This is a genomic window from Nonomuraea sp. NPDC003804 (assembly GCF_040610675.1).
GTDB lineage: Bacteria > Actinomycetota > Actinomycetes > Streptosporangiales > Streptosporangiaceae > Nonomuraea.
Genome location: NZ_JBEXMT010000008.1, coordinates 1 through 56,072, shown reverse-complemented (window position 1 = coordinate 56,072; position 56,072 = coordinate 1). Strand labels below are relative to the sequence as shown.

The 56,072-nt window shown below is 72.4% G+C and carries 51 protein-coding genes; 28 read left to right on the top strand and 23 right to left on the bottom strand.

All coding sequences use genetic code 11. The annotated features are described in order from the left end of the window. Positions 1-2: 2 nt before the first annotated feature. Positions 3-701, bottom strand: coding sequence for a helix-turn-helix domain-containing protein (locus tag ABZX22_RS13005; protein ID WP_354908045.1), 699 nt, complete (start codon positions 699-701; stop codon positions 3-5). A 108-nt stretch (positions 702-809) separates the two neighbouring features. Between ABZX22_RS13005 and ABZX22_RS13000 the strand changes: the two genes are divergently transcribed. From ABZX22_RS13000 to ABZX22_RS12970, 7 genes are read left to right on the top strand one after another with little or no spacing between them, the layout of a single operon-like run. Beyond that, positions 810-2,441 (top strand): amidohydrolase, encoded by a 1,632-nt coding sequence (locus ABZX22_RS13000; RefSeq protein WP_354908044.1) that lies wholly within the window; start codon positions 810-812, stop codon positions 2,439-2,441. Positions 2,442-2,465: 24 nt separating this feature from the next. Then, the gene (locus ABZX22_RS12995) at positions 2,466-4,073 is read left to right on the top strand and encodes an ABC transporter substrate-binding protein (protein ID WP_354908043.1); all 1,608 of its coding nucleotides are present in this window, start codon (positions 2,466-2,468) and stop codon (positions 4,071-4,073) included. Next, entirely contained in the window at positions 4,043-5,017 is a 975-nt protein-coding gene (locus tag ABZX22_RS12990; RefSeq protein ID WP_354908041.1) for an ABC transporter permease, read from the top strand. The genes ABZX22_RS12995 and ABZX22_RS12990 overlap by 31 nt, the downstream gene beginning before the upstream one ends. Further along, the gene (locus ABZX22_RS12985) at positions 5,017-5,868 is read left to right on the top strand and encodes an ABC transporter permease (protein ID WP_354908039.1); all 852 of its coding nucleotides are present in this window, start codon (positions 5,017-5,019) and stop codon (positions 5,866-5,868) included. The genes ABZX22_RS12990 and ABZX22_RS12985 overlap by 1 nt, the downstream gene beginning before the upstream one ends. A 2-nt stretch (positions 5,869-5,870) precedes the next feature. After that, on the top strand, positions 5,871-6,797 hold the full coding sequence (locus tag ABZX22_RS12980; RefSeq protein WP_354908038.1) for an ABC transporter ATP-binding protein: 927 nt from the start codon (positions 5,871-5,873) through the stop codon (positions 6,795-6,797). Continuing rightward, a complete protein-coding gene (locus ABZX22_RS12975; protein WP_354908036.1) occupies positions 6,794-7,537 on the top strand; it encodes an ATP-binding cassette domain-containing protein in 744 nt (247 codons plus the stop codon). Before ABZX22_RS12980 ends, ABZX22_RS12975 begins: the two co-directional genes overlap by 4 nt. Positions 7,538-7,545: 8 nt before the next feature. Continuing rightward, positions 7,546-8,937 carry an amidase gene (locus ABZX22_RS12970; protein WP_354908034.1) on the top strand — a complete coding sequence of 464 codons (1,392 nt, stop codon included), beginning with the start codon at positions 7,546-7,548 and terminating at the stop codon, positions 8,935-8,937. 54 nt (positions 8,938-8,991) lie between these two features. On the opposite strand, the gene ABZX22_RS12965 is transcribed toward ABZX22_RS12970, so the two are convergent. Beyond that, entirely contained in the window at positions 8,992-9,357 is a 366-nt protein-coding gene (locus ABZX22_RS12965; protein WP_354908033.1) for a nuclear transport factor 2 family protein, read from the bottom strand. Positions 9,358-9,427: 70 nt separating this feature from the next. Between ABZX22_RS12965 and ABZX22_RS12960 the strand changes: the two genes are divergently transcribed. After that, a complete protein-coding gene (locus ABZX22_RS12960; RefSeq protein WP_354908032.1) occupies positions 9,428-10,303 on the top strand; it encodes a LysR family transcriptional regulator in 876 nt (291 codons plus the stop codon). A gap of 105 nt (positions 10,304-10,408) precedes the next feature. Then, a complete protein-coding gene (locus ABZX22_RS12955) occupies positions 10,409-11,851 on the top strand; it encodes a carboxylesterase family protein (RefSeq protein WP_354908030.1) in 1,443 nt (480 codons plus the stop codon). Positions 11,852-11,919: 68 nt separating this feature from the next. On the opposite strand, the gene ABZX22_RS12950 is transcribed toward ABZX22_RS12955, so the two are convergent. Next, positions 11,920-12,621 carry a hypothetical protein gene (locus ABZX22_RS12950; RefSeq protein ID WP_354908029.1) on the bottom strand — a complete coding sequence of 234 codons (702 nt, stop codon included), beginning with the start codon at positions 12,619-12,621 and terminating at the stop codon, positions 11,920-11,922. 268 nt (positions 12,622-12,889) lie between these two features. Here ABZX22_RS12950 and ABZX22_RS12945 point away from each other — a divergent pair, with 268 nt between their 5' ends. Next, a complete protein-coding gene (locus ABZX22_RS12945; protein WP_354908027.1) occupies positions 12,890-13,930 on the top strand; it encodes a serine protease in 1,041 nt (346 codons plus the stop codon). 205 nt (positions 13,931-14,135) lie between these two features. On the opposite strand, the gene ABZX22_RS12940 is transcribed toward ABZX22_RS12945, so the two are convergent. Genes ABZX22_RS12940 through ABZX22_RS12930 form a run of 3 tightly spaced genes read right to left on the bottom strand, consistent with a single transcriptional unit; the run spans position 14,136 to position 15,994 of the window. Beyond that, positions 14,136-14,912: a MauE/DoxX family redox-associated membrane protein gene (locus ABZX22_RS12940; protein WP_354908026.1), complete on the bottom strand. Its 777-nt coding sequence runs from the start codon at positions 14,910-14,912 to the stop codon at positions 14,136-14,138. 25 nt (positions 14,913-14,937) lie between these two features. Further along, positions 14,938-15,534, bottom strand: a complete 597-nt coding sequence (locus tag ABZX22_RS12935) for a cell wall protein (RefSeq protein WP_354908024.1) — start codon at positions 15,532-15,534, stop codon at positions 14,938-14,940. Between the two features lie 10 nt (positions 15,535-15,544). Next, positions 15,545-15,994: a hypothetical protein gene (locus tag ABZX22_RS12930; protein WP_354908023.1), complete on the bottom strand. Its 450-nt coding sequence runs from the start codon at positions 15,992-15,994 to the stop codon at positions 15,545-15,547. A 184-nt stretch (positions 15,995-16,178) separates the two neighbouring features. Between ABZX22_RS12930 and ABZX22_RS12925 the strand changes: the two genes are divergently transcribed. Together ABZX22_RS12925 and ABZX22_RS12920 are read left to right on the top strand one after the other, a co-directional pair. Further along, positions 16,179-16,988, top strand: coding sequence for an LLM class flavin-dependent oxidoreductase (locus ABZX22_RS12925; protein ID WP_354908021.1), 810 nt, complete (start codon positions 16,179-16,181; stop codon positions 16,986-16,988). 29 nt (positions 16,989-17,017) lie between these two features. Further along, complete coding sequence (locus ABZX22_RS12920; protein WP_354908020.1) at positions 17,018-18,199, top strand: MFS transporter; 1,182 nt, start codon at positions 17,018-17,020, stop codon at positions 18,197-18,199. Between the two features lie 121 nt (positions 18,200-18,320). Here ABZX22_RS12920 and ABZX22_RS12915 read toward each other — a convergent pair whose 3' ends face one another. After that, complete coding sequence (locus tag ABZX22_RS12915) at positions 18,321-18,602, bottom strand: hypothetical protein (RefSeq protein WP_354908018.1); 282 nt, start codon at positions 18,600-18,602, stop codon at positions 18,321-18,323. Positions 18,603-18,684: 82 nt separating this feature from the next. Further along, on the bottom strand, positions 18,685-19,494 hold the full coding sequence (locus tag ABZX22_RS12910) for an alpha/beta hydrolase (protein WP_354908017.1): 810 nt from the start codon (positions 19,492-19,494) through the stop codon (positions 18,685-18,687). A 128-nt stretch (positions 19,495-19,622) separates the two neighbouring features. On the opposite strand from ABZX22_RS12910, the gene ABZX22_RS12905 reads away from it, so the two are divergent. The 7 genes from ABZX22_RS12905 to ABZX22_RS12875 all read left to right on the top strand — a co-directional run bounded on the left by ABZX22_RS12905 (position 19,623) and on the right by ABZX22_RS12875 (position 30,078). Next, positions 19,623-21,032, top strand: a complete 1,410-nt coding sequence (locus ABZX22_RS12905) for a GAF domain-containing protein (RefSeq protein ID WP_354908015.1) — start codon at positions 19,623-19,625, stop codon at positions 21,030-21,032. A gap of 537 nt (positions 21,033-21,569) precedes the next feature. Next, complete coding sequence (locus ABZX22_RS12900) at positions 21,570-23,474, top strand: hypothetical protein (RefSeq protein WP_354908013.1); 1,905 nt, start codon at positions 21,570-21,572, stop codon at positions 23,472-23,474. Positions 23,475-23,862: 388 nt separating this feature from the next. Further along, a complete protein-coding gene (locus tag ABZX22_RS12895; RefSeq protein ID WP_354908011.1) occupies positions 23,863-25,251 on the top strand; it encodes a DUF4331 domain-containing protein in 1,389 nt (462 codons plus the stop codon). Between the two features lie 59 nt (positions 25,252-25,310). After that, positions 25,311-26,609, top strand: a complete 1,299-nt coding sequence (locus ABZX22_RS12890; RefSeq protein ID WP_354908010.1) for a tetratricopeptide repeat protein — start codon at positions 25,311-25,313, stop codon at positions 26,607-26,609. Beyond that, positions 26,606-28,393: a High-affinity nickel-transporter gene (locus ABZX22_RS12885; RefSeq protein WP_354908008.1), complete on the top strand. Its 1,788-nt coding sequence runs from the start codon at positions 26,606-26,608 to the stop codon at positions 28,391-28,393. Before ABZX22_RS12890 ends, ABZX22_RS12885 begins: the two co-directional genes overlap by 4 nt. Before the next feature lie 339 nt (positions 28,394-28,732). Beyond that, positions 28,733-29,332 carry an ECF RNA polymerase sigma factor SigK gene (sigK, locus tag ABZX22_RS12880; RefSeq protein ID WP_354908007.1) on the top strand — a complete coding sequence of 200 codons (600 nt, stop codon included), beginning with the start codon at positions 28,733-28,735 and terminating at the stop codon, positions 29,330-29,332. Continuing rightward, complete coding sequence (locus tag ABZX22_RS12875; protein ID WP_354908005.1) at positions 29,329-30,078, top strand: anti-sigma factor; 750 nt, start codon at positions 29,329-29,331, stop codon at positions 30,076-30,078. Before sigK ends, ABZX22_RS12875 begins: the two co-directional genes overlap by 4 nt. A 358-nt stretch (positions 30,079-30,436) precedes the next feature. Here the strand turns inward: ABZX22_RS12875 and ABZX22_RS12870 are convergent, their stop codons facing one another. From ABZX22_RS12870 to ABZX22_RS12850, 5 genes are all read right to left on the bottom strand, one after another. Beyond that, positions 30,437-31,006, bottom strand: coding sequence for a hypothetical protein (locus ABZX22_RS12870; protein ID WP_354908003.1), 570 nt, complete (start codon positions 31,004-31,006; stop codon positions 30,437-30,439). A gap of 328 nt (positions 31,007-31,334) precedes the next feature. Further along, positions 31,335-33,392, bottom strand: coding sequence for a sensor histidine kinase (locus ABZX22_RS12865; RefSeq protein WP_354908002.1), 2,058 nt, complete (start codon positions 33,390-33,392; stop codon positions 31,335-31,337). Positions 33,393-33,439: 47 nt separating this feature from the next. Continuing rightward, on the bottom strand, positions 33,440-34,129 hold the full coding sequence (locus ABZX22_RS12860) for a VOC family protein (RefSeq protein ID WP_354908001.1): 690 nt from the start codon (positions 34,127-34,129) through the stop codon (positions 33,440-33,442). Positions 34,130-34,183: 54 nt separating this feature from the next. Next, positions 34,184-36,040, bottom strand: a complete 1,857-nt coding sequence (locus ABZX22_RS12855; protein WP_354907999.1) for a CheR family methyltransferase — start codon at positions 36,038-36,040, stop codon at positions 34,184-34,186. Positions 36,041-36,070: 30 nt separating this feature from the next. Beyond that, complete coding sequence (locus ABZX22_RS12850; protein WP_354907997.1) at positions 36,071-37,093, bottom strand: chemotaxis protein CheB; 1,023 nt, start codon at positions 37,091-37,093, stop codon at positions 36,071-36,073. A 66-nt stretch (positions 37,094-37,159) separates the two neighbouring features. On the opposite strand from ABZX22_RS12850, the gene ABZX22_RS12845 reads away from it, so the two are divergent. After that, positions 37,160-37,783 carry an STAS domain-containing protein gene (locus ABZX22_RS12845; protein WP_354907996.1) on the top strand — a complete coding sequence of 208 codons (624 nt, stop codon included), beginning with the start codon at positions 37,160-37,162 and terminating at the stop codon, positions 37,781-37,783. Positions 37,784-37,869: 86 nt separating this feature from the next. Then, the gene (locus tag ABZX22_RS12840; RefSeq protein ID WP_354907994.1) at positions 37,870-38,499 is read left to right on the top strand and encodes a TetR/AcrR family transcriptional regulator; all 630 of its coding nucleotides are present in this window, start codon (positions 37,870-37,872) and stop codon (positions 38,497-38,499) included. Between the two features lie 123 nt (positions 38,500-38,622). On the opposite strand, the gene ABZX22_RS12835 is transcribed toward ABZX22_RS12840, so the two are convergent. Continuing rightward, complete coding sequence (locus tag ABZX22_RS12835; RefSeq protein WP_354907992.1) at positions 38,623-39,561, bottom strand: TIGR03885 family FMN-dependent LLM class oxidoreductase; 939 nt, start codon at positions 39,559-39,561, stop codon at positions 38,623-38,625. Between the two features lie 125 nt (positions 39,562-39,686). Between ABZX22_RS12835 and ABZX22_RS12830 the strand changes: the two genes are divergently transcribed. Together ABZX22_RS12830 and ABZX22_RS12825 are read left to right on the top strand one after the other, a co-directional pair. Continuing rightward, complete coding sequence (locus tag ABZX22_RS12830) at positions 39,687-39,953, top strand: DUF1876 domain-containing protein (protein WP_354907990.1); 267 nt, start codon at positions 39,687-39,689, stop codon at positions 39,951-39,953. Positions 39,954-40,314: 361 nt separating this feature from the next. Further along, on the top strand, positions 40,315-41,055 hold the full coding sequence (locus ABZX22_RS12825; protein WP_354907988.1) for a hypothetical protein: 741 nt from the start codon (positions 40,315-40,317) through the stop codon (positions 41,053-41,055). Between the two features lie 13 nt (positions 41,056-41,068). On the opposite strand, the gene ABZX22_RS12820 is transcribed toward ABZX22_RS12825, so the two are convergent. From ABZX22_RS12820 to ABZX22_RS12810, 3 genes are all read right to left on the bottom strand, one after another. Then, complete coding sequence (locus ABZX22_RS12820) at positions 41,069-42,106, bottom strand: hypothetical protein (protein ID WP_354907987.1); 1,038 nt, start codon at positions 42,104-42,106, stop codon at positions 41,069-41,071. A gap of 93 nt (positions 42,107-42,199) precedes the next feature. Further along, on the bottom strand, positions 42,200-42,934 hold the full coding sequence (locus tag ABZX22_RS12815; RefSeq protein ID WP_354907986.1) for an alpha/beta hydrolase: 735 nt from the start codon (positions 42,932-42,934) through the stop codon (positions 42,200-42,202). Then, positions 42,931-43,515 carry a TetR/AcrR family transcriptional regulator gene (locus ABZX22_RS12810; RefSeq protein ID WP_354907985.1) on the bottom strand — a complete coding sequence of 195 codons (585 nt, stop codon included), beginning with the start codon at positions 43,513-43,515 and terminating at the stop codon, positions 42,931-42,933. The genes ABZX22_RS12815 and ABZX22_RS12810 overlap by 4 nt, the downstream gene beginning before the upstream one ends. Before the next feature lie 12 nt (positions 43,516-43,527). Between ABZX22_RS12810 and ABZX22_RS12805 the strand changes: the two genes are divergently transcribed. Beyond that, positions 43,528-44,496, top strand: coding sequence for an alpha/beta hydrolase (locus ABZX22_RS12805; protein WP_354907984.1), 969 nt, complete (start codon positions 43,528-43,530; stop codon positions 44,494-44,496). A gap of 28 nt (positions 44,497-44,524) precedes the next feature. On the opposite strand, the gene ppk2 is transcribed toward ABZX22_RS12805, so the two are convergent. Beyond that, positions 44,525-45,322, bottom strand: a complete 798-nt coding sequence (gene ppk2 / locus ABZX22_RS12800) for a polyphosphate kinase 2 (protein ID WP_354907983.1) — start codon at positions 45,320-45,322, stop codon at positions 44,525-44,527. Positions 45,323-45,537: 215 nt separating this feature from the next. Beyond that, a complete protein-coding gene (locus tag ABZX22_RS12795; protein WP_354907981.1) occupies positions 45,538-46,092 on the bottom strand; it encodes a TetR/AcrR family transcriptional regulator in 555 nt (184 codons plus the stop codon). Between the two features lie 52 nt (positions 46,093-46,144). On the opposite strand from ABZX22_RS12795, the gene ABZX22_RS12790 reads away from it, so the two are divergent. Continuing rightward, positions 46,145-49,258, top strand: a complete 3,114-nt coding sequence (locus tag ABZX22_RS12790; protein WP_354907980.1) for a cytochrome P450 — start codon at positions 46,145-46,147, stop codon at positions 49,256-49,258. A 48-nt stretch (positions 49,259-49,306) separates the two neighbouring features. Next, positions 49,307-50,770 carry a PLP-dependent aminotransferase family protein gene (locus ABZX22_RS12785; protein WP_354907978.1) on the top strand — a complete coding sequence of 488 codons (1,464 nt, stop codon included), beginning with the start codon at positions 49,307-49,309 and terminating at the stop codon, positions 50,768-50,770. Between the two features lie 7 nt (positions 50,771-50,777). Here the strand turns inward: ABZX22_RS12785 and ABZX22_RS12780 are convergent, their stop codons facing one another. Both ABZX22_RS12780 and ABZX22_RS12775 read right to left on the bottom strand, forming a co-directional pair. Beyond that, a complete protein-coding gene (locus ABZX22_RS12780) occupies positions 50,778-52,229 on the bottom strand; it encodes a hypothetical protein (protein WP_354907976.1) in 1,452 nt (483 codons plus the stop codon). Between the two features lie 83 nt (positions 52,230-52,312). Then, positions 52,313-52,870: a hypothetical protein gene (locus ABZX22_RS12775; RefSeq protein ID WP_354907975.1), complete on the bottom strand. Its 558-nt coding sequence runs from the start codon at positions 52,868-52,870 to the stop codon at positions 52,313-52,315. A gap of 212 nt (positions 52,871-53,082) precedes the next feature. Here ABZX22_RS12775 and ABZX22_RS12770 point away from each other — a divergent pair, with 212 nt between their 5' ends. Then, positions 53,083-54,276 (top strand): hypothetical protein, encoded by a 1,194-nt coding sequence (locus ABZX22_RS12770; protein ID WP_354907973.1) that lies wholly within the window; start codon positions 53,083-53,085, stop codon positions 54,274-54,276. A gap of 273 nt (positions 54,277-54,549) precedes the next feature. Beyond that, complete coding sequence (locus ABZX22_RS12765; RefSeq protein WP_354907972.1) at positions 54,550-55,281, top strand: alpha/beta hydrolase; 732 nt, start codon at positions 54,550-54,552, stop codon at positions 55,279-55,281. 127 nt (positions 55,282-55,408) lie between these two features. Here the strand turns inward: ABZX22_RS12765 and ABZX22_RS12760 are convergent, their stop codons facing one another. Both ABZX22_RS12760 and ABZX22_RS12755 read right to left on the bottom strand, forming a co-directional pair. Then, complete coding sequence (locus ABZX22_RS12760) at positions 55,409-55,666, bottom strand: Txe/YoeB family addiction module toxin (protein WP_354907971.1); 258 nt, start codon at positions 55,664-55,666, stop codon at positions 55,409-55,411. Beyond that, the gene (locus ABZX22_RS12755; RefSeq protein WP_354907969.1) at positions 55,663-55,923 is read right to left on the bottom strand and encodes a type II toxin-antitoxin system prevent-host-death family antitoxin; all 261 of its coding nucleotides are present in this window, start codon (positions 55,921-55,923) and stop codon (positions 55,663-55,665) included. The genes ABZX22_RS12760 and ABZX22_RS12755 overlap by 4 nt, the downstream gene beginning before the upstream one ends. Positions 55,924-56,072: the final 149 nt, after the last annotated feature.

The following is a 56,072-nucleotide window of genomic DNA, read 5'->3' as shown; positions in this document are numbered from 1 at the left end:
CGTCAGGTCCGGGGCGCGTCCCCGGCCGCCGACGCGGCGCGGGCCTCGATCGCGGCGATCAGGGCCTCCACCTGGACGGTGTAGACCGGTCCCGGGCGTATCTCGGCGAGCTCCGCGTTCAGGCGGGTGATCCGGGGGAAGAGCTCGGGATCGACCGTGCGGTACTCCCGCCCCCATGACGACTCGTCCCCCGCTCTGACCTCGGGGGAGAACAGCGCGTAGGCGGCCGCCTGGGCCACGTGCGCCAGGAGGGCGTCGGCGAAGGCCCGGTAGTGCAGCGCGGCGTCGGCGCCGTCGAGCCCCGCCTCGCCGACCGCGCCCAGGATGAACTCGACCAGGCGGAACTCGTTGATCCGCCGGGTGGTACGGCTGCCGGTGATGGAGGCGACGGCCGGGTACTTGAGCGCGATCCGCAGCGACGCGTCGGCCAGCGCCCGCAGCCGGTCCTTCCAGCCGAGCCCGTCGGGAACGCTCTCGATGACCTCGCCGTAGACCCGGTCGGCCACCGACAGCAGCAGCTCGTCCTTGTCGCGGAAGTGCCGGTAGACGGCCGTGGGGTCGGCTCCGAGCTCCTCGCCGAGGCGGCGCACGGTGAACGCGTCGCCGCTGCCCCGGGCGGCGATGCGCAGGCTGGCCTCGATGATGGCCTCGCGGCTGAGCTGGCTGCCCGAGCGTCTGGTCCTCACAGGTGTCTTCGCCATGATCGCCCCAGTGTATCGGTTGGGTCTCCGGATAGCGCAACAGTGTTGACATCTATGTTGCGCTCGCGTTCACTCCTCCCCAACACGGCGTGAGCGGAAGGTGCGGTCATGGTGGAAACGATCTTCATGGGGCGGGTCTTCACGGGCACGACCGCCGCCCCGATCGAGGCGGCGGTCGCGGTCGGAGGGGGGCGCGTCCTGCGGGTCGGCGACCGGAAGGAGGTGCTGGCCGCGGCGGGCCCCGACACGGACGTGGTGGACCTCGGCCGCGGGCTGCTCATGGCGGGTTTCCAGGACGCCCACGTGCATCCGGCCTTCGGCGGCGGCCAGATGCTGCGTTGCGACCTGTCGGCCGAGCACACCGTGGAGGGCTACCTGACGGTGATCGCCGCCTACGCCGCGGCGCACCCGGACAAGGCGTGGATCCACGGTGGCGGCTGGTCGATGGACGTCTTCCCCGGCGGCACGCCGACCAGGCAGCTGCTCGACACGGTGGTGCCCGACCGGCCGGTGCTGCTGACCAACAGGGACGGCCACGGCGCCTGGGCCAACAGCCTGGCGCTGCGCCTGGCGGGACTCGACAAGGACACCCCCGACCCCGTTGACGGCAGGATCGAGCGTGAGCCCGACGGCACCCCGCAGGGCACCCTCCACGAGGGCGCCATGACGCTGGTGAGCGAGCACGTGCCGGTGGCGACCGCCGAGGAGGCCTACGCCGGCCTGCTCGCGGGCCAGTCCCACCTGTTCTCGATGGGCGTGACCGCCTGGCAGGACGCCATGATCGGCGCCTTCCCCGGCAGCCCCGACAACTACGAGGTGTACCTGCGCGCCGCCCGTGAGGGAACCCTGCTGGCCCGCGTCGTCGGCGCGCTGTGGTGGGACCGCGAGCGCGGGCTGGAGCAGATCCCCCACCTGGTGGAGCGGCGCGAGAACGGGCGGGTCGGCCGCTTCAACGCCACCACCGTCAAGATCATGCAGGACGGCGTCGCGGAGAACTTCACCGCGGCGATGCTGGAGCCGTACCTGGACGGCTGCGGCTGCGCGACCGCCAATCGCGGCATCAGCTTCGTGGACCCCGGCCTGCTGCGCGAGGCGGTCCGCGAGCTGGACGCGCTCGGCTTCCAGATCCACTTCCACGCCCTCGGCGACCGCGCGGTCAGGGAGGCGCTCGACGCCCTCACCGGGGCGCACACGGCCAACGGCGCCAACGACAACCGCCACCACCTCGCGCACCTGCAGGTGGTGCACCCCGCCGACATCCCCAGGTTCGCCGAGGTCGGCGCCGCCGCCAACATCCAGCCGCTCTGGGCGGCCCACGAACCCCAGATGGACGAGCTGACCATTCCCTTCCTCGGGGCCGGGCGGGCGGCCCTGCAGTACCCCTTCGGCGACCTGCTCCGCGCGGGCGCGCGGCTGGTGGCCGGCAGCGACTGGTCGGTGAGCAGCCCGAACCCGCTGTGGGGCGTGCACGTCGCGGTGAACAGGGCCGTGCCCGAGGGCGAGCCCCGCGAGCCGTTCCTTCCCCAGCAGGCCCTCACCCTGGCGCAGGCGCTCACCGCCTACACGGCGGGCAGCGCCTGGATCAACCACCTCGACGACGTCACCGGCACCGTCGAGGCGGGCAAGGACGCCGACCTGGTGGTGCTGGACCGCGACCCCTTCGCCGGGCCTCCCGAGGAGATCGGCGCCACCCGTGTCGTCAGGACCTACGTCCAGGGCCGGCTCGTCCACCAGGCCTGACATCTCGCGAGAAAGGCGTGACCCATGAGCAGACGACGGTGGACGGCGCTGGCCGTCCTCACCTTGACCGTGACGGCCGCCGCGTGCGGTGGAGGAGGCGGGAACGCGACGCCCTCTCCCGGCAAGACCCTCAGCTCCGGCACTCCCCTGCCCAAGGGTGACATCGATGCCTTCACCTGGGCCTCCTACGCCGAGCCCCCGACCCTCGACTACGTCTACGCCTTCGACTACCCGCAGAACATGGTGTTGTCCAACATCTGCGAGAGCCTCATGCGCTGGACGCCGGAGCTGAAGGAGGAGCCCGGCCTGGCGGAGAAGTACGAGCAGCGCGACCCCAAGACGCTCGTCTACACCATCCGCAAGGGCGTGAAGTTCCACAGCGGCGCCGAGCTGACCGCCGACGACGTGGTGGCCAGCCTCAACCGGCACCTCGACGAGAAGATCGGCTCCTACTGGATCTCCAGCTACCGCAACGTCGAGTCGATCACCAAGACCGGCCCGATGGAGGTGACGGTCAAGTTCACCAGGCCCGACGCGCTGTTCAACCTGGAGATGGGCGCCTCCCCCGGTACGGTGGCCAGCGCCGCCTCGCTCAAGGCGAAGGGCAAGTCGTTCGGCACCGCCGACGGGGGCCTGGACTGCACGGGCCCGTTCAAGCTCGGCACCTGGACCAAGGGACAGTCGATCCAGCTGGACCGCTTCGCCGGCTACTGGGGCGACAAGGCCAAGGCCGGCAAGGTCACCTTCACCTTCGTGGCCGACGCGGCCGCCAGGACCAACGCCCTGGTGACCGGCGAGGCCGACGGCAGCTGGATGGTGCCGGCCGCCTCCGTCGCCCGGCTGCGGTCCTCGGGTGCCGGGACCGTCTACGGCGGCCCCAACCTGACCACCGCGAACCTGATCGTCTCCGACCTCAAGAACGGCACGCTCGCCGATCTCAGGGTACGGCGGGCGCTGTCGCTGGCCATCGACAGGCAGGGCCTGGCCAAGGCGGCCTTCGGCGACTACAGCAGCCCCTCGCTCGTGCCGGGGCCGGTCGAGTCCTGGCGCAACGTCGCGGCGGCCAAGCCGTCCGCGCCGGCCGTCACGCGGGACGTGGAAGGGGCCAAGAAGCTCATCGCCGAGGCCGGGGCGCAGGGCAAGAAGATCGTGATCGGCACCTCCAACACGGGTCCCGAGATGTCGGTGATCTCCAACGCCGTGCAGGCGGCGGCCCAGGAGATCGGCTTGTCCGCCGAGGTGCGCACCGTCGCCCCCGACGCCTACACCGCGCTGTTCTCCGACCCCGAGGCGCGCAAGGGGATCGACCTGTTCCCGACGTTCTGGTACCTGTCGGCGACCGACCCGCTGGAGCTGTACGGGCTGTTCGAGACCGGGCAGTTCGAGAACTACGGCGGTTTCTCCGACCCCGCCTACGACAAGCTCGTCGAGGCGGCCCAGGTGGAGTTCGACCGGGTCAAGCGGGCCCAGCTGACGGCCAAGCTCCAGGACACCGTCGCCACGCAGCTGCCGTGGATCCCGCTGGCGGACCTCGACAACGTGATGTTCCTCGGCAAGCGCATCACGGGCGCGCCCACCAGCATCTCCTACCTCTACTACCCGTGGGCCGCGGACATCGGCGCGGCGGGCTGATGGCGCGCTTCCTGCTGCGGCGCCTGGCCGGGATGGTCGCGATCCTGGGCGCGGCCTCCTTCCTGGTGTTCGGCGCTCTCCAGCTCGCGCCGGGAGACCCGGCCAGCTTCCTGCTCAGCGGCCGTTCGGCCACGCCGGAGGCCATCGCCGCCATCCGCGCGCAGTACCGGCTCGACGACCCGGTCCCCGTGCAGTACCTGCACTGGATCGGCGGCGTGCTCACCGGCGACTTCGGCCGCTCGGTGCAGTTCCGCTCCGACGTCGGCGGGCTGATCGCCGCCCGCGTGCCCGTCACGCTCACCCTCATCGGCATGGCCTTCGCGCTCACCATGGTCCTCGGCCTGGCGTTCGGCGTGTGGAGCGCGATCAGGCCCGGCCTGGTCGACAAGTCGGTGCTGGTGGGCAGCTCGGTCGCGGTCGCCACCCCCTCGTTCGTGCTGGGGTTCGTGCTCATCGCGGTGTTCTCGGTGAACCTCGGCTGGTTCCCGTCCATCGGCGCGGGCGAGGGCCTGGCCGACCGGCTGCACCATCTCACGCTGCCCGCCGTCGCGCTCGCCCTCACCTTCGCCGGGGTGCTGGCCCGGGTGTCGCGCACCGCGATGATCGACCAGCTGGGCCAGGAGTACGTCACGGTCGCCCGCGGCCGGGGCGTGCCCGAGCGGGCCATCGTACGCCGGCACGTCCTGCGCGGCGCCATGACCGTGACCCTCACCTACGGCGGCCTGCTCGTTCCCGGCCTGCTGGTCTCGACCGTGCTGGTGGAGACCACCTTCGGGGTCAACGGCCTGGGCCAGCTGCTGCAGTACTCGGTGACGGTCAAGGACTTCCCCGTCGTGCAGGCGCTGACCCTGCTGACCGTGGCGGTGTTCGTGGTCACCAACCTCGTGGTGGACCTGCTGGCGCCGCTGGCCGATCCCCGCGTCCGCCTGGGAGCGAGGACCTGATGGAACAACTCGTCGTCAGACCCGGCCTGCGTGGCCTCACCGGCCGGCTCAAGGGCGGCGGCCTGCGGACGGCGGCGCTGGCGGTGATCGCGCTGCTGGTCGTGGCCGCCGTGCTGGCGCCGCTGGTGGCCCCCGCCGACCCCGACGCGGTGGACCTGTCGGCGGTGCTGGCCGGACCGAGCGCCGACCACCTGCTCGGCGCCGACGCCTCCGGCCGCGACCTGCTCTCCAGGGTGATCTACGGCGCACGGACGGGTCTGCTCGGGCCGCTGGGCGTCGTGGCCCTGTCCACGGTGCTCGGTGTCGTGATCGGGCTGGCCGCCGCCTGGCACGGCGGCTGGGTGGACGCCGCGCTGTCGCGCTCGATGGAGCTGGTCTTCGCCTTCCCCGGCCTGCTGCTGGCCATGCTGGTCGTCGCGATGTACGGCCCCGGCCAGCTCGGGCCGGTGATCACCCTCGCCGTGGCGTACACGCCGTTCGTGGGCCGCATGGTGCGCGGCGTGGCGCGAGGGGAGATGGGCCGGCCGTACATCGCCGCCTACCGGGCGCTGGGATTCAGCGGCCTGACCATCTGCCTGCGCCACCTGCTGCCGAACATCGCGCCGGTGATCCTCGCCCAGTCCACGATCAACTTCGGCTACGCCCTGCTCGACCTGGCCGGGCTCGCCTTCCTCGGCCTGGGCGTGCAACCGCCGGCCGCCGACTGGGGAGCCATGATCAACGAGGGCCAGTCCGCCGTCCTGCAGGGCGCGCTCGGCCCGATCCTCGTGCCCGGCATGGCCATCGTGCTCAGCGTGATCGCCTTCAACATCGTCGGTGAGAGCCTCGCCGACCGCGTCTCCAGGAGGTGACCATGCTGGAGATCGACGACCTTTCGGTACGGCTGCCGCGCACCGCCCGCCCGGCGATCGACCGCATCTCGCTCACCGTGGCCGAGAACGAGACCGTCGGCCTGGTGGGCGAGTCGGGGTCCGGCAAGTCCCTGACCGCGCGGGCCGTTCTCGGCCTGCTGCCGAAGGGCGCGCGGACCTCGGGCGAGATCCGCATGGACGGCGCCGACGTGCTGTCGATGTCGCCGGCGGGGCTGCGCCGCCACCGGACCCATGCGGCCGCGATGATCTACCAGGACCCGCGGGCGGCGATCAGCCCCTTCCGGCGGATCGGCGATTTCCTCGCCGAGATCCTCCGGGAGGAGATGGGCGCCAGGGCGGCCCGCGCCCGCGCCGTCGAGCTGCTTGGCATGGTCGGCCTGCCGGAACCCGAGCGGCACGTGCGCCAGCATCCGCACGAGCTGTCCGGCGGCATGCTCCAGCGGGTGGTGATCGCGGCGGCCCTGGCGGGCGAACCTCGGCTGCTGCTGGCCGACGAGCCGACCACCGCGCTGGACGTGACCACCCAGGCCGAGATCATCCGGCTGCTGCGCGAGCTGCGCGCCAGGACGCGGACCGGGATGCTCTTCATCACCCACGACCTCGAGCTGGCCGCCATGATCTGCGACCGCGTCTACGTCATGTACGCGGGCCGGGTCATGGAGACCGGGCCGACGCGGCAGCTGTTCGCCAAGCCGCGCCACCCCTACACCGAGGGCCTGCTGTCGGCCACGCCGCGCGTCAGCGACCTGGGCACGCTGCCGCCCCCGATCCCCGGACGCCCGCCGGACCTGCTGTCGGCGCCGCCCGGCTGCCCGTTCGCCCCGCGCTGCCCGCACGCCATGGACTCCTGTACGGCCGCCGCCCCGCTCCTCGTGGACGGGGTGGCCTGTGTGAAGGCGGAACCGTGAACATCGACCTCGAGGTGCGCGGCCTGAGCAAGCGGTACGGCGCGTTCACCGCGGTGGACGACGTCGGCTTCGACCTGGCGACGGGCGGCTCGCTCGGCCTGGTCGGCGAGTCGGGCTCCGGCAAGACCACGACGGCCAGGCTGCTGCTCGGCCTGGAGCGCCCCGACGCGGGCACGGTGCTGGTGGCGGGCCGGCCGCTGGCCTCGCTCGGCCGCAAGGACCGGGCGAGGCTGATCCAGATCGTCTTCCAGGATCCCCTCGGTTCGCTCGACCCGCGCCTCACCGTCGAGGAGTCGCTGGCCGAGGTGCTGCGGCTGCACTTTCCCGGCGAGCCGCACGCGGCCCGGACGGCCGAGCTGCTCGAGCAGGTCGGCCTCGGCCCGCGCGAGGCGCGCGCGATGCCCAGGGAACTGTCGGGCGGGCAGCGGCAGCGCGTCGCCATCGCCAGGGCGCTGGCCGTACGGCCCAAGGTGCTGGTGCTCGACGAGGCCGTGGCCGCGCTCGACGTGTCGGTCCAGGCGCAGATCCTCGGCCTGCTGGCCGAGATCCGCACGGCCGGCGACGTCTCCTACCTGTTCATCACCCACGACCTGGCCGTGGTCGGCTGCGTCACCGACCACGTGGCCGTCATGCGGCGCGGCCGGATCGTCGAGTCGGGGCCCACGGCGCGGGTGCTGACCGCGCCGGAGCACGAGTACACGCGGCTCCTGCTGGACTCCGTCCCGCGGCCCGCCTTCTGAGGAGAGTCATGGAAACGCTGTGTTACCTCTCGGCCACCGAGGCCCACGCCCTGATGTCCAGGCGCGAGCTGTCGCCCGTGGAGCTGCTGAACGCCGTCATCGACCGGGCGGAGGCGGTGGAGCCGCGGATCAACGCCTTCACCGAGCGCCTGTACGAGTCGGCGATGGAGCAGGCCAAGGCCGCCGAGACCGCCTACCTGAACGGCACCGCCAGGCCGCTCGAGGGCATCCCGGTGGCCGTCAAGGAGGAGCAGCCCATCGAGGGCCGCACCCACGAGGAGGGCTCGCTCCTGCTCCAGGGCATGATCGCCGAGGAGACCCACCCGGTGGTCAGCCGGATCGCGCAGGCGGGCGGCATCATCCACGCCAGGACCACGACGCCCGAGTTCAGCTGCGCCGCCTTCACCCACAGCAGGCTGTGGGGCGTGACGCGCAACCCGTGGAACCTCGACTACTCGCCGGGAGGCTCGTCGGGCGGCTCCGGCGCCTCGCTGGCCGCGGGCACCTCGCTGCTGGCCACCGGTTCCGACATCGGCGGCTCCATCCGCATCCCCGCCTCCTTCTGCGGGGTGGTCGGGTTCAAGCCGCCCTTCGGGCGGGTGCCCGCGCTGCCGCCGTTCAACCTCGACCAGTACTGCCACGACGGGCCCATGGCGCGCACCGTCGCCGACGTCGCCCTGCTGCAGAACGTGATCGCCGGGCCGCACCCGTGGGACGTGGTCTCCATCCGGCCCAAGCTGGAGCTGCCGCCGCTCACCGGCGACGTGCGCGGGATGCGGATCGCCCTGTCGACGACACTCGGCGACTACCTGGTGGAGCCGGACGTCGTGGCCGGCACGCTGGCCGCCGCCGAGGCGCTGCGGGCGGCCGGGGCGGTCGTGGAGGAGGTCGAGCTGCCCTGGACCAGGGCGCAGATCATGGCCGCCGCCGACGCCCACTTCGCGGGCATCTTCGGCGCCGGGATCGGCGAGCTGGCCGCCGAGCACGCGGACCTGCTGTCGGACTACACGCGGCGCTTCGCCGGCACCAAGCCGGAGCTCAGCTTCTACCAGGGCATGGAGCTGGAGGGCCTGATCTACCGGCCGCTCGGCGAGCTGCTGGAACGGTTCGACGCGCTGCTGTGCCCGACCACGGCCGTGCCCGCCTTCCCTGCCGAGCACGACGGCGGCCCGCTGCCGATCAACGGCGAGCTCGGCCACTACATGCTCGGGGTGATGACGATCCCGTTCAACATCGCCAGCCGCTGCCCGGTCCTGTCCGTCCCGTCGGGGCGGGCCGCCACCGGCGTGCCGACCGGCGTGCAGGTCGTGGGCCGCACCTACGACGACGTCACGGTCTTCCAGGTCGCCGCCTGCCTGGAAGCCGCCCTCCCCGGCATCGGACGGCCCGCCGTAGCCTGACGCCCTGATCGCCGGGGGATGCCGGGAGATGTCGGGGATGGCAGGCGGGCCGGGTCAGTCGGCGGTGGGGACGAACTCGGGCTGGTCGAGCACGCGCAGCCAGCTGCCGTCCGGCTGGCGCCTGACGACCTGGGCGCGGGCGCCGGCCCCGTCCTTCGGCGCGGTCGAGGTGAGGGCGATGTCGCCGCTGACCAGCGTCGGCAGCGGCGTCTCCGGCTCGAAGCGGGGACGGCCGGCCAGCACCTTCTCCCACAGGGCGCGGATGGCCTGCCGGCCCACGGTCTGGCCGCCCGGCGGGTAGGCCAGCACCGCGTCCTCCTCGTACAGCGCGGCGACCCCTGCCGCGTCACCGGCGTTGGAGCGCTCGACGAACAGGCGGGTGATGTCCTCGGGCCGCATGGCCTTCTCGTATTCCGTCATGGTTCCAGCCTCGCGGCGCCTTCTCCAGAAGTCCAACAGCTGGTTCTGATGGGATCTAGAATCAGCAGTTATGGAGTTGCGGCAGCTGGAGTACTTCGTCGCGGTCGCGGAGGAGCGGAGCTTCACCCGGGCGGCCGAGCGCGTGCACATCAGCCAGTCCGGGGTCAGCGCCCAGATCCGCCGGTTGGAGCGCGAGCTCGGCGCCGAGCTGTTCGACCGCTCGGCGCGCGTGGCGACGCTGACCGTCGCGGGCAAGGCCGCGCTCGACCACGCCCGCGCGGCGCTCGCCGCCGCCGGCGCGGTCGGCCAGGTGGTGGGCGAGGTGACCGGCCTGATCAGGGGCCGGCTCACGGTCGGGATGGTCGTCGGCTGCACCGTCACGCCGCTGTTCGACGCCCTGGCGGCCTTCCACCGGGAGCATCCGGGTGTGGAGATCTCGCTGCTGGAGGACAACTCCGCCCGGCTCGTCGAGGGCGTGCGCGAAGGCGGCCTCGATCTGGCCCTCGTCGGGACCGCGGCCGCCACACCCGATGGGCTGGACGCGCTGACCATCGTCAGCGAGCGGCTCGTCGCGGCCGTCCCGGCCGGGCACCCCCTCACGCGGCTGCGCCGGCTCACCCTGCGTGACCTGACCGCCCACCCGATCGTGTGCATGCCGCCCGGCACCGGCCTGCGCGCGGTACTCGACCAGGCCTGCGCCGCACAGGGCCTCGAGCCGGTGATCGCCCTGCAGGCAGGCGCCGCGGACGCCATCGCCGACCTGGCCGCCCGCGGGCTCGCCGTCGCCGTCCTCAGCCAGTCGATGGCCGTGCCGTACCGCGACCGGCTCACCGCCCTCACCATCGACGACGTCGAGACGCCCGCCCTGCTCGCCCTGACCTGGAAGAGCCCGCCCGCCCCGGCGGTGCGCGCGTTCCTCCCCCACGGCAGGCGAGCCTTCCGCTGACACCCCGGATCAGGGACGTACCATGCCGAATGGTACGGTCACGCAGTAACGATCTTGGGGTGATCCCCACGGGATCACCCCCTCCACCACGAGAGGGGTCGAGCCATGCGGCTGATCGCTGCGGCGACCACGACAGGCACCATCCAGGGACACCTCGACGACGGCGTCGCGGCGTTCAAGGGCATCCCCTACGCCAAGAGCCCGTTCGGACCGCTGCGCATGGCGGCCCCGCAACCGGCGGATCCGTGGGACGGCGTCCGCGACGCGACCAGCTTCGGACCGCGACCGCCCCAGCCGGCGATCCTGCCAGGCATGCCGCGATGGAGCTCCGCGGACGGGCTCGACTGCCTGACGGTCAACGTCTGGACGCCCGACCCCGGCGGCGCGGGCCTGCCGGTGATGGTGTGGATCTACGGCGGCGCCTACCTCACGGGCGCGACCGACTTCCCCGAGTACGACGGTGCCCGCCTGGCCCGCGAAGGCGTCGTGGTGATCAGCGTCAACCACCGGATCGGCATGGAGGGGTACGGGCAGGTCGACGGCGCCCCCGCCAACCGGGGCCTGCTCGACCAGGTCGCCGCGCTGCGCTGGGTCCAGGAGAACGCGGCGGCCTTCGGCGGCGATCCCGGCAACGTGACCGTCTTCGGCGAGTCGGCGGGGGCCGGCGCGATCGCGTGCCTGATGGCGATGCCCGCGGCGGCGGGACTGTTCAGGCGCGCGATCGCGCAGAGCGTGCCGGGGGCGTTCTTCACACCCGAACTCGCCGCCGGCATCACCGCGGCGATCATGGAAGGGCTCGGTGGCGGCTCGCCGTACGACGCCGCGCCCGAGGACCTCGTCGAGAGCGCCGGCGCGCTCATGATGGCGCCCGGACGTGACGATCCCGGACGCTGGGGGCCGATGGCGTTCCTGCGGATGCCGTTCGCGCCGGTCGTCGACGGCGAGGTGCTGACCACCACGCCGTGGGAGGCGCTGTCGGCCGGGGCCGGGCGGGACATCGAGCTGGTCGTGGGCTTCACCAGGGACGAGTTCCGGTACTTCCACACGCTCGGCGGCGGAAGGACCGGCGACCTCGGCGCCGCCATGAGGACGCTCGCGCCCGCCGGCGCGGAGACCGCCTACCGGGCCGCGCGCCCCGAGGCGACGGCCGAGGACCTGTACGTGCTGCTGATGTCGGACTGGCTGTTCAGGATGCCCAGCGCGCTGCTGGCCGACGCGCACCAGGGGCAGGTGCACGCCTACGAGCTGGCCTGGTCGCCGACGGGGATGGGCGCCTGCCACGGGCTCGACGTGCCGTTGACGTTCGGCACCCTCGACGCCCCGCTCGCGCTGATGCTGACGGGCGGCTCCCCCGAGGGCGAGGGCCTGTCACGGCAGTTCCGCACCGCCTGGACCCGGTTCGCGGCCGGCGGCGACCCGGGCTGGGCCGCCTACGACCCGGTGAAGGCCACCACCCACGTGTTCGATGTCGACCCCTCGGACGTCTCCGACCCCGAGGCGCCCTCGCGGGCGCTCTGGTCGCAGCGCGGCATCCAGGTCATCGGCTAGCTCCGGGACTGCCCGGCGCCGGCGCCCCGAGCCCGTCGGTCACGCGCTCCCGGCATCCCCGCCGTGGCCTAGTGACCCATCACGGGACGGGTGCCGGCGGAGGGCACCGGCAGGTGCTCGCGGATGAGCAGCCAGCTCGCGGCCAGGACCCACGCGGCCGTCAGCAGGCCAGGCAGGATCAGCGTCAGCGGGCCGTCCGGCCGCAGCGCCCCGCTCCCGCCGCCCACCAGGATCGCGGCCAGCAGCCTGACCGCGGCGACGGCGACGGCGAACCAGGCCATCCACACGGGGAACGCCCGGGTGCGCATGATCGCGGCGGCCATGGCCGCGAACAGGCCCGCGACGGCGATCCCGGCGATCCCGCCCATCACCGTCAGCGCCGTGTACGGCCCGGAGGCGATGGCCAGCAGCGCCGGGTTCGCGGTCATGGCGTAGGTCATGCCGGCGAAGACCGACACGCCGATGAACCCGATCGCGGTGACGAGCACGAACCCGGCCAGCACCAGGGCGGGGGTGTCGCTGCCCTCGTCGGCCTGGCGGAAGGCGGTGGCCAGCGCGACGCCGAACCACAGGAACAGCATCAGCGCGACGGCGAAGAGCGTGGCCGCCGCGAGGATCTGGGCCCGGTAGCCGGCCAGGTATCCGGCGATCGTCATCGTCGGCTCGGTGATGCTCGGGGCGTTCCCCATCACCAGCCGGCCGACGGCCCCGACGACCAGGGCACCGATACCGGCCAGTCCGCCCCATCGCAGCTCGTGACTCTTGTTCACGGCAACCACCTCCAGTTTCGATGATTCGTCCGGTTTGTCGCTGAGCTCAAGAAGCGTGGGGGCATTTTTCGCCGACCTTTGCGCGCACGCGTGGAGGGGTCTCCCCCGGGTAGTGTCGAAGGACGGCAACGATGGTCCGTCCACCCGAAGCCGCAGGTAGCCTTGCCGATGCGGCTGCGGGCCGAGCCGGCGGCACGTCGTCGGCCAGTGGTACGTGGATCGTTCCAGGTTTCTCCCCGGCCGCCTCTGCGACTGATGGGAGAGGTGCGTGTCCAAGGCGACTGGCAGACGATCGGCGGTGCTCGCCGCCCTCATGGCCACCGGTCTCGCGCTGGCCACCGCTCCGGTCGCCGCCGCGGCCGCCGGCACGCCGAGCGCGAGCGCGGGCGGGGGCGCGACAGGCGCGGCCGCGAGCGTGGGCGGGAGTCCTGCGGGCGCCGCGAGCGTGGGCGGGAGTCCTGCGGGCGCGGTGAGCGTGGGCGGGAGTCCTGCGGGCGCCGTGAGCGCGAGCGCGGGCACCGCGGGCGCCGGCCGTCCCGCGATCATCGGCGGGCGGCCCGCCACCGAGAGCTACCCGTTCATGGTGTCCTTCCAGCTGAAGCAGCTGCCGAAGCACCACTGCGGCGGCGCCCTCGTCGCCGCCGACTGGGTCGTCACCGCCGCCCACTGCAAGGGCCTCATGAAGCCGGGCAGGACACAGGTACGGATCGGCTCCCTCGACCGCGAGGTGGGCGGGGTCGTCACCAGCGTCAAGCGCGTCGTCACCTACGGAGACAGCGGCCGGTACGGGGACGGGATGCCGATGGCCGCCAGGTCCGACATCGCGCTCGTCCAGCTCGACCGGCGGGTGAACCTCGCGCCCGTCCGCATCGCCGCCGAGCCCGGCGGGGTCGGCGAGCCCAGCCGTGTCATCGGCTGGGGCATGACCTGCGAGGACAGGAACGACAGCGCCTGCACGAGCACGCGGTGGCTCCAGGAGCTCGACACCGTGCGCGTGGCCGACGGCCGGTGCGCCGACCTCGGGGGAAGCGGCGAGCTGTGCATCGGCGAGCGTGACGGGCGGGCGGCCAGCTCCTGCCACGGCGACTCGGGAGGCCCGCTGATCCGCCGGGTGGCCGGCCGGTGGGAGCTGGTCGGCGCCACCTCGCGCGACGGCGACGACCTGGGCGAGCGCATGGACGGCCATGCCGGCTGCTCCACCAACCCCGAAGGCGGGCCGGGGGTCGGCATCTGGACGGACGTGACCCACTACCGCGACTGGATCGCCGACACCGTCGAGGAGTCCGCCCCGCTCCACGACGCCTCCTGAACCGGCCACCGACCGCCCGGGATCTCCGGGTGACCGGCGGCCCGCCGGGTTGCCGGCGGCACCGGGGAGTCCCGGGTGACAGTGGCGCGTCGGGCCGGCCGATGGTCTGCGGGCTCGCCGGGTGACCGGCGACTCGCCGGGTGACCGGTGGATCGGCGGCTCGCCGGGAGGACGGGTTGGCGGGTGACCGGTGGATCGGCGGGGCTCAGGCCGGCGCCGGCTCCTCGACGAGGGCGACCCGCACGGCGGAGGGGTCGCCGCCGGACAACGGGATGGCGAAGACCGCCGTCCGCGCGCCTGCCGCGTAGCTGACGAACCGCAGGCCGTCCTCCTCCCACACGTCCTGGACGTCCGAGGTGAGCCGCGCGGACGCCGTGCAGTAGGCGGGACTCCGGTAGAGCAGGCGCAGCGAGACCTCCGGCGGAATCTCCCGCCCGTCGGGGACGGCGAGCGGCTTGCGCAGCCGTACGAGCAGCTGTCGCAGGGGTGTGAGCCAGTGCCGGTCCAGCTCCGGCGACAGAACGAGAAGCGCGACCGCCTCGGCCAGGCCCAGCAGCAGGTGCGGCGGGTCCGGCCGGAACGGCGGCGCCGGGATCGCGGCGAGGCTCATGGTGAGCAGGAGCCCGGCACGGGCGAAGCCGCGCACGTTCACGGGCTGGGCGTGGGCGCCGAGGCAGCCGCATGAGGAGGCGGGGGCGGCCACGGCGGTGTAGCCGAGGTAGGCCAGGAACCCGAGGGAGAGCGCTTCGGCGGCCGTGCCCTCCCAGGGGGAGGACGGCGGCAGGAGCAGCGCGGCGGCCACTGCCAGCTCCGCCAGCCCGACGAGCCGGAGCAGGGGGATCGCGCGCGCCGGGCCGACCAGCCGGGCCAGGGCGGTCTGCCCGGCCTGCGATCGCATCCGTCGGGAGAACAGTTTCAGCACGGCCGCCCAGGCGAGGAAGGCGGCGATCACGTACGGCTGCAGCGCGACGATCCCTTGCATGTGTCGCTCCTAGTGCGGGGAGAAGCTAGTGCGGGGAGAAGACGGTGGCGATGTCGGCCTCGTTGGTGTCAGGGCGCCAGGCGCCGAGGATCTGCACGTGCTGACCGACGCGGAGCAGCGACAGGTCCGCCGAGGCGGGCGCGTCGGAGTGGATGGCGACCGACCTGCCCGGCACGACGTGACAGAGGATCTCCTTGCCGTGGTGGTCGAGGTGGATCTTCTCGCTGGTGATGTTGGTGATGTGGCCCTTGATGTTGATGATGTTGAGCCACACCGACTCGGCGGCGAGTACGCCGTCGGGCATGCGGACGCCTCTGGCGTAGAGGCCGTCGCCCGGCTTGGCCTGGTCGAAGCCGACCGGGCCGAGCTTCCACAGGCTGGTGCCGTCGACGACCCTGATGGAGCGGAACACCAGGTTCGAGCCGAGGACGAGAAGGGTGTTGTCCTTGATGGAGCGGATCCGGCCCTCGGCGAAGTCGGGGTCGGGGGTTCCCGGCTCGACCTGCGGTGCCGCCGCGCCGAAGGCGGCTTCGGCGCCGAGCGATCCCATCGCGGTGGCGGCGACGACGGTGGCGCCGCCGCCGAGCACGGCGGACTTGAGCAGTTGCCTTCTGCTGGTCATGGCGTGCTCCCTAGGCGGTCGAGATCTCGCACGGCCGCAGGCCGGTGGACAGGCTGGCGATCCGGCTGTAGGCCGCGGGGGTGAGGTCGATCAGCCGGTTGCTGGCGCAGGTCGCGCCGCAGCAACTGCGCTCACCGCAGAACAGGTCCGTCTGCGGACCGCAGTCGGCGATGGAGGTGATGACGCTGGCGCCGCCGCACAGCGACGTGGTCTGGTGGCGGAATCCGCAGGTCCGCCGGGACAGGGAGTCTCCGCACACGTCCGGGCGGGTGATCGCCCAGCAGGCGTCGGAGGTGTTGGGCCATGCGTGCTGCAGGCTGCCCGAGTTGCAGGTGCCGCAGGCTCCCCTGCCGGTAGTGCTGCACGGGCCCCAGGCGGTCCCGCAACAGAACCAGGAGACTTCTCCTTGGACGGGGCCGAGTAAGTCGACGGGCGGGTCGGTGGGCTTGCTGCGCGCCATGCGCGTCCTCCTTGGGGTGGTCTCCGACGGTCCCCCGATGAGAAGGTGCAGCGGTACTGAAACTTTCCGACTTGATCTATCAATAGCATGTAAGTAAGTTTCGTCAATCCCCCGGTTGTGGCGGGTTCCACCGGCGTGACGGAGTCCCTTCAGTGACGGGCGCCCGCGTCTATAGCCTGAACCCGTGCGAATTGGGGTGAATGTTCCGAACTTCGGACCCGGCACCGATCCCGGCATGCTGCGCAGTTGGGCGCAGACCGTCGAAGGGCTCGGGTTCGACCTGCTGATGGTCTCCGACCACGTCGTGGTGACGCCCGACGTGGCCGCGCAGTACCCGGCGCCCTTCTACGAGCCGTTCACCACGCTGTCGTGGCTGGCCGGGATCACCACCAGGGTCACGCTCGGCACGACCGTGCTGATCGTGCCGTACCGGCATCCGCTGGTCACCGCCCGGATGGCGATCAACCTGCACGACCTGAGCGGCGGGCGGTTCGTGCTCGGCGTGGGGGTGGGCTGGGCCCGGCAGGAGTTCGAGGCGCTCGGCGTGCCGTTCGACCGGCGAGGCCGGCTGACCGACGAGTACCTCGACGTCATGCGCGCCGCCTGGGAAGGGCGTGACATCCCGCTCTGGGTGGGCGGCTCCAGCGAGGCCGCCCAGCGGCGGGCCGTCAGGCTCGGCGCGGCCTGGCATCCGCTGCGGTACCCGATGGCGCGGCTGGAGGCGGCGGTCGAACGGCTGGCGGCGCTGGCCGCCGAGGAGGACCGCCCGCTCCCCGCGCTGGTTCCCCGGATCGCGCTCGACCTGTCCCCCCGCGCGGGGAACCGGCTCGCGGGGCAGGGAACGATCGAGCAGGTGGCGGCCGATCTGGAGCGGTTGAAGGCGCTCGGTGCCGAGGCCGTCGTCCTCGATCCGTTCAGCGGGGACCCGGAGGAGACCCGGCGGCCCGAGCGGGCATGGCGTGACCTCGCGGCGGTCGCCGCGATCAGGCGGTAGCCGATCCAGGACGAGAACGAAGGAGCGACATGACCGGCGACGAGGAGACGCCGCCCCCGCGCGCCATGGGGCCGCTGTACGCCGCGGGGTTCACCACCGCGTTCGGCGCCCACGCCATCGCCGCCAACCTCGGCGGCTTCAGCGCCGACGCGGTGACCTCACTGCTGATGCTCGGCGGCCTGCTGGCCCTGTACGACGGGGCCGAGGTCGTGCTCAAACCGGTCTTCGGCACGCTCGCCGACCGCGTCGGGGCGCGGCCTGTCCTGCTCGGGGGCCTGGTCGCCTTCGCCGCCGCCTCCGCGCTCTACGCGGTGGCCGACAGCCCCGGCTGGCTGTGGGCGGCCCGCCTCGGCCAGGGGGCCGCGGCCTCCGCGTTCTCCCCTTCCGCCGCCACGCTGGTGGCCCGCCTCAACCCGGCCGCCAAGCACGGCCGGGCCTTCGGCGGCTACGGCTTCGCCAAGTCCGTCGGCTACACCCTCGGCCCGCTGATCGGCGGTGTCGTGGTCTGGGCGGGCGGGCTGTCACTGCTGTTCGCGGTCACGGCCGGGCTCGGGGCCGCCGTCGCGCTCTGGGCGGCGCTGGCCGTCCCCGCCGTGCCGCCGCTGCCGCGCGCCCGCCAGACCGTGCTCGACCTGGTCAGGAGGCTGTCCGCGCCCGCCTTCCTCGGCCCCACCGCGGCGCTCGCGGGCGCGAGCGCCGCACTGTCGGTCGGGGTCGGCTTCCTGCCGGTCTCCGGCGCCGCGGCCGGGCTCGGCACCGTGGCCACCGGTGCCGCCGTCTCCGTGCTGGCCGCCTGCGCCGCCGTCGTCCAGCCGGTCGCCGGGCGCGCCCTCGACGCCGGACGGCTCGGCCTGCGCGCCGGGCTGCCGGCCGGCCTGCTGGTCACCGCCGCCGGGCTGGGCTGCGCGATGCTGCCGGGGCTGCCCGGACTGCTGTCCGGCGCGGTCCTGGTCGGTGCGGGAACGGGGCTGATCACCCCGCTCGGGTTCGCCGCCCTGGCCGCCGCCACTCCGCGGGAACGGCTCGGCCAGACGATGGGGGCGGCCGAGCTCGGCCGCGAACTCGGCGACGCGGGCGGGCCGCTGCTGGTGGCCGGCGTCGCGACCGCCTCCACGCTGGCGTACGGCTTCGCCGCCCTGGCCCTGCTCCTGGCCGCCGGACCGGCCGTCCTGCTGGCCGCCCGACACCGCACCTCACGCCCGGCGCGATAGCGCGGCACGGGCGTGAGGTGCGGTCCGAGCGAGCGTGTCCCCGGGCGCCCTCCCGCCCGGGGACACACGATCCGATGGCGACGGCGAGCCGTCCCCCGAAGGGGGGCAGGGCCCTGGTCGCCTACCGCGAGACGTACTCGGCCAGCACGGCGGCGGCACCCTGAGGATCGTCGACCGGGTGCCGCTTGTTGGCGTTCTGCCAGGAGTAGCAGGCGCCGCCGTACCCGACGAAGACCCAGACGGGAAGTCCCGGCGGGGGCCGGTGCACCATGAGAGCGGTGTTGTTGTCGCGCAGCTCGGCGTTGACGCCGAGCAGCACGAGGTGGTCGCGGAGCCGGACGAGCTGGTACTCCTCGTGCAGGTGCGCGAGGTCGGCCGCCGCGGTGGCCGCGATCCTGGTCACCTGGCGCTCCTGAGGTCCTGCCGCCTGCGGGGCACTCGAGACACTCCCACTCCCCACGTGAGATCCAATCCGCGTTCCGACGTCAGGAGCGCAGGAACGCCGCCAGGGTCTCGTTGAACCTGTCGGGCTCCTCGCTGAACGGGGCGTGGCCGCTGTTCTCGAAGCGGGCCACCTGGGCCTTGGGCAGCCGCGCGGCCAGCCAGGCGTCGAGCTCACCCGGGAAGATCTTGCTGCGCGCGCCGTACATGAGCAGGGTCGGTACGGTGAGCGACGGCAGGACCGGGCGCAGGTCGGCGTAGGCCATGTCGTACCAGACCGACAGCGCCGCCGACGTGGCCATCTTGGTGGTCTCGGCGTAGACGGCGTCGATTACCTCGTCCGGCGGCGTCTCGGCGAAGCACGCGGCGATGAACGGCTTGATCACGCTCGGCCTGGCATGGCGCACGCCCTGGGTGAAGACGGCGAGGTCCGTCGTGGAGTAGCCGCCGAGCAGCGGGAAGTCCCACCCCTCCCCGTCCAGGAACCGCGGCGACTGGTCGACGAAGGCCGCCGAGCGCAGCAGGTCGCAGCCGTACTGCTGGACGTAGGACAGGATGACCGCGGTGCCCATCGACCAGCCCACCATGCACACATCGCGCACTCCCAGATGGTCGAGCAGGGTTCGTACATCGCGGGCATATTGCGACAAAGTGTGACCTTCATCGGTTTTTCCGGACAGACCATGCCCGCGGAGGTCTACAGTGATGACCCGGTTCGACTCGCTGAGCGGCCCGACGTTCTGACCCCAGAAGGTGCTGTTCATCGTCCACCCATGGATGAGCAGCACGGCGGGCCCGGAGCCGCGGTCCTCGTAGTAGAGCGGAACGCCGTCGGGCAACTCCAGATATGACAACGCGTCTCCCTCGGATGTGGAAATGTCCAGGCCGTAACGACTATCCGCTTACGCACCCCGGCCGGCCAAGGCTCGAGCCCACGTTGCATTGGGGTTGCATCCGGCGCTACCTTTCTCGGCAGGAGATCATGGACGACTCGACGCGACGCATGGCCCGTGCTCGCGAGCGGGCACTGAGCGGCCAACGACCTGCGCAGGTGCGCCCCGAGGTACGTGAGTCCTGGGACCGTGCCCGGCAGCAGGGGGTGCATCCCGACCGGTCCCTGCCGCCCATCGAGCTGGCGGAGGACCGCGTGCGCGGGCTACGGCGCGACCATCCGCTGGCCTCGGTCTGGCCGACCCTGCTCGCCACGCTGAGCGACGCGGCGACGCAGCCGGGCCACCTGGTCTTCGCCAGCGACTCGGCCGGCCACCTGCTGTGGATCATGGGCGACAGGTCGGCGCGGCGGCTGGCCGAGCGGGTGAACCTGGTGCCCGGCGCACTGTGGAGCGAGGGCAAGGCGGGCACCAGCGGCGTGGGCACGGCGCTGGCGCTCAGCCGGCCGTTCCGCGTGCGCGGGCCCGAGCACTTCCTGTCGGTCGCCGTCGACTTCACCTGTTCCGCCGCGCCCATCCGCAACCCGGTCACGGGCGAGCTGCTCGGCGCGATCGACGTGACCTGCCCCACGCCCGCCGCGAACTCCCTGTCCCTGTCGCTGGTCGCCGCCGCGGCGCGGCTGGCCGAGGCGCAGCTGGGCGAGCAGACCAGGCACCAGGACGAGCTGCTGCGCATGCGCTACCTCGACCACGTCATGCGCCACAAGGGCATCCACAGCGCGCTGGTGGGTGCCGACGGCCGGGTGCTGCACGCCTCGCCCGGCGGCTGGCTCCCGCGGCGCTGGCCGTTCCCGCCCAGGGAAGGACCCGCGACGCTCGCCGACGGCCGCCGGGTGGTGGTCGAGCGCCTGTCCCCCTCCGGCCCGTTCGCGGTGCACTGCACCGACGACGCCGACAGCGCCGGCGAGGGACTGCTGCTGCACGCGCTCGGCCGTGATCGCGCGTGGATCCGCCTGGACGGCGTCACCCACGAGCTCAGCGCCCGCCACAGCGAGCTCGTCGTGCTGCTGGCGGCCCATCCGGCGGGGCTGACCGCCGACGCGCTGGCCCGCGAGGTCTACGGGCAGGGCGCCAAGACGGTCACCATGCGCGCCGAGATGACCAGGCTGCGCCGGGTGCTCGGCTACCGCCTCGGCTCCGACCCCTACCGGCTGCTCGGGCGGACGACGGCCGACTTCCTCGCTCTCGACGAGGACCTGGCCGGCATGGACGTCGGCGAGCTGCTCGACCGGTACCCCGGCCCGCTGCTGCCGTCCTCGCGCGCGGAGGGTGTCGGGGCGCTGCGCGAACGGCTGCACCAGCGGTTGCGCGGCAGGCTCCTGTCCCATGGCGACGCCGACGCCCTGACCCGCTGGATCACCGCGCCGCACGGGCGTGACGACACCGCCGTACGGCAGGCGCTGCACGGCCACCTGCCGTCCCAGGACGGCACCCGGCGCTGATCCGGCGGTCGGTGGGGCGACGCGACTTCTTCCAATAGGGGCGATTAGTAACCTTCACCCCTTTTTCGAGGCGCCCGAATACTTACGGCCGGACAGGTGGCACGAAATGACAATTGTCCGGTTTTGTCGACGGGTAGCGACACACGCCATCCCGGCTCCACCAAGCCCGGAACACCCTCTCCTTCCGCCGAGAGTGCGCCATTGTTCAAGCCGGCACGCCGGACCGGAAAGGGGCGGCTAAGCGCGCCTCATGAGCGTCCCGTAGGCGTGGGACAGGGCGTGTGCCCAGGACGAACGTTCCGAGTCACGGCGAATACGGCTACACCTGCCATGCCTCTCCGCCCGTGGGAAATCCGACTTAGTCAAGCAAGCAGCCAGTTGCACAAAGAAGCGGGTAATGTCCGTTTATCCGGTGATCGGCGGGAAATCTACGTTGCGCGCAAGATAATCCTTCAGGGTTACGTAGGGCGTTTTCCAGCTATTTGGCTTATGGCCATGCTGGTGCAAGTCAAGTCATTTCACAGGGGGAATCACGCAATGAAGAAGCTCACGGGCGCTGTCGCGGCAGCCGCTGTTACCACCCTTCTGAGCGCCGGCGCCGTGGGACTCGGCGCCGCCACCGCCAACACCGCTGCCAGCGCCAGCACCAACGCCAGCACCAGCGAGGCCGGCGGCGGCTGTGGATTTGGTGGATGGGGCGGCGGCTGCGGCGGCGGTGGATGGGGCTGGCGGCGCGACCTGCTCCGCAGCATCAACAAGCAGTTCCAGAAGCAGCGCCAGCTCCAGAAGCAGCTGCAGAGCCAGCTCCAGAGCCAGTCGCAGAACCTGCACCAGAACGTCAACTTCCACCTGAACACCTCGGCCGACTCCGACAGCCTCTCCGACGCCATCGCCAAGCAGCGTGCGGCCAACGAGGCCGAGGCCAAGCAGCGTGCCGAGGCCGAGGCCAGGCAGCGTGCCGACGCCGACGCCACGCAGCGCCAGGACGCCGACGCCGACGCCGACGCCAGGCAGCGCCAGGACGCCGACGCCGACGCCCTGCAGAGGCAGGACGCCGACGCCCGCAACGAGGCCCGCAACCGGAACGACGTGGACGCCGACGCCCGTAACAAGAACGACGTGGACGCCGACGCCAGGCAGCGCCAGGACGCCGACGCCCGCAACCGCGCGGACGCCGACGCCCGCCAGCGTGCCGACGCCGACGCCCGCAACAAGACGGACGTGGACGCCGACGCCCTGCAGAGGCAGGACGCCGACGCCCGCAACGAGGCCAAGAACAAGACGAACGTGGACGCCGACGCCGACGCCAGGCAGCGCGCCGACGCCGACGCCCGTAACAAGAACGACGTGGACGCCGACGCCAGGCAGCGCCAGGACGCCGACGCCCGCAACCGCGCGGACGCCGACGCCGACGCTCGCCAGCGTGCCGACGCCGACGCCGACGCCCGCAACAAGGCCGACGCGGACGCCGACGCTCGCAACAAGGCGGACGCCGACGCGAGGCAGCGTGCCGACGCCGACGCTCGCAACAGGAACGACGTGGACGCCGACGCCCGCAACCGCGCTGACGCCGACGCTCGCCAGCGTGCCGACGCCGACGCTGACGCTCGCAACAGGAACGACGTGGACGCCGACGCCCGCAACCGCGCGGACCTCGACGCTCGCAACAAGGCGGACGCCGAGCAGAAGCAGCGCCAGGACGCCGACGCCCGCAACAAGAACGACGTGGACGCCGACGCCCGCAACAAGAACGATGTGGACGCCGACGCCGACGCCCGCAACAGGAACGACGTGGACGCCGACGCGGACGCCCGCCAGCGCCAGGACGCCGACAACCGCAACCGGAACGACGCCGACGCCGACGCCAGGCAGCGTCAGGACTCTGAGAACCGCAACCGGAACGACGCCGACGCCCGCCAGCGCCAGGACGCCGACAACCGCAACCGGAACGACGCCGACGCCGACGCTGACGCCGACGCCCGCAACAAGGCCGACGCGGACGCCGACGCCCGCAACGACGCGCGGAACTGGGCGGACCTGGACTCGCGGAACTGGGCCGACTCGGACGCCGACGCGGACGCGGACGCTCGCAACGACGCCCGGAACGACGCTCGGAACCAGGCCGACGCCGACGCCCGTAACCGTGCCGACGCCGACGCCCGTAACCGTGCCGACGCTGACGCCAGGAACCGTGCCGACGCTGACGCCAGGAACCGTGCCGACGCCGACGCCCGTAACCGCGCCGACGCCGACGCGCGGAACCGCGCCGAGGCCGAGGCCAGGAACCAGGTGGAGAACGAGATCAGGAACCAGATCGAGGCCGCGCTCAGGAACCGGCTGGAGGCCGAGCTCAGGAACCGGCTGGAGGCCGAGCTCAGGAACCAGCTCGAGGACGAGCTGACCAACAAGGTCGCCATGGCCAGGAAGGGCGGCAGGGCCTGAGCTGAACCCGCACAGCGCTGATCAGCGCCGCTGATCACCAGCGCTGAACATCCGAGGGGCCGACCGGACACCTGTCCGATCGGCCCCTCCTTCGTTCGGGTCGCCCGGCCGTCGCGACAGGTCCTCGATGATCCCGATCTGCACGTCGGGGCGTCGGCTCACCGGCACGAGTTGGTCGCCGGGCAACCTCAGGGGGTGGCTTCCCGACCGCCGGTAGACCCAACGGCATTTCCCCCTGAAACCCCCATTACCCGGCATATCACCAGACCCGTTGAGATCTTTTGCGATTCGAGCCATCCGCGGCCGCCACCGCCCCGAATCACGCGGCGAGGACCCCGGCCGGACCCCTCGACCACGACACAGACGCTTGCGAAAGGCTCACAGTCGCATGAAGCTCACGACCAACCGGCGCGCCCTGCTCGCCCTGGCCGCAGCGGGGGCGCTGGCCGCCTCGTCCCTCGCCCTGCTGCAGCCGCCGGCCGGCACCGCGTCCTCGCACCGCGAGGCGCCGCTGATCGCCGGCGACCCGCGCAACGACAACACCGACGTCTACGCGTTCGTCAGCCCCGACCGCCCCGACACCGTCACCCTGCTGGCCGACTTCCTCCCCTTCGAGGAGCCGAACGGCGGGCCCAACTTCTACACCTTCGACACCCGCTCCCGCTACAACATCAAGATCGACAGCAACGGTGACGCCCTGCCCGACGTCACCTACCAGTGGACGTTCCGTGACGAGGACCGGCGCGGCACCTCGACGTTCCTCGCCAACAACGGGCCCGTCACCTCCCTCGACGACCCCAACCTGCTGTTCCGGCAGCGCTACACGCTCCAGCGGATCACCCCGCGCGGGGTCACCACACTGGTCAGGAACGGCGTCGTCGCGCCGAGCAACACCGGTCCAGCCTCCATGCCCTCCTACGCGACGCTGCGCGCCCAGGCCGTCACCTCGGTGCAGGGCGGCGGCAGGACGTTCGCGGGGCAGTCCGACGACCCCTTCTTCCTCGACCTGCGCGTCTTCGACCTGCTCTACGGCGGCGACCTGTCCGAGGTCGGCCAGGACACGCTCAAGGGGTACGGCGTGCAGACGCTGGCCGTCCAGGTGCCCAAGGACGCGGTGGCGCTCAAGGGCGACGCCCGCCGTAACCCCGTCATCGGCGTGTGGTCCAGCGTCGACAAGTGGAGCCCGCAGGGCTACAAGCAGGTCTCCCGCCTGGGACAGCCGCTGGTCAACGAGGTCGTCCTGCCCGCCGGGCTCAAGGACGCCTTCAACTCCGTGAGCCCCGACAAGGACGCGGGCCTGCCCTCCGTCGTCAGGCGGGTCACCCACCCGGAGGTCCCCCGGCTGCTGGAGAAGATCTACGGCCTGAAGGCGCCGGCGACGCCCCGTACCGACCTGGTCGAGATCTTCCTGACCGGCATCGCCAAGGACAACGGCCCGATCAAGGCCGACCTCAACTCGCAGAACCTCAACAAGGACGCCGGCCGGCTGCGCCCCGCCGAGATGCTGCGGCTGAACATGTCGGTGCCGCCCACCGCCGCCCCCAACCGGCTGGGCGTGCTCGCCGGTGACCTCCAGGGCTTCCCGAACGGCCGCCGCCTCACCGACGACGTCGTGGACATCGCGCTGCAGGCGATGGCCGGCGCGGCCAGGACCGGCAAGCTCGTCGACGCCCTGGCGACCGGCGACCGGGTCGACGCCAACGACAAGGCGTTCGGCACGTCCTTCCCGTACGTCGCGCTTCCCGCGAACACCTCGGTCAACGCCGGCGCGCGCTGACCCCGCGGGGCCGGTCGCCCGGCCCCGCTCCCTTCCCTTCCTGCCTGGAGGTCATCGTCATGCCATCCCGACGGGGGGTGGTGCTCGCCGCGGGCGGCCTGGTCCTGGCCGTCGCGCTGACCACCGCCGCGACCCTGCTCCCCTCGCCCGTCCCGCCGCCGGCGCCGGCGCCCGTCCCCGCCGCTGCGGCGCAGGCCGACACGGCGCTGTCGGCCACCTCCGCCCGCGCGGCGGTCGACGCCCTGAACGCCAGGCTGCGGCGGCTCCCGCTCGACCACCACGCCTGGGCCCGGCTCGGCGCCGCCTACGTGCAGGAGGCCAGGATCACCTCCGACCCCACCCTCTACGCGCGGGCCCAGCAGGCCCTCGACCGGGCCGCCGCGCTGGCCCCGGGTGACCCCGCCACCCTGACCGGCGGCGCGGCACTGGCCGCGGCGCGGCACGACTTCGCGGGGGCCGTACGGCTGGCCGACCGCGCGATCGCCGCCAACCCCTACGGCGCCACCGCCTACGGGGTGCTCGCCGACGCCGCCACCCAGCTCGGCCGCTACGACGCGGCCGCGAAGGCCGCCGACCGGATGATCGCGCTGCGGCCCGGCGTCTCCGCCTACACGCGCGCCGCCTACGCCGCCGAACTGCGCGGCGACCCGGCCCAGGCGCGCAGGCTCCTGAACTACGCGCTGCTCGACGCCTACGCCCCCGAGGACGTCGCCTACTGCCGCTACTCGCTGGGCGAACTCTCCCTGCACGCAGGGGACGTGGCCGCCGCCGCCGAGCAGTACCAGCTGGCCCTGGACGCCGCGCCCGCCTTCGCCCCCGCCCTGGCCGGGCGGGCCAGGGCCGCCGCGCTGTCCGGGCAGCTCCCTCGGGCGCTGGACGACTACGCGACCCTGGTGGCCCGGCTGCCGATGCCGCAGTACATCATCGAGTACGGCGAGACCCTCGCCGCGGCCGGCCGCGACCCCGCACCGCAGTGGCGGCTGCTGGCGGCCCAGCGCACCCTCATGGACGCCGCGGCCGTCAAGGACGACCTGACCTGGGCGGAGTTCGAAGCCGACCACGGCTCCCCCGCCAAGGCCGTGGCCTACGCCCGCGCCGAGTACGCCCGCCACCCCAACCTGTCGGCCGCCGACGCGCTGGCCTGGGCGCTCCACCGGGCCGGCCGCGACCGCGAGGCGCTGCCGTACGCGGTCGCGGCCACCTCGACCGGCTGGCGCAACGCCCTCGTGCTCAGGCACCGGGCGGCCATCGAGCGCGCCCTCGGCGACACCGCGGCCGCCGCCCGCAGCACGGCCAGGGCCGAGGCGGCCAACCCCAGGTTCGTGGCCGAGCTTCCCGCCCTGGCGAGGTTCTCGTGAACGGCCGGCCGTACCGCAGGGCGGCGGTGTCTCTCGCGATCGCGACCGCGCTGATGGCGGCGGCCCCCCCACCCGCCACCGCCGCGACCACGGGAAACGTCAGGATCACGCAGACCGCGCATCCGCTCGGGAACTTCACGGTCAACCACTACGACGGCCTGAAGGTCCTGCCCGACCGGATCGAGAACCTCGCGATCGTGGACCGCGCCGAGCTGCCGACGCTGCAGGCCCGGCCGTCGGTGGACACCGACGGCGACGGCCGCGTGTCCGCACCGGAACGGGCCGCGCACGCCGCCGCCGAGTGCGCCGCGCTGGCCACGACCCAGCGGCTCACCGTCAACGGCACGGCCAGGCCGTGGCGCGTCGACACGGCCGACCTCGGCTACACCCCCGGTCAGGGCGGCCTGCCCACCAGCCGCCTCACCTGCCGGCTACGGGCGGACGGCGAGCCGGGAACCGTCGGGTTCGCCAACGGGTTCCTCACCGACCGCATCGGCTGGCGTGAGATCACCGCCGTGGCCGAGGGCGTACGGCTGGCCCGCTCGACGGTGCCCGCCACCAGCGTCAGCCAGGAGCTGCGCCGCTACCCCGACGACCTGCTGTCCAGCCCGCTCGACCAGCGCACGGCCGCACTGACCGTCGTCCGAAGCGCGGGAGCGGGACCGGCGGCCGCACCGGCGCTGCCCGGTATCCTGCCCGCCGGCGGCCCGATCGGCGACGCGCTGGCCGCGCTCGACCGCACCTTCACCGGACTGGTCGGCGCGACCTCGCTCACGGTGCCCCTCGGCATCCTCGCGGTGCTCCTGGCCGCCGTCCTCGGGGCGGGGCACGCGCTGATCCCCGGCCACGGGAAGACCGTCATGGCCGCCTACCTGGCGGGACGCAGGGGACGGCCGCGTGACGCGTTCGTCGTCGGGGCGACGGTGACCGTGACGCACACCGCGGGGGTGCTGGCGGTGGGGTTGCTGCTGACGGTCTTCTCGGGGCTGGCGGGCGAGTCGGTCCTGTCCTGGCTGGGTACGGCCGGCGGCCTGCTGATCACCGCCATCGGCGCCGGGCTGACCCGATCCGCCTGGCGATCGTTTCGCACAGGCACACCTTCCACAACCTTCCACGGCCACAGCCACGGGCACGGCCACGGCCACGGGGACGGGCACGGAGGTGGGCACGGGGACGGCCACGGGCACGGGCACGGAGAGGGGCACGGCCACGGGCACGGAGGGGGGCACGGCCACGGCCACGGGCACGGAGGTGGACACGGCCACGGCCACGGGCATAGCCCGCAGCGGACGCCCCTCCCGGGAGACGGGACCAGCCCACGAGGGACCGCCCTTCTCGACCAGGCGATCCCCGCGAAAGAGGCGATCCGGGAAGAAGGAGCAATCGGCCAGGAAGGGATGACCCGGCTGGAGGATGCGACCCACCCGGCGGTCCGGGAGGCTCCGGTCCCGCCGTCTCCCGGGCGGCGTGGGCTGATCGGGCTGGGTGTCGCGGGCGGCCTGGTCCCGAGCCCGTCCGCCCTGGTCGTGCTGCTGGGCGCGATCGCGCTGGGCCGTACCTGGTTCGGCGTCGCCCTCGTCCTCGCCTACGGGGTCGGCATGGCCGCCACCCTCACCGCCACCGGCCTGCTCCTCGTCACGCTGGCCGCCCGCCTCGACCGCCTCGCGCGGGCGGGCCGTGCCCTGCCGGCGCGGCTGTCGGCCCTCGCCCCCGGTGGTACCGCGCTGCTGGTGGTCGTGCTCGGCCTGGGCCTGACGGTGCGCAGCCTCGGCGGCGTCCTCTGACAACCCGGACCGGCGCCCCGAACACGGAAGGACACCCCGGGCGACACGGCATCAACAGACGCGACGCCAACAGACGCGACATCAACAGACGCGACGCCAACAGACCCGACGCACGCGGCGCCGACAGACGCGGCATCGACAGACGAGGACCCTGCAGACGCGGCGCCGACAGAGGTGGATCGGCAGAGGTGGATCGGCAGAGGTGGATCGGCAGACATGGCATTGACAGCCGCATGCGCTCGCTGGAGCGTGATGGGCGTGGGCCACCAACCAGGCCGCACCCGTCCACGAGCCGAGCGGCTCCGAATGACCGGTATGCGGATGGCGACGGGAGGGCACATGCGATCGGAGCCGGAGTCGCGGCCGGACTGGGACCGCTCGGGTGGCGGCCGAAGTCCCGGTCTCGACGAGTTGCTGAGCCGGGTGGCCCGCGGCGATCGCGCCGCCTTCGAGCAGGTGTACGAGCTGGTGGCGGCACGGGTCTTCGGCATGGTGGTGCGCGTCCTGCGTGACCGCGCGCAGAGCGAGGAGGTCGCCCAGGAGGTGCTGGTGGAGGTGTGGCGCAACGCCGCCCGGTACGAGCCCGCCCGGGGTTCGGCCATGGCCTGGATCATGACGATCGCCCATCGCCGCGCGATCGACAGGGTGCGCTCGGCCACCGCCGTCACTGAGCGGGAGGACCGGGTGGCGCGCATGGACGTCCACCGGCCCTTCGACGAGGTGGCCGAGTCGGTGGAGAACAACCTGGAGCGGGAACGGCTGCGCCGATGTCTGTCGGGACTGACCGAGCTGCAACGCGAATCGGTGACGATCGCCTATTTCGGCGGATACTCCTATCGTGAGGTCGCCGAACTGCTCAAGGTGCCGCTCGGCACCGTCAAGGCCCGCATGCGCGACGGCCTCATCCGGCTGCGCGATTGCCTGGGAGTGGAGCGATGAACGGCGGGCAGGACGTGCACATGCTGGCCGGCGCCTACGCGCTGGACGCCATCGACGACGAGCTGGAGCGCAGGCGCTTCGAGGCACACCTGGACGGCTGCGCCGACTGCGCGCACGAGGTGCGGGGCCTGGCCGAGACGGCCGCCAGGCTCGGTCAGGCCACGGCGGCCACGCCGCCGCCCGAGCTGAAGAGCCGCGTCATGGCCGAGATCGGACAGGTCAGGCAGCTGCCGCCGGTCGTGGAGCGGCCGGGGTCGCGTCACAGGTTCGTCAGGGAACGGACGGGCGCGCGTGTCGCGAAGGTCGTCGCCGCCGCCGGGGTGGCTGCGGCCGTCGCGCTGGGCGCGCTGGCCTACCAGGCCAGAACCGAGCTGGACCAGATGCGGACGACCGCCAGGCAGGTGGAGGCGGTGCTCGCGGCTCCGGACGCCCGCCGGGTCAACGCCGCGGAGGGGCAGGGTGTGGCCGGCACCGTCGTCCTGTCCCGTTCGGCGGGCCGGATGGTGTTCCTGGCCTCGGGGCTGGCGCCGCTGCCCGAGGACAAGACCTACCAGCTCTGGCAGCTGTCGCCCGGACAGGCGCATCCGGCCGGGCTGCTGCGGCCCGACGACAGCGGCTACACGGCGCCGGCGCTGGCCGTACCGGTGAAGGGCGCCACCTCGGTGGGGTTGACCGTCGAACCCGCGGGCGGCTCGGCCGCGCCGACCACGACACCGCTGCTGGTGATGGACATCCCCGCCGCCTGACCCTTCCCGCGCCGCACCCCACCGCAGACGGCCCGGCCTGGACCGCCGTGGCACACCCTTGAGATCGCCACGCCCCTGAGACCGGCGTGGCCCGAACCGGCGCGACCCACCGCGCGAGACGGCCCCGGCCAGTCGCGGCGCGCGCCTGCCTGAGCCCGGGGCTGGTCCGGACGAGCGGGACGCGGGCCTGAGCCCGAGGCTGGTCCGGACGAGCGGGACGCGGGCCTGAGCCCGAGGCCGGTCGGACGGGCCGGTCAGGACAAGCGCGACGCGGAACTGAGCCGGGGGCCGTCCGACGGGTGCGACGCGGGCCCGGGGCCGGTCCGACGGGGCCGGTCCGGACGGCGGTGCGGGGTGGTCAGGGGGTCGTGGCCGGGTCAGCCCAGGGCGACGGCCTGCACCTTGGTGTGGATCTCCGACACCAGGAACAGCCGTTTCCCGCCGAACCTGAACAGCGCCGTGCGGGCCAGCCCGATGAGGCCGCGGGATTAGGCGGGCCCATCGCCCCGCCCGACCCGTCGGCGAGCTTCAGCCGGTACGGCTGGAGCGCGTCCTCGTGTGTCCCGACGCGCATGACGATGGCGGTCCAGCGCGGCTCGCCGGTGGCGGCGGCGCGGGCGATCACGCCCGTGGCGTCCGTGCGGACGAACAGGTCGCCCGCGATCCACGAGCCGAACGGCCCCGCCTGGCCGGTGCGCTCGGTGATCACGGCGGCCGCCGTCCATGCGGCCTTGCCGGTCAGCTCGGCGTTCTCTCGGGGGGAGGCGTGGGCCGTACGGCCGGCGCGCGGTTCCCCGGTGGGCGGGGCGCCATCCGCCCGGCCCCAGGGGCGGGTCAGGACGACGACGGCTCCGGCCGCCACGACGGCCACGAGCACGAGCGCCGCCAGGACGGGAGTCAGCCAGGCCCGGCGGGCCGGTCGCGACAAGTCCGAGGCAGAAAAGGACGAGCCCCCGTGCGGGGCTTGCCCATACTGCGGCGCCCCCACATACGGACGCGGGGACGGCGGTTGCCCATACAGCGACGCCCCCACATGCGGAGACGCCGGGTACGGCGGCCCCGGATGCGGCGGGCCGGGGTGTTGCGGGCCCAGGGGCGGCGGCCGGTGCATCCCCTGCCCCGCTGGAGACTGCTGGTAGGGACCGTGCCCCGGTGGCGGGTGATCGGGCCCATGCCCCGGCGGCGGACCATAGGGTCCCGGTCGTAACTGCTCCCCCTCATGCACAGCAGTCACTTTAGTGACCAGATCCGGAAAATCACTCCCGGTTGGACGTGACCCATCCCGGCGCCGCGCGGTCGCGTCCCTGCTCGGCGACCAGGGCCGCGGTCGGCAGGCGGGCCGCCACCAGGGTGCCGCCACCCGGCCGCGCGGTGACGGCGCAGGAGCCGCCGAGCTCCGCCGCGCGCTCGCGCATCGAGGACGTGCCGACGCCCGCGCGGCCGTCCGCAGGCAGGCCTACGCCGTCGTCCTCGACACTGATCCTGAGCTGCGCGGCGTCGCGGACCAGCGCGATCCTGACGTGGGCGGCCCGCGCGTGCCGCCGCACGTTCGTCACCGCCTCCTGGGCGATCCGGTAGGCGGCCACCTCGACGGCGGCGGGCAGGTCGCCGAGCTCACCGTCGACGATCAGCTCGACCGCCGTTCCGCTCTCGGCGGTGCCGGCCAGCGTCGCCTCCGCCAGTTCCTGTACGGCCCGCGCCAGCCCGAGGTCGTCGAGCGCCGGCGGGCGCAGGCCGTACACGAGGGTGCGGATGTCGCCCGTGACGGCCTCCATGCCGCTGTGGAGGTCCTTGAGCAGGTCGTCGGCGGTGCTGGGGGCGCGCTTGATGCTGAGGCGGGCGATGTTGATCGTCATGGCCATCGCGCCGAGCGTCTGCCCGAGACCGTCGTGCAGGTCGCGGCGCAGCCTGCGGCGTTCCTCCTCGCGGGCGGCCAGGATGCGCTCCCTCGAACGTTGCAGGTCGGCGGCCATGCGCGTGGCGTGGGCCACGTCGGCGACGTACGGCAGCAGCGTGGCGATGACCCGCTCGTCGTGCGCGGCGGCGAACCTGCGCGCGCCGGGGCGGCCGATGAGCAGGTTCCCGACGGGTTCGCCGTGCCAGACCAGGGAGATCTCGCGGGGCTGGGGGCCGATGTCGCCGCTCTCGACCGACAGGCCGCCGGTGACGTGGACGGCCGCGCCGTCCACCGCCAGGCCGTCCCGCACGACCTCGACCACCACGCCGAGTGCCTCGGCCGGGTCGGCGCGGCTGACCTCCTGGGTGAGCCGCTCGGCCAGCAGGCGGGGGTCGCCCACCGGGCCGTACATCAGCCGGTCCACCGCCCGCTGGAGGGCGCGGCGCATGGGCTGGAAGAACGCGCCGGCGAACAGGGCGGCGGCGAGCCCGGCGACCTGGTCGTATCCGGCGACGAGCAGGCTCGAGATGGCGCCCACGCCGAAGTAGACGCCGCTGACGGCGGCGATCAGGCCGGCGGCCACGAAGGCGCGGCTGATGACCGTGTCGATGCCGAACAGCCGGTAGCGCAGCACCGACGCCATCATCGCGACGGGGATCAGGCCGGTCCAGAAGACGGCGGGCGCCCAGTAGTCGTCGCCGAGCAGCAGGAACACGACGTAGATCGCGAAGGTGACGAGGGGCCAGGCGATCTGGCGGCGGGTGGCGGGGTCGCCCCTGTGGAAGCGCATGACCAGCGAGAGCATGGCCAGGACGACGCACACCTCCATCGCGACGTAGACCGCCACGTAGAGCTGGGCGTGGACCGGTGCGAGCGCCTCGATCTTCAGCGGGTTCGGGATGACCGCGGGCCGGTCGTACCCGGGCGGGGGCTTGGGGCGGACGACCAGCAGGAGGGCGAGCGTGGTGAACACGATCGTGCTCGCCACCACGTGCGCCCGCCATCGTGGCGAGGGCAGCCTGCCGTCCGGCGAGAGCAGCGGGACCAGGACGGCGAGGGTGCCGCCGCCGAACGCCCACACGAAGGTGTAGGCGATGCGGAGCAGGCCCGCCGTGTCCATCGCCCCGATGCTCGCCGCGTGGAACGTCAGCGTCGCGGCCAGGACGCTCGCGCCGGCCAGGAAGCCGCCCGCGATCATCAGCCAGCCCACGATCAGGCGTGGCCGCCGCGCCACCAGGAAGGCGCCGACGAGGGGGAAGGTGATGCCGGCCGCGTGGTCGGGGGTGGCGGGAACGGACAGCTGCCACCCGGCGGGCAGCCGCAGCGCCATCAGGAACCCCACCACCACCATCGGCACGGACACGGCCGCGACACTCCACGCGATGACGCGCGCCCGCGCCGCTCCCCGTCCGTCCACCTGGGGATTATGTCCGGAATGGGGTGGAGCTGGCCAGCGGGAGCGGGCTACTCCCTTCCCTGCCAGGTCGTCACGCAGGCTTCGTTGCCCTCGGCGTCGGCCAGCACCCAGAAGGCGGGCGCCTTCGCGTCGGACAGCAGCACGCCGCCCGCGGCCAGGGCGGCCGCGACGCGCGGGCCCGCCTCCTCGTGCGGCACCGAGATGTCGAGGTGGATCCGGTTGCGCTGCGGTCGCGGCGCGTCCATCTGCTGGAACCAGATGGCGGGTCCCTGCCGGAGCGGGTCGGCGATCGCGTCGTCGGGACCGGACGCGCCGGGCGCGTCGGTGTAGCCCATGACCGCCTTCCAGAACGGGCGGATCGCGGCGATGTCGAGGGCGTCGATCGCGATCTCGATCATCTGCACCGGCCGGGACACCGGGTCGCCGAGTCCGGGATGGGTGCGCAGGCCCAGTTCGCCCACGGCCGCGGAGACGGCGCGGGCGAGATCGAGCTCCCGGGGCGTCGGCCAGCCGATGGCCGGTGACTGCAGCGTGAGGACCACCCGATCGGCGCGTACGTCCATCCAGAGGCTCGCCGCGCCCTCGTCGCCCGCCGCGGCCACGGCGCGGGCGGCGACCTCGGCTCCCTGCGCCAGTGACGTCACGGGGACCGTGGTCCGCACGGCTTCGAGCACGAGACGCCACCCGGAGTCGCCGACCGTGTCCGATATTTCCTGCCTGCTCAGTCTCGAGGTCATGCCCGACATGATCTCCTAACCGGGCCGGACCGGGCCCGCGCCGTCAGCCGGCGATCATGACTGGTCGAGGACGTTCATGACCATGATGACGCCCCTGACGCCGTCGTCGTCCACCCGCAGCCGGGAGAACTCCACCCCGAGCTGCGTGGGCCTGCCCCTCCTGTTGACCGCGCCGAGCACGACGCCGTCGGGCCAGTCGCGGGGGTCCGAGCCGTCGTCGAGCAGCACCCGCAGGTGCGGAAGCAGTTCGTCGAACGGCAGGCCGATGTCGAGGTCGCCGAAGGCCTTGCCGACGGTCTCGTCGGCCCTGGCGCCCCACAGCTCCTCCGCGCCGGGGCTCCACACCAGCACGCGCAGATTGAGGTCGACCACCGCGACGGCGTCGCCCAGGCTGCGCACCATCGAGGCGACGAACTCGTTGGCCTGGTCGAGCTCGAGGCTGCGGGCGTTGAGCGCGTCGTTGATGTGCTGGAGCTCGTCGTTGGTCGACTGGAGCTCCTCGTTCATCGTCTCCAGTTCCTCGTTGGTCGACTGGAGTTCCTCGTTGGTGGTCTCCAGTTCCTCGTTGGTCGACTGGAGTTCCTCGTTGGTGGTCTCCAGTTCCTCGTTGAGCGACTGGAGCTCCCCGTAGGCGTGTTCGAGCTCCCTGTTGGCCTGCTGGAGCTCGTCACGCAGCCTGTGGTAGCGGGTCACGTCGTAGAAGTTGACGCCCACGCCGACCAGTTCGGCGTCGGCGTGCTGCAGCGGCACCACGGCGATGTCGAACACGCCGGCGTCGGCCTGGCCCGGCCGGTGCCAGATCACCTCCTGCAACTCCACGGTCCGCAGCTCCGTCCGCACCCGCTCGATCACCGACCGCAGCTCGACCGGCCGGTAGGAGACCTCCAGATCCTGGAAGGGCCTGCCGATGTCGCGGGGATTGAGGTTGAACAGCACCTCGGCCTTGGAGTTGACCAGCGCCAGGTGACCGGCGCCGTCGAGGACGATCTGCGCGACCGGCCCCGAGGCCAGCGCGGCGGTCTTCAGCTCGGTCAGTATGGAGCGCGGCTCGCCGGCCCCCATCGCCGACGTCCACGAGGCGCGCGGGCCGGCGAGAGTGGAGCCGACCTTCTTGAACAGGCGCGTGCGCAGGTCGACGGGCTCGAACCGGTCGCTGTGGTTGAGCAGCATCTCGGCCTTGCCGAGGAACAGGTAGCCGGGGTTGGCCAGCGCGAAGTGGAAGCGCCTGATGATGTTGACCTGCGTCTCGGTGTTGAAGTACATCAGCGTGTTGCGCGCGAGCAGCAGGTCGACCCTGGAGATCGGCGCGTCCCTGGTCAGGTCGTTGCGGCCGAAGATGACCTGGCGCCGCAGGTCGCGCCGGAAGGCGTAGCCGCTGTCGACGTGCTCGAAGTAGCGCTCCCGCAGCGGCGCGGGCACCTCGCTCATCTGCCGCTCGGTGTAGGTCGCCGCCCTCGCCACCTGGAGCGCCTTCTCGTCGAGGTCGGTGGCGTAGATCTTGACGCGCTCCTTGAACTCGTCGATGCCGAGTTCCTCGGCCAGGACCATGGCGAGGCTGAAGGCCTCCTCGCCCGTCGCGCAGCCCGCGCTCCACACCCTGATCGCCTTGCCCGCGGGCTTGCCCGCCAGCAACGCGGGGATCACGACCTCGCGCAGCGTCTGCCAGGCGCCGGGGTCGCGGAAGAAACTGGTCACGTTGATCAGCAGGCTGTCGAAGAGCCTGCTGAACTCCTCCGGCTCCAGCTCCAGGTAGTCGCGGTATTCGCCGTAGTCGGTCAGCTTCAGGGCTTCGAGACGCCTGCTGATCCTGCGCACCAGCGTGGTGCGCTTGTAGCCCGTGAAGTCGAAGCCGCGCGTCTCCTTGAGCATCACCAGGAGATCGTCGAACTCGCGTTCTTCTGCCGGTGTCACAGAGATCCAGCCTACGCCTGTGCGAGGCGGTCAGGCATTCGCGACGCCTTCGCCGCTGCCGAGCCTGTTCTGCAGGGTCCTGATGGTCTCCAGCGCCTGGCGGGTCTCCTCCGCCTCGGCCCCGAGCCGCCGGACCGAGACCCTGTGCCCGCGCTCCCGCGCCGCGCGTCCCATGCGCGAGAGCAGCCTGAGCCGCTCCTCGAGGCGCTGGATCGCCACCCACAGCGCCCTTTCCACGGCGTCGGCCTGGCCCGAGGCCATGGCGTCCATGGACCACGAGTGCCCGACCCTGCAGGTGTAGCGGCTGGCCGGCACGCTGCGCTGCTCGTACAGCGGTCCGTCGCACTCCGGGCAGGTGAAGCCGGCCAGGTCGCCGGCCGGGGTCTCGGGCGGGCGTGTCGCCAGGTGCCGCGCCAGCTCACGCTCGATCTCCAGGTCCGGCACCGTCTCCTCCACGCCCGCCTCCTCCTCGCCTGTCGGCGTGCGGCTCTGCCGGACGACCCAGTCGGCCAGGAGTGACGCGGGAAGCGCCTGGGCCCGCGCCGTCGCCCTGAGGGCCGCTGCCGGCATCCCGCCGAAGGCGCACTCCTGCGGGTCCTGGACGGCCACGGCGCCGCCGTGGTGCTCGACGGTCGCGCTGCCCCTGGCGCCGTCGTCGAGCGTGCCGCTGAGCACGACGCCGGCCACGCGGGAGCCGGCGTCCAGCGCGGCGCTCATGAAGAGCAGGTCGGCGGCCGGCCGGTGGCCGTTGTAGCGGGGGCCGCGGGACAGGCGCTGCGTCCCTTCCCTGGCGAAGAGGTGGTGGTCGGGGACGGCGACGCGGACCTCGCCCGCCACGATCGGCGCGCCGTCCTCGGCCGGGGCGGCCTTCAGTGGTCCCGCGCGGTCGAGGATGCCGGCCAGGGCGCTTCCCCCGCTCGCCGACACGTGCAGGACCACGAGGACGGCGGCGGGCAGGTCGGACGGGAGCCCCGCCACGAGCGTGCGCAGTGGTTCGACGCCACCCGCCGACGCGGCGACGACCACGAGATCCCTTCCCGGATGGGCGGCCATCCAAGCCTTCTGTCCCTGAATGCGGGATTCATGCACGATTAACCGGATTACGGGTAGGGCGTGGTCATGGCACTGTCGGTCACCATCGTGCGCAAGGACGGAGCGAACGCGCTGCTCGCACTGGGCGGGTCACTGGACCGCTCCAGCTCCTTCTGGCTGGAGGGCGCGCTGGCCTCCCTGATCGTCCAGCATGTCACCGTCATCGCGGTGGACGTGCGGGAGCTGGACTTCTGCGACGTCGAGGGCGCGCGGCTGCTGGCCCGGTTCCAGTCGCTCCTGCGCGGCGACGGCGGCGACCTCGAGATCGTCGGGCCCGGTCCCGCGATCCGGCTCCTTGAGCTGCTGTGGCCGGAGCTGTTCGGCGCCGCGCCCGAGGCTCCGCCGTCGCCGGTGCCGCGCCATCACCCCGGCTGGCGCCGGCTGGGCCTGCCGCGCGCGAGGGTACGGCCCGCGGTGATGTCGAGGAAGCGGATCCTGCTGCGCGCCGAAGCGCTCAGGGCCGTGGCCGCCGAGCAGCTTGACCTCATGCGCGTCCAGCAGGCGGCCACCTGCTCCGGCGTGGCCGAGATGCACGAGCGGCTGGCCGGCCTGCACGAACGGCTGGGCGGCGCGCTGCCGTGCGACGGCGAGTCCCACCACGGCTGGGCGGAGGAGTTCCGCAGGCGTGGTGCCGAGTTCACCCCGAGATGAGCGCTTAATCAGCACAGGAGCGATTTGACCGGTATTTGTCGATCACGTGATTGGCCGAGCTGATGGCGGATCCTAAGGTCACCTATATGACGCCAGTACGAGGGGATGAGCGCGAGCGCATCCTCCAGGCGGCGACCAAGCTGTTCGCGGCGCTCGGCTACGACGCGACCGAGATCGGGCAGATCGCGGAGGCCGCCGGATTGAGCACGAAAGCCGTGAGCACGCAGTTCGGCGCGAAGCGTGACCTGTACCTCGCGGTCATGGAGCGTGCCCACTCCACCCACGCCGCCGTCGTGGAGGCCAAGGTCAGGGAGTTGCAGGCGGCCCCGCCCGAGGAGAAGGTGGCCGCGGTGCACCGCTTCGTCGACGCCTACATCGACTTCGCGGCCGCCCATCCCGAGGTGCCCTCGCTCTGGATGCACCGGTGGCTGTCCGACGCCAGGGACATCGGGAACCTGGAGGCCGAGCTGGTGAAGCCGCTGGCGGAGTTCGCCATCGAGAACATCATCCCGGCGACGGACGCCGAGGACGCCGACGTGCACTACACGATCAACTCGCTGGTCTGGTGCGTGCACGGGTTCGTCCTCAGCGGGGTGTTCGACGCGGCAGGGCGGCGGCGCGGCCCCGACGACCCGCGCGCCCTGCGCCGCTTCCGCACCCACATGCACCAGATGATCCACCGCACCCTGCAGCTGCCCGGCTCCCCTCCGTCCTGAGCGGCACCACCCACGCGCGGACCTCGCTCCGCTCCGAGCCGGAGCACCATCCACGCGCGCACCGGCCTCGCTCTGAGCCGGAGCACCACCCACGCGCGGAACCGGCCCTCCAGCGGGGACCGCTCACTTGAGGATCTCGGCGAAGGCCGCCACGAACGGGCGCTGCTCCTTGCCGACGTGGTGCAGGTAGATCTCGTCGAAGCCCTGCTCGGCGTAGGAGCCGAGGATCTCCGCATGCCGGCCCACGTCCGCGGAGACGTGCACGACCTGGGCGACCCGGTCCGGCGGCACGTCGCGCGAGACGAGGTCGAACAGTTCCACGCTGTCGAGGTCCCAGCAGACCGGCGGCGGGAAGACGTTGGAGCGCCACTGGTCGTGGGCCAGCCGTAGCGCCTCCTCCTCCGTGGGGGCCCAGCTCAGATGGACCTGCACCCGCAGGGGGCCGCGCCCGCCCGCCTCCCGGTAGGCCCTGGCCACCCTGGCCGCCTGGGGCCCGCCCACGGTGATCAGCCCGTCGGCCCACTCCGCGCACCAGCGGGCGGTCTCCTCGCTCACCGCCGCCCCGACCAGCGCCGGCGGCTGGGACGGGAGCGTCCACAGCCTGGCCCTGTCGACGGTGACCAGCCCCTCGTGGGTGACCTCCTCCCCCGCCAGCAGCGCCCTCATCACCTCGACGCACTCGCGCAGGCGCGCGTTGCGCACCTGCTTGCGCGGCCAGGGCGCGCCGGTGATGTGCTCGTTGGACGCCTCGCCGGTGCCGAGCGCGGCCCAGAACCGGCCGGGATACATCGCGGCGAGCGTGGCGACGGCCTGCGCGACGATCGCCGGGTGGTAGCGCTGGCCCGGCGCGTTGACGACGCCGAACGGCAGCGACGTGCGCTCCAGGGCGGCGCCGAGCCAGGACCAGGCGAACCCCGACTCGCCCTGCCGCGCGCTCCACGGCGAGAAGTGGTCCGACGACATGGCCGCGCCGAAACCGGCCTCCTCGGCCGCGGCGACCGCCTCCAGCAGCGCCCGGGGTGGCACCTGCTCGTGCGAAGCGTGGAATCCGTACGTTGGCATGGCGCCGCTGCTACCCGATCACGCCCTCGGTGAACCTCGTCGCGCGCTGACCTCGCGATCATCGCCCTCCAAGGGGGATGCTGGGTGTATGACCGCATTGTCATGTTCGTGACAGGGGAGGCGTCATGAACACCAAGGAGTGGACCGTCAAGATTCTCATCAGCGAGGACGACGAGGACAAGCGCACCTCCGCCACCGCCGTGCTGTACGCGGTCGGGAACAGGCGGCACGAAAGCGTCGGCACCGCCCGGCGCAACCCTGACGACCGGCCCGTCCCCGAGATCGGCGACGAACTGGCGGCGGGGCGCGCCCTGATGGACCTGGCCGACAAGCTCCTCGGCGACGGCGCCGAGGACATCGCCTCGATGTCGGGACCCGCCCGAGCCGTCTGAGACCCGCGACTCCGCCCCGGGCGGGCCGCGCCCTTGGCCGCCCGCCCGGGGTCGCGCGTGCGTCGACCCCACAGGGCGTTCGGCGGCTCGCTGCCGGTCCCGTGGAACGAGACACCTTAACCGTCGAGTTCACTTCAGGTGATCTCACCCGTCGGACAGTTCGCCCGGAACACCCACGACCTTGACTCGCCGGTGGTATGTTGCCGACGAAAGTGATCTTCGTGTACGAGGTGAACGGTGGGACGGGAACTCCGCTTCGACGACGCATCCCTGAGCGGCGCGGCCCGCACGGTGTCTTGGACGCTGCCTTCGCAGTGAAAACCGATCATCAGCGGCCGGCACCCTATTAGGCTTTTCGGACATGGGCGACGAAGTCAACATCATCTATGACCGGGTCGGCGCCATCGCCGAAGGCGCCGACCAGGCGAAGGAGGCCGTGGAGCAGGGCCGGACGATCCTGAGCCGGACGCCCACGCCGGTCACCTACGTGCCGGTGCCCTCGGTGCCGGGCTCGAACGCCTTCGGCAACAGCGAGAAGGCGCTGTCCTGCGGCTCCTCCTACGCCGACCTCCAGGCCGCGGCCGACGAGGCCGCCGAAGCCCTCGCGGGGGTGCTGACCAGGGACGCGGGACGGCTCCGCCAGGTGGTCAAGGTGTTCAAGGAGCTCGACCACGAGACCGCGGACCGGGTGCTCGGCTCGGCGAGCAAGTCGCTGGACGTCTACAGCGCCCATGTGCACAGCCACGGCCTGCACAAGTACGACGACCCCGTACGGGCAGGCCAGATCGACACGCTCCACCGCGCAGTCGACGGCCCCTCGCTGATCGGAGCCGACCTCAACGCAGCCACGAACAACGGCGCGCACAACACCCGCAAGGTCTCGCTCGACGCCATCAACAGCTTCAACCGCGAGGGGTACACCGTCTACACGGGCGCGACGAACGCCGACGGCGACGTCGTCGGGACGTCGCCGTCGGGCACCCGCATCGACTACGTGATCTCCTCGCCGGGCGTGGAGCTCGCCGGCGCCCCCCAGCTCGTCGACGGGGGCACCTCCGACCACGACGGCCAGCAGGTCGACGTCGTCGTTCCCGACTGGTGATCGCCGCTCGCCGCTAGCGGGGGTTGAACCGCACCTCCGTCCTGGCGGCCGACCTGCCCTCGCCGTCGTCGACTCGCGTGCCGTCCGGGAGGGTGACCTTGTCGCCGTCGGCGTCCAGCTTGATCTTCTGGCCGTCGCCCGCGCCCGCGACGACGTCGCCCTCCCGCACCAGGACCGCGTTCCCGAACGGCTGGTGGAAGTAGTCGCCCAGGATGGGGATGCTGTCGCTGGCCTGGTACTTCTTGCTCGCCTCCTCGAAGCGGACCTCCCACCTGTCGCCGGTGATCCGTTCGAGCTCCGACTTGAGGTCGACGACGGTGTCGATCTTGCCGTCGGGGGCGATGTCCTTCTTGAAGACCTCCTGCAGGGTCACGATGTCCGGGTTCTGGTCGGCGATCAGCCGCGCCATGGCCGGGATGTCGCCCGGATCGGTGCCGCCCTTGTCGCGCCAGCCGTTCCCCGCGCCCTGGCCCACGTTGAGGTTCAGCATGCGGACGGTGCGCGGCTTCCACTGCTTGGTCAGCGCGGCGAACTGGTCCTTGTAGAAGTCGAGGTCCTCGCGCTGCTCCCTGAGCCGCTCGTCCAGGCGGCTCCTGATCTCCTTGGCGGTGGTGACGGCCGTGGTGACCAGGCCGGACTGCTCGGAGTTCTTCGGGTGGAAGGTCAGGCCGTTCATGGTCTCGGTGACCGGCACGGCCGAGAGCCGCTTGCGCTCGTCGTCGAGGAGGCTCTGGTTGGTCCGCAGGATGGCCGCCATCCTGTCGAGCACCGAGGCCACGTTGCCGGCGCAGCTCGCGCACAGCTCGACGTCGCCGATCAGCCTCTTGCGGTAGGAGTTGAAGGCGTCGGCGGTCTCGCCGGTCCATTCCTCCTTGGAGAAGACGCTCTGCACCACGGTGTCGACCTTGTTCTCGGCGAACGACACCTTCTTCTCCACGCTCCGCCACGCGTCGGCGAGCTGTTCCAGCTGGGTCGGCGACGCCTCCAGGTCCCACAGGTCCGGCGTGCTGATCGAGGAAGGAGGCGTTCCTTCGGCTTCGGGCTCTGCCATGAACGGTTCTCCTGCGCGAATCGAGACCATCAAGATCATTCCTAGACTAGCGCCGGCGCCATGACAAAGCCTGTCAAACCAGCAAAGAAGTGGTCAGCCCGGCTCGTGGAGGAAGGCGAGCGCGTCGCGGGCGAAGCGCCGGTCGGTGAACGTGGCGCTGTGGCCGCGGCCCTCGTACACGACGAGCCGGGCACCCGGGATCCCCTCGGCGGTCTGCCTGGCCAGCTCCAGCGAGTAGACCACGTCCTCGGCCCCATGGATCAGCAGCGTCGGCGCGGTGATCTCGCCCAGCCTCGCGCGCAGGTCGAAGCCGTCCTCGGCGTGGAGCACGGCGACCGCGTCGGCACGGTCCCCGCTCGCACCGTCCGACAGCCACAGCAGGGGCCGGAGCAGCCGCCTGCCGAGCGGCGAGGGGGTGACGATGTCGGCCAGCGCCGGGCTGGGGCGGCGCCCGGCCAGGGCCCGTTCGATGTAGGCGCGTTGCGCCCGGCGGCCCGGCGGCCCGAGCGTGGCCGCCGTACCGCCGAGGACCAGCCGGTCGAGCAGCTTCGGATGGTCGGCGGCCAGTTGCAGCGCGATGGCTCCGCCGGTGGAGATGGCCAGCACGGGGACCGGCCCGGCGAAGGCGGCGGCGAACCGCTCGGCGTAGACGGCCGCCAGCTCGGGCATCGCGATCGTGACCGGCAGGCCCGCCGGCCGGTTGACCAGGCGCACGTCGAAGCGGTCGGCGAACGGCCTGAGCATCCGCATGGCGGACCAGCGGGCGCTGCCGGTGATCTCGCCCGCCCTCGGGGTGAACAGCAGGACGGCCAGCGGCGGGAGGCTCATGAGGTCAGCCCTTCGGTCACCGCGTCGATGAGGCGGTCGATCACCGCCGGGTAGAGTTCGCGGCCCAGGTGGTCGGCGTGCAGCGGCGTCAGCAGCACGGCGCGGAGCACGCCGAGCAGCACCTCGGGGTCGCCTTCGAGACGGTCGCGCAGGAACTCCAGCAGGTCGCCCATCGGGCCGCGGGCCGCCTGGGCCATGCGTTCAGGGGTGAGCCTGGCCGCGACGGCGGCCATCTCCTCGGGGTGCGACAGCAGCCTGCGGTAGAGCGGGTTGGTGTCCAGCTCGGCGACGGTGGCCCGCAGGAAGCGGCGCAACGCCTCGCGGGTGTCGCCGCCCTGGAGCAGCGCCTCGTCGATGACGCGCCGCCGTACCTGCTCGCTCTGGCGGAGCGCGGCCTCGAAGTAGAGGTCCTCCTTGGAGTCGAAGAAGGCGTACAGGGAGGTCTTGGCGATTCCGGCGGGAGCGGTCAGCTCCTCGAGCGAGGTCTTGCGCAGCCCCTGGGTGGCGAACAGGTGTGTGGCGGTGTCGAGCAGCCGTTCGGTGATCCGCCGGCGCTCCTCTTCGGTGAAGGCGGCCGGCACGACTATCTCCGTATGAACAAATTGGTCATATGTTCACAGTACCGCGCCCGGGGGTCCGTGCGGGCAGGTTCATCAGTGACGCACCTTGATGGAAAGGGGGCCGGCCTCATGTTCGAGGCGTTCGCGGAGTTCGACATCTCCGCGCGGGGCACGGCGATTCACGGACGCCTGGGCGGCGGCGGCCCGCCGATCCTGCTCCTGCACGGCATCCCCGAGACCCACCTGATGTGGCATCGGGTGGCGCCGCGGCTCGCCGAGCACTTCACCGTCGTCGCCACCGACCTTCGGGGCTTCGGCGACAGCGGCAAACCGCCCAGCACGCCCGACCACGCGCCGTACAGCATGCGCGAGATCGCTCGTGACCAGGTCGAGGTCATGAACGCGCTGGGGTTCGACCGGTTCGTCGCGATAGGGCACGATCGTGGGGCACGCTGCGCGTACCGGATGGCGCTGGATCACCCCGACGTCGTCACGCGTCTCGCGGTTCTGGACATCGTCCCCACCGGTGACGCGTTCGGCCGGGCGAACATGGACTTCAGCCTGGGTTTCTGGGTCTGGTCCTTCCTCGCCGCGCCGGAGCCGGTGCCTGAGCAGTTGATCGCCCGCGCGCCGGCCGTCCTCGTGAATCACATGCTCGACACGTGGTCCGAGGTCTCGGACGCCTTCCCGGCAGAACTGCGCGCCGCCTACATCGCCCCGTTCGGCGACCTCGACACCGTCCATGCCGTCTGCGAGTCATACCGCGCGGCGGCCACGCTCGACTACCTGCACGACGAGGCCGACCGCGGACTGCGGCGGATCACCTGCCCGACCCTCGTCCTGTGGAGCCATGCCGGTCCCGTCGCCGCCTGGTACCGGCCGCTGGAGGTGTGGCGAGGCTGGTGCGACGAGGTCCGCGGCGGGCCGATCCCGGCCGGGCACTTCCTCGCGGAAGAGGCACCCGACCAGACGACACGTCATCTCCTCGACTTCCTCGTCTAGTCAGGGGGTGGCCGAGCCCCGGTCGACATCACCCCAGGCGCGACGTCACGTCGGGCACGCGGACCTCCGCCAGGCGCGGCGGGCGCTCGTACCCGGTCGAGGGCGGCCGCCTGGGCAGCTTCAGCCGCGGCCGGTGCACCTCCGTGTAGGGGATCGTCGACAGCAGGTGCGAGATCATGTTGATCCTGGCCCGCCGCTTGTCCTCGCTCTCCACGTCGTACCACGGCGCCTCCGGGATGCTGGTGTGGATGAGCATCTCGTCCTTGGCCCTGGAGTACTCCTCCCACTTCGCGATCGACTCCAGGTCCATCGACGAGAGCTTCCACTGCCGCATCGGATCGTCAAGCCGGTCACGGAAGCGCCGCTCCTGCTCGGCGTCGCTCACCGAGAACCAGTACTTGCGCAGCAGGATGCCCTCCTCCACCAGCAGCCGCTCGAAGATCGGGCACTGGTGGAGGAACCTGGAGTACTCCTGCGGTGTGCAGAACCCCATGACGCGTTCCACGCCGGCCCGGTTGTACCAGCTGCGGTCGAACAGCACGATCTCCCCGGCGGCCGGCAGGTGCGGCACGTACCGCTGGAAGTACCACTGCGACTGCTCCCGCTCGGTCGGCGCGGGAAGCGCCACGATCCTGGCGACGCGCGGGTTGAGATACTCGGCCACGCGCTTGATCGTGCCGCCCTTGCCGGCCGCGTCGCGCCCCTCGAAGATCACCACGACCCGCTGCTTCTCCGCGCGAACCCATTCCTGCACCTTGACCAGCTCGGCCTGCAGGCGGATGAGTTCCTTCTCGTACAGCTTGCGCGACAGCTTCTCCTGCCCCATGCCATCTCATCCTATGCCGGAGCGGCCTCGATGAGCCGTCACCGTCAGGTCGGCACGCCACGGCAGCCCGCGGCGGCCGGCGCCGATCACGCCCGCACTTACCTCCCACGTCATCGCGGTGCGGCGCCGGGCGCCGAGAGAATGGCGTCCCGCCCGTCATCCCGGGCTGTCGGTCGCGCAGGCCTTCACCGCCGACGGCCGCTGACCCGTGGGGCTCAGTGCTCGGGTAGGCCCCTGATGATCATGGCGATGGCGGTCTCGTAGGCCTCGTCCGCCTGGGCGCCGCCGATGTGCCCGATCGTCTCGGCCAGCACGAGGCCCGAGACGAAACCGTGCAGCACGTCGGCGGTCGGCTCCCGCCTGTCCTCCGGCACGCCGGCCGCGGACAGGATCCTGAACAGCACGTCCCACAGCCCGCCCTCCTTCAGCTCGATGACCTCCGGATGGTTGTGGACGTACGTCCACAGCGACGGGAGGGTGCGCGCCAGCTTGCGGTAGGCGTAGGCGAGGGCACGGAGCTGGTCCTGCCACGGCGCGCCGTCGTCGGGCGGCAGGTCGAGGAGCGGGCCGACGGTGCCGACGCAGATCCCCCTGATCAGCTCCGTCTTGTTGGCCACGTGGTGGTAGAGCGACATCGGGTTCACGTCGAGCTCGGCGGCCAGCTTGCGCATGGACAACGCCTCGACGCCACCGGCCACGATCAACCGTAGCCCCGCTGCTCTGATCTCCTCGATCGTCAGGGGGGTGCCCCTGCGCGCGCTCACCGCCATACACCGTATGGTAGCGTCCTCCATACGGTGTATGGCTACGCATGGAGCACACATGAAGGCGATTCCCGCCCCGCAAGGACTGCCACTGCTCGGCAACACCCTGCAGATGCCGCGCCAAACCCCCATCCTGTTCCTCGAGGAGATGGCGAACAGGTACGGCGAAGGCATCTTCCAGCTCGACCTGGTCGGCCGCAGGGTCCTGTTCATCCACGACCCCGACCTGGTGGCCGAGGTGTGCGACGAGGCCCGCTTCTACAAAGGCATCAACCCGCCGCTGACGATCGTGCGCGACTTCGCCGGTGACGGGCTGTTCACCGCCCGGTACGACGAGCCGGTGTGGGGCCACGCGCACCGCATCCTGATGCCCGCCTTCAGCCAGCGCTCGATGAAGGCCTACTACCCGCAGATGCTCGAGGTGGCCGACCAGCTCGTCGCCTCGTGGAGCCGGCGGCAGGGCCAGGACCTGGCGGTCCCGGACGACATGACCAGGCTCACCCTCGACGTCATCTCGCTGACCGGCTTCGGCTACCGGTTCAACTCCTTCGACTCTCCCGAGCTGCACCCGTTCCTGCAGGCGATGGGCGGCGCGCTGACCGAGGCCATGCACCGCAACCAGCAACTCCCCCTCGTCACCAAGCTCAAGCGCAGGAACGAGGCGGCCTACCAGCACGACATCAAGGTCATGCGCGACCTGGTGGACGAGGTGATCAGGCAGCGCCGTGCCGAGGGCGCCGGCGGCGCGAAGGACCTGCTCGGCCTCATGCTGGAGGCCGCCGACCCGAAGACCGGCGAGCGGCTGTCGGACGAGAACATCCGCAACCAGGTGCTCACCTTCCTCATCGCGGGCCACGAGACCACCAGCGGCCTGCTGTCGTTCGCGCTGTACAACCTGCTGCGCGACCCACACGCGCTGGCCCTGGCCTACGACGAGGTGGACAGGCTGCTGCCGGGCGACGAGCCGCCCGCCTATGAGACGATCATGAAGCTGGACGTGATCCCGCGCATCCTGGAGGAGACGCTGCGGATCTGGTCCCCCATCCCGGCCTTCAGCGTGAGCGCCTTCGCCGACGACAGCATCGGCGGCTACCCCGTGGCCAAGGACCAGCCGGTCGTCGTCCTGCTGCCGCCGCTGCACCGCCACCCCAAGGCGTGGGAGCGGCCGGACGAGTTCGACATCGACCGCTGGCTGCCCGAGCGGAAGACCGATCACCACCCGGGCGGCTACAAGCCGTTCGGCAACGGCGAGCGGGCCTGCATCGGCCGCCAGTTCGCGCTGACGGAGGCGCGGCTCGCGCTGGCGATGATCCTGCGGCGCTTCGCGATCTCCGACCCGTCCGTCTACCGGATGAAGATCAAGCAGACGCTCACCCTCAAGCCGGACGACTTCACGATCAGGGTGCGCGAGCGCCGGGCGCACGAGCGCGCCGCCGCCGCCGTCGTCCAGCCCGTCGAGCAGGCCGAGCAGCAGGACGTCGCGGTCACCGGCGTGCCGCTCACCGTGGCGTACGGCTCCAACCTGGGCACCTGCCAGGATCTCGCCGAGCGGCTGGCCGAGCGGGCCGGACGGGCCGGCTTCGCCACCACGCTGACGACGCTGGACGATCTGCGGCCGCCGGGCGAGGGGCTGCTGCTGGTGGTGGCCTCGTCCTACAACGGCAAGGCGCCCGACAACGCCCAGCGCTTCGACGCGCTGGACGAGCTGCCCGACCTGTCCGGCGTACGGCTGGCGGTGCTCGGCTGCGGCAACACCCAGTGGCCCACCTACCAGGACTTCCCGCGCCGCGCCTTCGACAAGCTCACCGCGGCCGGCGCCGTACCGCTGGTCGAACGGGGTGAGGCGGACGCGGACGGCGACTTCGACGGCGACGTGTCGGCCTGGACGGCGAAGCTGTGGGCGGCCGTGGCGCAGGAGTACAGCGCGTCGGCCGCCGATGTGGGACCGCGCTACGAGCTGGAGGTGCTCACCGAGGCGGAGGTACGGCCCGCGGTCGTGTCGGCCAGGGCCGTGCCGTTGACGGTGGTCGCCAACGAGGAGCTGACCGGCGACCCCGAGGGGCTGTGGGACTTCTCGATCGAGCAGCCGCGCCCCGGGGTCCGCTCGATCGTCGCCGAGCTGCCCGAGGGAGTCGCCTACGAGGCCGGCGACCACCTGGCGGTCTTCGCCAAGAACGACCCGGAGCTGGTGGAGTGGGCGCTGGGCTGCCTGCGGGTCCCCCGCGACCGGGTGGTACGCCTGCACGCCCAGGGCCCCACCCACCTGCCGGTGGACACGCCTGTGACGGCGGGACTGCTGCTCACGGAGTTCGCCGAGTTGCAGGAGGTGGCCACCCGCGCCGACCTTGACGCGCTGGCCGCGCACACCGGCTGCCCGTGGACGACCAGGCAGCTGGCCGAGCTGGCGGCGAACTACGCCGACGAGGTGCTCGCCAAGCGGCTGTCGGTCCTCACGCTGCTGGAGCGCTTCCCCGCGGTGGAGCTGCCGCTGGCGGTCTTCCTGGAGCTCGCGGGGCCGATCAGGCCGCGCTATTACTCGATCTCCTCCTCGCCGCTGGCCGAGCCGGGCCGGGTGCGGATCACCGTCGGCCTGGTGGAGGGGCCCGCCTGGTCCGGCACCGGCGCCTACCGCGGCATGTGCTCGGCCTACCTGGCGGGGCTGGCCGAGGGCGAGGTCTTCTACGGCTACGTCAGGGTGCCGGCGCCGCCGTTCCGGCTGCCGGAGGACCCCGCGACGCCGGTCGTCCTGGTCGGCCCCGGCACCGGCTTCGCGCCGCTGCGCGGGTTCCTGGAGCATCGCGCGCTGACCGGGACCACCGGCAGGGCCGAGGTGTTCACCGGCTGCCGCCACCCCGAGCACGACCTGCTGTACCGGCGGGAGGTCGAGGCCTGGGCGGCGGCCGAAGGCGTGCGCGTGCACACCGCCTTCTCGGCGGTGCCCGAGCACCCCTACCGCTACGTCCAGGACGCCGTCGCCGCGCAGGCCGACACGGTGTGGGAGCTGCTCCAGCAGGGCGCGCACGTCTACGTCTGCGGTGACGGGCTGCGCATGGCGCCTGCCGTACGGCGGGTGCTGCTGGACATCCACCGGCGCAGGACCGGCACGGACGGCGAGGCGTGGCTGGCCGGGCTCGAACAGCAGGGCCGCTACCAGCAGGACGTCTTCGCCTGATCAGCCGGAGACGAGCCGGCCGCCGCCGACGCGCTAGCATGCGCTCCCATGTCGAGCAGGAGCACGTCCGGCGATCTGGTCACCAGCCTGCGGGCGCTGCTGGCGGAGCTGGCGCCCGGCGACCGCCTGCCCACCAGCAGGGAGCTGACCCAGCGCTACCGCGTCGGGCCCGGCACCGTGTCGCGGGCGATCGCCGCCCTGGCCGCGGAGGGAGCCGTGGTCAGCCGTCCGGGCAGCGGCACGTACGTGGCGCACCGCCCGGCCAGGGCCACGGACCGGCTGCCCGACACGTCATGGCAGGCGGTGGCGCTGGCCGGCCGCGCGTTCGACCTGACCGCCGTCTCGGCGGCGGAGTACGGCACGACGCCCGCCGCGGCGGCGGAGTCGGACATGGCCGGAGCGGAGGCCGTCCATCCCCTCCCCGAGGGGGCGATCGCGATGGCGGGCGGCTACCCGCACCCGGCGCTCCAGCCGGTCAAGGCGCTCGGCGCCGCGCTGGCGCGGGCGGCACGCCGTCCCGACGCGTGGCACCGCGCGCCGACGTCCGGTCTGGCGCCGTTGCGCGCCGTCTTCGCCCGGCTGGCGGGCGGCGAGGTGAGCGCCGACGACGTGCTGATCAGCGCCGGCGGTCAGAGCGCCCTGTCGATGCTGTTCCGGGCGATCGCCGCGCCCGGCGGCCCCGTCCTCGTGGAGTCGCCCGCCTATCCCGGCGCGCTGGCCGCGGCCAGGGCGGCGGGGCTGCGGCCGGTGCCCGTCCCCATGGACGGCGAGGGCCTGCGACCCGACCTGCTGGCCGACGCCTTCGCCATGACCGGGGCCCGCCTGCTGTACTGCCAGCCGACCTTCCACAACCCGACCGGCACCGTGCTCGCACCCGGCAGGCGCGCCCAGATCGTCGACGTGGCCAGGGCCGCCGGCGCCTTCCTCGTCGAGGACGACTGCGGCAGGCACCTCGGGCACAGCAGGCAGGTGCCGCCTCCCCTGGTGGCCGAGGACCGCGACGGCACGGTGATCCACCTCACGTCGCTGACCAAGCCGGCCTCGCCGAGCCTGCGGATCGGCGCGGTGGTCGCCAGAGGTCCGGTCATGCGGCGGCTGCGGGGCCTGCGCTTCGTCGACGAGCTCTTCGTCGCCCGCCCCCTGCAGGAGGCGGCCGTCGAGCTGGTCGGCACGTCCGCCTGGGAGCGCCACCTGCGGGAGCTGTCGGCGGCGCTTCGGGAGCGCTGCGCGGTGCTCGCCGACGCCCTCGCCCGCGAGGTTCCCGAATGGCGGCTGACCGCCTTCCCCTCGGGCGGGCTGCACCTGTGGGTCGAGCTTCCGCGCGGCGTCCATGACGCGGTGACGGCGGACACCGCCCGCGCCTACGGCGTCGCCGTCAGCGCCGGCGGGCGCTACTTCCCCGCCGAGCCGTCCGGCGCGTACCTGCGGCTCGGCTTCGCGGCCGCCGCCGGCGCCGCCGAACTGGTCGAGGGCGCGCGCCGGCTGGGGGCGGCCGCCCGCGAAGGGTCATGAGCCCGCTCTACTTGGGCGGGCACTTCACCGTGTAGGAGATCTCCTTCACCGGCATGTTGTGGTTGAGCACCTCGAAACGCACGGTTCCGCTGGTGGCGGTGGGATGCGCCCCGCCCGACAGGCTGGTCGTCCCGGCGCCGAGGGCGTTCTCGTACACGTACGTGCGCCCGGCCACCGTCCAGCGGTACTTCACCTGGCCGGCCCGGTCCAGGGTCAGCGTCACCCCCAGCCCCACGCGCGGCAGTTCGGCGCAGTCGGGGTCGGGATAGGTGACGCTGTGGTCGATCCTGTCGATGGTCACCGTCACGGTCCGCGGCTCGGTGAGGCACTTGAGGACGAACGTCCGCTCAACCGGCTCGGCCGCGCCGCCTTCGGCCATGAGGCCCAGCGTGTGGGTGCCGGTCTGCTGGTCGCTCAGCGAGAACGTGCCCGCGACGTGCTGGGAGCGAGGACCGTTGCCCGCCGGGAGGTCGACCTGCTGCTTCGCCCACGGCTTGCCGTCCAGGATCCACCAGTAGGTGACGGTGGCGGCCGGGCCCGCGGGCAGCCCGATGGTGCCCCAGGCATGGTACGTGATCGGAGAGGCGCACGTACCCTCGTAGTCGCCGGGGGAAAGGTCGGTGATGGCCACCACGGGCTTCGGCCCGGACGGGTCCGTCGGCCCCGGCGTGGGCGTGGTCCGCGTGGGACTGGGACTGGGACTGGAGCTCGGCTCGGGCCTGCTCGCGCAGGTCACCCGGTAGGCGGCGCGGCCCGAGTCGTACCCGCGCGCCACGTGGATCGCCTTCCACCCGCCGGTGGAGTTGCCCACGCTGAGCGGCAGGCCGACCTGCCTGATCCGCGGTCCGCCGGCCGGGAAGTCGAGGTACTCCACCGGCCCGTCGCCCTGCTCGCTGTCGATCCACTGGTAGGCCACCCGCGCCGGCACCCTGGACACCTGGATGGTGCCGGTGAAGCGCACCGTCGCGGGACACGTCCCGCTGTACGCCGGCGGCGTGACGTCCACGTCCGCGGCGGCCACGAGCGGCTCGGCGGCGTTGACGGGAAGCAGGTGGTCGACGTCGTAGACCTTGGCCGGGCCCGAGCAGCGAACCTTGAAGTGGGCCTTGCGCGACAACCCCTTGCGGCCGAGGATCTCGACGGCCTGCCAGCCGGTCACCGACCTCTCGAAGGTCTGCCGGTCGCGGACGGTGACCGTACGGGCGCCGCTGACCGTGAAGCTTCTGATCGACCCCTTCGAGCCGTCGCCACGCACCCAGCGGTAGCGCACGGTGCCGCTGCCCTTGGCCGACACGGTCGCGGTGAAGCCGACCGTCGTGGGGCAGACGCCGGAGCGGTTCGGGGAAGTGGCCTTGACCTTGGCGACCGCCACCTGGACGGCGGGCGCGGCGGCGGCCGGGGGAGCGAGCAGCAGCCCGCTGAGCATGAGGGTGCCCAGCAGCAACGCTGTCCTCTTCATGAAGATGTGCCTTTCTCACGAGAAGCACACACGATAGGAAGCGCCACTTGAGTCCCACTGGTGCCTGACTTGGGGTCCGCCCGTCAGCCGCGCCCGCCGGCCGCGGGTCCGCAGGAAGAAGGGCCGCCCGGCGACTGCGGCAGTGAGCTGAGACCCCAGGCCGTGTACAGCTCGACCGGGACCGGGGGGACACAGCCGCGCGTGTCGAAGTCCCCTCGGTAATGCCAACCGTCGCCGCCCTGCCTGGTCCAGAAGTGCAGGCGCTCCCCCATGCCGATCGCGTAATGGACATCCGTCGCCGCCGCCGTACCGAAGACCGCGCCGTAGTAGACGGTTCCGCGGGTGGCCACGTCCAGCGCGGCGGCGCCTCCCTCGTGGCAGGCGGTGGCCACGAGCGCCGCACGGGTGTCCCTGTCAAGGCTGAGCGACCAGGCGGTGCCGGGCTCCACCCGCCGGCCCGGCCCCTCTTCGTCCGGCTCGACCGGCGCGGGCGACGGCGGACATCGGGCCGCCTCCTCACCGACGGCGGCGGCCAAGCCGTCCTGGGCGTCGGACGGCGCCCCCAGCACCAGCACCCCGACCGCCACCACGGCTCCGACCAGCGCGAGCACGGTGGCCATCAACGCCAGTGATCTCCGCACAGGGATGTCGTAGCACGGACGCGCCGCGCCGTACAGCCCGCCGGCCGATCAGGACGGCCACACTGAGAGCCGTGCGACACGATGAAGAAGCAGCCCCTGTCCGGAGGGAACGAGGGTCGTCCGCGTGGGGGACACGGTGCGTCGTCCCACGGGGGAAGGCGTGAAGGAAGTCCCTCGTACCGTGGTCGCCGCCCGCCGGTAGTCTCTGCAGGATGATCGACGCCCGCTCGGTAATCGAGAAGACGAACTGGGCCAGCCTGCACCATGCGTACGGCGACGCCTCCGACGCGCCGGAGGCCCTGCTGGCCCTGTTGAGCGAGAACGCGGAGAACTGCGGCGCGGCTCTCGCCTACCTCGATGCGGCCGTGCTGCACCAGGGCACACTCTGCCCTGCCACCGCGCCGGCGGCCCTGTTCGTGGCCGCCATCCTGGACGACCCGCGCACGCTCATCCCCTGCGAGAGCGCCCTGCCCTGGGACGACCGCGAACGGCCGCTGCGAGCGGCGCTGCTGGAATGGCTCGGCTCCGTGGCCGAGTCGGCCTCCTACTGGGACGACGAACTCGACGACGACGAGGACGACGAGTTCGAGGACGAGGATGGGGGCGAAGACGCGGGCGAGATCGCAGACGAGGACGAGGGCGCCGACGACGAGGACGGGGAAGGCGAGGACGGGGAAATCCGGGCCGCCGAAGCGTGCCAGGCGATCCGGCGTGACCTCTACGTCGCGGTGCTGCCCTTCCTCGACGATCCGGACGACGCCGTGCGCAGGGCCGCGTTCGGGGCGATGGGGCACCTCATGCTCGCTCCCGAACTCACCGAGTTCCGGGGCGAGCAGGCCCGGCGGATGCAGTCCCTGGCGCACCTCGGCACCGCCGAAGAGCGGGCGGCGGCCGCGCTGACCATGGGCAACTGGGGCCTGGCGCCTCAGGCGTTCCTCGCCGACCCCGACCCGTCGGTGCGCGCCGCGGCTGCCCTCGCGCCCGCGCTGGACCCGGACCCGAGGGCGCTGGCCGAGGTCAGGCGGGCGCTGGCCGATCCCGTCGCCGCGGACGGCTGGTTCGCCGAGCCCCTGCCGCAGCTGGACGGGATGCTCAGGTTCGCACTGATCAAGGCGCTGTTGCGGCGCACGCGGGAGTTCGAGGAGATCGTGCCCGAGGCGCTGGCCGTGGCCCGGATGACCAACGCCTACACGGTCGCGTCGGACTGGGGCCCGTTGCTGGAGCGCGCCTTCCCTGCGGGCCACACGTCAGGCCGGCCCCTGAGCACGGCCCAGTCCCGGTTCCTTCTGGCGATCGCGGACAACGACGAGTGCTGGGGAAGCGTCGCCAACCCGATGATCTGGTTCAGCAGGGCCGGCCTGCCCTACGACCGCGAGTCCCTGCGCTCGCTGGCGGCCACCACCTGACCGGAGCGGACCGTGCCGGCCACGCCAGGCGGTGGCACCGGCCCAACTGGCCATCCACGGGTGTCAGTCGGGCCGGTGCCGCGTCAAGCGGTGGTCGCCCTGGCGACGTCTTCGCGCGGACACGTCTGAAGCCGTTTGTGATACGTTCGGCGGCGCCGTGCGCCGCTGCGAACCGAGGAGGTGAGACCGATCAACGCTGTGACAGGTCGGGCCTCCCTCCCCCGCATGGCCTGGGGAGTGCCCGCGAAAGGCATCCCGAAAGGCTGAAACGCCATGCGCTTCACCTCTGAGACGTCGGCTGACGGCGTCCGCGAACAGCTCTTCACCCTCGGTCAGGTTCCCGGCGTGCTGTGGACGCCGGAAGGCGCCGCCGGTACTCGCCCCCTCATCCTGATGGGACACGGCGGCGGCCAGCACAAGAAGGCCCCCGGGATCGTGGCCCGTGCGCGCCGCTTGGTCGCCGGGTGTGGTTTCGCGGTGGCGGCGGTCGACGTGCCCGGCCACGGCGACCGGCCGAAGGACGAGGAGTACGACCGGATCGCGACCGAGAACCAGGCTCGCGTGGCGGCCGGAGAGGAATTGGCTCCGCTGATCGCCGGTTTCCAGGCGCTCGTAGCTCGCCAGACCGTCCCGGAATGGCGGGCGGTCCTGACCGCGGTCCAGGAACTCGAGCACGTCGGCGCAGGTCCGGCGGGCTATTGGGGTGTGTCGTTGGGTTGCGGGCTCGGCGTGCCGTTCGTCGCCGCCGAACCCCGGGTCCGCGCGGCGGTGCTGGGCTTGGGCGGGGCGCTTGCCTCGGCCGAGGCCGCCGCGCGGATCACCGTCCCGGTGGAGTTCCTGGTGCAGTGGGACGACGAGCGGGTGCCGCGGGCCCAGAGCTTGGCGTTGTTCGACGCCTTGGGCTCGACGGAGAAGACGCTGCACGCCAACCCCGGCCGGCATGGGGAGATCCCGGCGTTCGAGCTGGACAGCACGCTACGGTTCTTCGCCCGGTACCTCGGCTGAGCCGCCGCCGGTGGTCCGCGGCGCGCCGATCGGGATCCGTTCCCGATCGGCGCGTCCGTCCCGACCCGTATCCCGCATGGTTCTGATCGCCTTGTCCAGGCCTGCGGTCCGCACTGGAGGCAGATCTCTACTCGTAGTGGTAGCGAGCCTGCAGGATGACGATCTCATCGTCCATGGGCAGGTATACCAGTCGGTGCTCTTCAGTGATGCGGCGCGACCACGCGCCCGCCAGCGCGTACTTCAGCGGCTCGGGCTTGCCGATGCCCTCGAAGGGATCACACAACGCGTCTTCGATGAGCCGGTTGATCCGTTTGAGGATCTGCCGATCGGCCGTCTGCCAGTGGACGTAGTCCTCCCAGCCCTTCCCGGTGAAGGCGACCTTCACCGGGAAGCCTCGTCGTCCAGCAGTTCGTGCCTCTCGTGGCGGCCCGCGAGCGCCTCCTGGTACGACTCGATCAGTCGGCGAGCGTTGGCCGGAGAGCGGAGCAGGTAGGCCGTCTCCCGGAGGGCTTCGTACTCCTCCGCGGCCACCAGGTAGGCGTTTCCGCTCTTGGACACGATCTCCACGGCAGTGCGGTCGTTGTTGACCTCTTCGATGAGCGGGAACAGGCGTCGGCGGGCCTCGCTCGCGGTGATGGACATGGCCCTCCCTTTAAGTGGTACAACCTTATGGTACCACTCGAAGGTGATCAGCACTCGATGACGTTCACGGCGAGACCGCCGCGTGAGGTCTCCTTGTACTTGTCCAACATGTCCCGACCCGTATCCCGCATCGTCTTGATCGCCTTGTC

What these genes read in the sequence shown, in the direction of transcription:
- ABZX22_RS13005 (WP_354908045.1), bottom strand. Translation starts at nt 701, where the DNA reads ATGGCGAAGACACCTGTGAGGACCAGACGCTCGGGCAGCCAGCTCAGC.
- ABZX22_RS13000 (WP_354908044.1), top strand. Translation starts at nt 810, where the DNA reads ATGGTGGAAACGATCTTCATGGGGCGGGTCTTCACGGGCACGACCGCC.
- ABZX22_RS12995 (WP_354908043.1), top strand. Translation starts at nt 2,466, where the DNA reads ATGAGCAGACGACGGTGGACGGCGCTGGCCGTCCTCACCTTGACCGTG.
- ABZX22_RS12985 (WP_354908039.1), top strand. Translation starts at nt 5,017, where the DNA reads ATGGAACAACTCGTCGTCAGACCCGGCCTGCGTGGCCTCACCGGCCGG.
- ABZX22_RS12980 (WP_354908038.1), top strand. Translation starts at nt 5,871, where the DNA reads ATGCTGGAGATCGACGACCTTTCGGTACGGCTGCCGCGCACCGCCCGC.
- ABZX22_RS12970 (WP_354908034.1), top strand. Translation starts at nt 7,546, where the DNA reads ATGGAAACGCTGTGTTACCTCTCGGCCACCGAGGCCCACGCCCTGATG.
- ABZX22_RS12965 (WP_354908033.1), bottom strand. Translation starts at nt 9,357, where the DNA reads ATGACGGAATACGAGAAGGCCATGCGGCCCGAGGACATCACCCGCCTG.
- ABZX22_RS12960 (WP_354908032.1), top strand. Translation starts at nt 9,428, where the DNA reads ATGGAGTTGCGGCAGCTGGAGTACTTCGTCGCGGTCGCGGAGGAGCGG.
- ABZX22_RS12955 (WP_354908030.1), top strand. Translation starts at nt 10,409, where the DNA reads ATGCGGCTGATCGCTGCGGCGACCACGACAGGCACCATCCAGGGACAC.
- ABZX22_RS12940 (WP_354908026.1), bottom strand. Translation starts at nt 14,912, where the DNA reads ATGCAAGGGATCGTCGCGCTGCAGCCGTACGTGATCGCCGCCTTCCTC.
- ABZX22_RS12935 (WP_354908024.1), bottom strand. Translation starts at nt 15,534, where the DNA reads ATGACCAGCAGAAGGCAACTGCTCAAGTCCGCCGTGCTCGGCGGCGGC.
- ABZX22_RS12930 (WP_354908023.1), bottom strand. Translation starts at nt 15,994, where the DNA reads ATGGCGCGCAGCAAGCCCACCGACCCGCCCGTCGACTTACTCGGCCCC.
- ABZX22_RS12920 (WP_354908020.1), top strand. Translation starts at nt 17,018, where the DNA reads ATGACCGGCGACGAGGAGACGCCGCCCCCGCGCGCCATGGGGCCGCTG.
- ABZX22_RS12905 (WP_354908015.1), top strand. Translation starts at nt 19,623, where the DNA reads ATGGACGACTCGACGCGACGCATGGCCCGTGCTCGCGAGCGGGCACTG.
- ABZX22_RS12900 (WP_354908013.1), top strand. Translation starts at nt 21,570, where the DNA reads ATGAAGAAGCTCACGGGCGCTGTCGCGGCAGCCGCTGTTACCACCCTT.
- ABZX22_RS12895 (WP_354908011.1), top strand. Translation starts at nt 23,863, where the DNA reads ATGAAGCTCACGACCAACCGGCGCGCCCTGCTCGCCCTGGCCGCAGCG.
- ABZX22_RS12890 (WP_354908010.1), top strand. Translation starts at nt 25,311, where the DNA reads ATGCCATCCCGACGGGGGGTGGTGCTCGCCGCGGGCGGCCTGGTCCTG.
- sigK (WP_354908007.1), top strand. Translation starts at nt 28,733, where the DNA reads ATGCGATCGGAGCCGGAGTCGCGGCCGGACTGGGACCGCTCGGGTGGC.
- ABZX22_RS12875 (WP_354908005.1), top strand. Translation starts at nt 29,329, where the DNA reads ATGAACGGCGGGCAGGACGTGCACATGCTGGCCGGCGCCTACGCGCTG.
- ABZX22_RS12860 (WP_354908001.1), bottom strand. Translation starts at nt 34,129, where the DNA reads ATGACCTCGAGACTGAGCAGGCAGGAAATATCGGACACGGTCGGCGAC.
- ABZX22_RS12850 (WP_354907997.1), bottom strand. Translation starts at nt 37,093, where the DNA reads ATGGCCGCCCATCCGGGAAGGGATCTCGTGGTCGTCGCCGCGTCGGCG.
- ABZX22_RS12845 (WP_354907996.1), top strand. Translation starts at nt 37,160, where the DNA reads ATGGCACTGTCGGTCACCATCGTGCGCAAGGACGGAGCGAACGCGCTG.
- ABZX22_RS12840 (WP_354907994.1), top strand. Translation starts at nt 37,870, where the DNA reads ATGACGCCAGTACGAGGGGATGAGCGCGAGCGCATCCTCCAGGCGGCG.
- ABZX22_RS12835 (WP_354907992.1), bottom strand. Translation starts at nt 39,561, where the DNA reads ATGCCAACGTACGGATTCCACGCTTCGCACGAGCAGGTGCCACCCCGG.
- ABZX22_RS12830 (WP_354907990.1), top strand. Translation starts at nt 39,687, where the DNA reads ATGAACACCAAGGAGTGGACCGTCAAGATTCTCATCAGCGAGGACGAC.
- ABZX22_RS12825 (WP_354907988.1), top strand. Translation starts at nt 40,315, where the DNA reads ATGGGCGACGAAGTCAACATCATCTATGACCGGGTCGGCGCCATCGCC.
- ABZX22_RS12820 (WP_354907987.1), bottom strand. Translation starts at nt 42,106, where the DNA reads ATGGCAGAGCCCGAAGCCGAAGGAACGCCTCCTTCCTCGATCAGCACG.
- ABZX22_RS12815 (WP_354907986.1), bottom strand. Translation starts at nt 42,934, where the DNA reads ATGAGCCTCCCGCCGCTGGCCGTCCTGCTGTTCACCCCGAGGGCGGGC.
- ABZX22_RS12805 (WP_354907984.1), top strand. Translation starts at nt 43,528, where the DNA reads ATGAACAAATTGGTCATATGTTCACAGTACCGCGCCCGGGGGTCCGTG.
- ppk2 (WP_354907983.1), bottom strand. Translation starts at nt 45,322, where the DNA reads ATGGGGCAGGAGAAGCTGTCGCGCAAGCTGTACGAGAAGGAACTCATC.
- ABZX22_RS12795 (WP_354907981.1), bottom strand. Translation starts at nt 46,092, where the DNA reads ATGGCGGTGAGCGCGCGCAGGGGCACCCCCCTGACGATCGAGGAGATC.
- ABZX22_RS12790 (WP_354907980.1), top strand. Translation starts at nt 46,145, where the DNA reads ATGAAGGCGATTCCCGCCCCGCAAGGACTGCCACTGCTCGGCAACACC.
- ABZX22_RS12785 (WP_354907978.1), top strand. Translation starts at nt 49,307, where the DNA reads ATGTCGAGCAGGAGCACGTCCGGCGATCTGGTCACCAGCCTGCGGGCG.
- ABZX22_RS12780 (WP_354907976.1), bottom strand. Translation starts at nt 52,229, where the DNA reads ATGAAGAGGACAGCGTTGCTGCTGGGCACCCTCATGCTCAGCGGGCTG.
- ABZX22_RS12770 (WP_354907973.1), top strand. Translation starts at nt 53,083, where the DNA reads ATGATCGACGCCCGCTCGGTAATCGAGAAGACGAACTGGGCCAGCCTG.
- ABZX22_RS12765 (WP_354907972.1), top strand. Translation starts at nt 54,550, where the DNA reads ATGCGCTTCACCTCTGAGACGTCGGCTGACGGCGTCCGCGAACAGCTC.
- ABZX22_RS12755 (WP_354907969.1), bottom strand. Translation starts at nt 55,923, where the DNA reads ATGTCCATCACCGCGAGCGAGGCCCGCCGACGCCTGTTCCCGCTCATC.